The organism is Isorropodon fossajaponicum endosymbiont JTNG4 (assembly GCF_016592615.1).
GTDB lineage: Bacteria > Pseudomonadota > Gammaproteobacteria > PS1 > Pseudothioglobaceae > Ruthia.
Window position 1 is genome coordinate 688,270 of record NZ_AP013043.1, and the last position, 56,202, is coordinate 744,471.

64 protein-coding genes, 1 tRNA gene and 12 pseudogenes (2 of these 77 cut by a window edge) are annotated in these 56,202 nt (G+C 36.9%); 47 read left to right on the forward strand and 30 right to left on the reverse strand.

The window, feature by feature from the left end; all coding sequences use genetic code 11:
- The 7 genes and pseudogenes from CVFO_RS04090 to CVFO_RS04120 all read left to right on the forward strand — a co-directional run.
- Positions 1-105 carry the final stretch of an HU family DNA-binding protein gene (locus CVFO_RS04090; protein ID WP_201340294.1) on the forward strand. The gene continues 171 nt to the left of window position 1, outside the view, so 105 of the gene's 276 nt are visible here — the last part of the coding sequence; the start codon falls outside the window, past its left edge; its stop codon occupies positions 103-105.
- Between the two features lie 91 nt (positions 106-196).
- Complete coding sequence (gene ndk / locus CVFO_RS04095) at positions 197-628, forward strand: nucleoside-diphosphate kinase (RefSeq protein ID WP_201340402.1); 432 nt, start codon at positions 197-199, stop codon at positions 626-628.
- A 50-nt stretch (positions 629-678) separates the two neighbouring features.
- Positions 679-1,749, forward strand: a complete 1,071-nt coding sequence (rlmN, locus tag CVFO_RS04100; RefSeq protein WP_201340295.1) for a dual-specificity RNA methyltransferase RlmN — start codon at positions 679-681, stop codon at positions 1,747-1,749.
- Positions 1,750-1,807: 58 nt separating this feature from the next.
- Complete coding sequence (locus tag CVFO_RS04105) at positions 1,808-2,041, forward strand: hypothetical protein (RefSeq protein WP_225879330.1); 234 nt, start codon at positions 1,808-1,810, stop codon at positions 2,039-2,041.
- A complete protein-coding gene (ispG, locus tag CVFO_RS04110) occupies positions 2,038-3,126 on the forward strand; it encodes a flavodoxin-dependent (E)-4-hydroxy-3-methylbut-2-enyl-diphosphate synthase (protein WP_201340297.1) in 1,089 nt (362 codons plus the stop codon). Before CVFO_RS04105 ends, ispG begins: the two co-directional genes overlap by 4 nt.
- Before the next feature lie 167 nt (positions 3,127-3,293).
- Positions 3,294-3,666 (forward strand): annotated as a pseudogene (locus CVFO_RS04115) (transposase); the annotation flags it as partial.
- A 164-nt stretch (positions 3,667-3,830) separates the two neighbouring features.
- A pseudogene (locus CVFO_RS04120) lies at positions 3,831-4,936 on the forward strand (IS3 family transposase).
- A 189-nt stretch (positions 4,937-5,125) separates the two neighbouring features.
- Here the strand turns inward: CVFO_RS04120 and cyoE are convergent.
- The 3 genes and pseudogenes from cyoE to hisF all read right to left on the reverse strand — a co-directional run.
- Positions 5,126-5,866, reverse strand: a pseudogene (cyoE, locus tag CVFO_RS04125) (heme o synthase); the annotation flags it as partial.
- A gap of 7 nt (positions 5,867-5,873) precedes the next feature.
- Positions 5,874-6,404 (reverse strand): redox-active disulfide-containing membrane protein, encoded by a 531-nt coding sequence (locus CVFO_RS04130; RefSeq protein WP_201339113.1) that lies wholly within the window; start codon positions 6,402-6,404, stop codon positions 5,874-5,876.
- Positions 6,405-6,472: 68 nt separating this feature from the next.
- Positions 6,473-7,246, reverse strand: coding sequence for an imidazole glycerol phosphate synthase subunit HisF (gene hisF / locus CVFO_RS04135; RefSeq protein ID WP_201339115.1), 774 nt, complete (start codon positions 7,244-7,246; stop codon positions 6,473-6,475).
- 87 nt (positions 7,247-7,333) lie between these two features.
- On the opposite strand from hisF, the gene uppS reads away from it, so the two are divergent.
- The 4 genes and pseudogenes from uppS to CVFO_RS04155 all read left to right on the forward strand — a co-directional run bounded on the left by uppS (position 7,334) and on the right by CVFO_RS04155 (position 10,594).
- Positions 7,334-8,050, forward strand: a complete 717-nt coding sequence (uppS, locus tag CVFO_RS04140; protein WP_201339117.1) for a polyprenyl diphosphate synthase — start codon at positions 7,334-7,336, stop codon at positions 8,048-8,050.
- Positions 8,044-8,844, forward strand: a complete 801-nt coding sequence (locus CVFO_RS04145; RefSeq protein ID WP_201339119.1) for a phosphatidate cytidylyltransferase — start codon at positions 8,044-8,046, stop codon at positions 8,842-8,844. Before uppS ends, CVFO_RS04145 begins: the two co-directional genes overlap by 7 nt.
- Positions 8,841-9,398 (forward strand): annotated as a pseudogene (locus CVFO_RS04150) (1-deoxy-D-xylulose-5-phosphate reductoisomerase); the annotation flags it as partial. The gene CVFO_RS04145 and the pseudogene CVFO_RS04150, both read left to right, overlap by 4 nt.
- A gap of 461 nt (positions 9,399-9,859) precedes the next feature.
- Positions 9,860-10,594: a TSUP family transporter gene (locus tag CVFO_RS04155; protein WP_201340298.1), complete on the forward strand. Its 735-nt coding sequence runs from the start codon at positions 9,860-9,862 to the stop codon at positions 10,592-10,594.
- Between the two features lie 29 nt (positions 10,595-10,623).
- Here CVFO_RS04155 and CVFO_RS08785 read toward each other — a convergent pair whose 3' ends face one another.
- Together CVFO_RS08785 and CVFO_RS08790 are read right to left on the reverse strand one after the other, a co-directional pair.
- Positions 10,624-10,830: an Lrp/AsnC ligand binding domain-containing protein gene (locus CVFO_RS08785; RefSeq protein ID WP_245394598.1), complete on the reverse strand. Its 207-nt coding sequence runs from the start codon at positions 10,828-10,830 to the stop codon at positions 10,624-10,626.
- A gap of 26 nt (positions 10,831-10,856) precedes the next feature.
- Entirely contained in the window at positions 10,857-11,036 is a 180-nt protein-coding gene (locus CVFO_RS08790; RefSeq protein ID WP_225879332.1) for an Lrp/AsnC family transcriptional regulator, read from the reverse strand.
- 206 nt (positions 11,037-11,242) lie between these two features.
- On the opposite strand from CVFO_RS08790, the gene CVFO_RS04165 reads away from it, so the two are divergent.
- Positions 11,243-11,896 (forward strand): nitrite/sulfite reductase, encoded by a 654-nt coding sequence (locus CVFO_RS04165; RefSeq protein WP_225879333.1) that lies wholly within the window; start codon positions 11,243-11,245, stop codon positions 11,894-11,896.
- A gap of 51 nt (positions 11,897-11,947) precedes the next feature.
- A complete protein-coding gene (locus CVFO_RS04170; protein WP_225879334.1) occupies positions 11,948-12,178 on the forward strand; it encodes an efflux RND transporter permease subunit in 231 nt (76 codons plus the stop codon).
- 79 nt (positions 12,179-12,257) lie between these two features.
- Here the strand turns inward: CVFO_RS04170 and CVFO_RS04175 are convergent.
- Positions 12,258-13,364: pseudogene (locus CVFO_RS04175) on the reverse strand (IS3 family transposase).
- Between the two features lie 151 nt (positions 13,365-13,515).
- The gene (locus tag CVFO_RS04180; protein WP_201340299.1) at positions 13,516-13,692 is read right to left on the reverse strand and encodes a helix-turn-helix domain-containing protein; all 177 of its coding nucleotides are present in this window, start codon (positions 13,690-13,692) and stop codon (positions 13,516-13,518) included.
- A gap of 42 nt (positions 13,693-13,734) precedes the next feature.
- Here CVFO_RS04180 and CVFO_RS04185 point away from each other — a divergent pair, with 42 nt between their 5' ends.
- Positions 13,735-14,334: a radical SAM protein gene (locus tag CVFO_RS04185; RefSeq protein WP_225879351.1), complete on the forward strand. Its 600-nt coding sequence runs from the start codon at positions 13,735-13,737 to the stop codon at positions 14,332-14,334.
- Entirely contained in the window at positions 14,240-14,599 is a 360-nt protein-coding gene (locus CVFO_RS04190) for an oxygen-independent coproporphyrinogen III oxidase (protein WP_225879335.1), read from the forward strand. The genes CVFO_RS04185 and CVFO_RS04190 overlap by 95 nt, the downstream gene beginning before the upstream one ends.
- Here the strand turns inward: CVFO_RS04190 and CVFO_RS04195 are convergent.
- Both CVFO_RS04195 and CVFO_RS04200 read right to left on the reverse strand, forming a co-directional pair.
- Positions 14,592-15,173 (reverse strand): outer-membrane lipoprotein carrier protein LolA, encoded by a 582-nt coding sequence (locus CVFO_RS04195; RefSeq protein WP_201340301.1) that lies wholly within the window; start codon positions 15,171-15,173, stop codon positions 14,592-14,594. The genes CVFO_RS04190 and CVFO_RS04195 overlap by 8 nt on opposite strands.
- On the reverse strand, positions 15,166-17,451 hold the full coding sequence (locus CVFO_RS04200; protein ID WP_201340302.1) for a DNA translocase FtsK: 2,286 nt from the start codon (positions 17,449-17,451) through the stop codon (positions 15,166-15,168). Before CVFO_RS04200 ends, CVFO_RS04195 begins: the two co-directional genes overlap by 8 nt.
- Positions 17,452-17,499: 48 nt before the next feature.
- Here CVFO_RS04200 and trxB point away from each other — a divergent pair, with 48 nt between their 5' ends.
- From trxB to CVFO_RS04225, 4 genes and pseudogenes are all read left to right on the forward strand, one after another.
- Positions 17,500-18,444 carry a thioredoxin-disulfide reductase gene (trxB, locus tag CVFO_RS04205; protein WP_201340303.1) on the forward strand — a complete coding sequence of 315 codons (945 nt, stop codon included), beginning with the start codon at positions 17,500-17,502 and terminating at the stop codon, positions 18,442-18,444.
- Positions 18,445-18,496: 52 nt separating this feature from the next.
- Positions 18,497-18,572 (forward strand) — tRNA-Phe (locus tag CVFO_RS04210).
- Positions 18,573-18,833: 261 nt separating this feature from the next.
- Positions 18,834-19,493 (forward strand): annotated as a pseudogene (locus tag CVFO_RS09435) (transposase); the annotation flags it as partial.
- A gap of 375 nt (positions 19,494-19,868) precedes the next feature.
- On the forward strand, positions 19,869-20,195 hold the full coding sequence (locus CVFO_RS04225) for a hypothetical protein (protein WP_201340305.1): 327 nt from the start codon (positions 19,869-19,871) through the stop codon (positions 20,193-20,195).
- 85 nt (positions 20,196-20,280) lie between these two features.
- Here the strand turns inward: CVFO_RS04225 and gorA are convergent, their stop codons facing one another.
- The 4 genes and pseudogenes from gorA to CVFO_RS04245 all read right to left on the reverse strand — a co-directional run.
- Positions 20,281-21,612 (reverse strand): glutathione-disulfide reductase, encoded by a 1,332-nt coding sequence (gene gorA, locus CVFO_RS04230; RefSeq protein ID WP_201340306.1) that lies wholly within the window; start codon positions 21,610-21,612, stop codon positions 20,281-20,283.
- A 57-nt stretch (positions 21,613-21,669) separates the two neighbouring features.
- On the reverse strand, positions 21,670-21,954 hold the full coding sequence (locus CVFO_RS04235) for an encapsulin-associated ferritin-like protein (RefSeq protein ID WP_201340307.1): 285 nt from the start codon (positions 21,952-21,954) through the stop codon (positions 21,670-21,672).
- 9 nt (positions 21,955-21,963) lie between these two features.
- A pseudogene (locus CVFO_RS04240) lies at positions 21,964-23,409 on the reverse strand (catalase).
- A pseudogene (locus CVFO_RS04245) lies at positions 23,384-23,818 on the reverse strand (peroxiredoxin); the annotation flags it as partial. The pseudogenes CVFO_RS04245 and CVFO_RS04240, both read right to left, overlap by 26 nt.
- Before the next feature lie 103 nt (positions 23,819-23,921).
- Here CVFO_RS04245 and CVFO_RS04250 point away from each other — a divergent pair.
- On the forward strand, positions 23,922-24,788 hold the full coding sequence (locus CVFO_RS04250) for a LysR substrate-binding domain-containing protein (protein WP_201340309.1): 867 nt from the start codon (positions 23,922-23,924) through the stop codon (positions 24,786-24,788).
- On the opposite strand, the gene CVFO_RS04255 is transcribed toward CVFO_RS04250, so the two are convergent.
- From CVFO_RS04255 to CVFO_RS04270, 4 genes and pseudogenes are all read right to left on the reverse strand, one after another.
- Positions 24,763-24,984 carry a hypothetical protein gene (locus CVFO_RS04255; protein WP_201340310.1) on the reverse strand — a complete coding sequence of 74 codons (222 nt, stop codon included), beginning with the start codon at positions 24,982-24,984 and terminating at the stop codon, positions 24,763-24,765. The genes CVFO_RS04250 and CVFO_RS04255 overlap by 26 nt on opposite strands.
- 60 nt (positions 24,985-25,044) lie before the next feature.
- Positions 25,045-25,152 (reverse strand): annotated as a pseudogene (locus CVFO_RS09440) (NAD(P)H-dependent oxidoreductase); the annotation flags it as partial.
- Between the two features lie 15 nt (positions 25,153-25,167).
- Positions 25,168-25,311: a hypothetical protein gene (locus CVFO_RS04265; RefSeq protein WP_201340312.1), complete on the reverse strand. Its 144-nt coding sequence runs from the start codon at positions 25,309-25,311 to the stop codon at positions 25,168-25,170.
- A 142-nt stretch (positions 25,312-25,453) separates the two neighbouring features.
- Positions 25,454-25,597, reverse strand: a pseudogene (locus CVFO_RS04270) (phosphate ABC transporter substrate-binding protein); the annotation flags it as partial.
- A 36-nt stretch (positions 25,598-25,633) separates the two neighbouring features.
- Between CVFO_RS04270 and CVFO_RS09445 the strand changes: the two are divergent.
- Both CVFO_RS09445 and CVFO_RS09450 read left to right on the forward strand, forming a co-directional pair.
- Positions 25,634-26,645: pseudogene (locus CVFO_RS09445) on the forward strand (IS30 family transposase).
- Positions 26,646-27,005: 360 nt separating this feature from the next.
- Complete coding sequence (locus CVFO_RS09450) at positions 27,006-27,113, forward strand: winged helix-turn-helix transcriptional regulator (protein ID WP_425352126.1); 108 nt, start codon at positions 27,006-27,008, stop codon at positions 27,111-27,113.
- Positions 27,114-27,177: 64 nt separating this feature from the next.
- Here the strand turns inward: CVFO_RS09450 and prfB are convergent.
- The 3 genes from prfB to CVFO_RS04295 form a co-directional block, all read right to left on the reverse strand.
- Positions 27,178-28,271 (reverse strand): peptide chain release factor 2 gene (gene prfB, locus CVFO_RS04285; RefSeq protein ID WP_201340313.1). Its coding sequence is split into 2 segments (ribosomal slippage): positions 27,178-27,251 and positions 27,251-28,271, totalling 1,095 coding nucleotides; the frame shifts between segments, so codons are not numbered across the junction.
- Between the two features lie 58 nt (positions 28,272-28,329).
- Positions 28,330-28,590 (reverse strand): 30S ribosomal protein S15, encoded by a 261-nt coding sequence (gene rpsO / locus CVFO_RS04290; protein WP_201340314.1) that lies wholly within the window; start codon positions 28,588-28,590, stop codon positions 28,330-28,332.
- A gap of 70 nt (positions 28,591-28,660) precedes the next feature.
- Positions 28,661-29,557: a lysophospholipid acyltransferase family protein gene (locus CVFO_RS04295; protein WP_201340315.1), complete on the reverse strand. Its 897-nt coding sequence runs from the start codon at positions 29,555-29,557 to the stop codon at positions 28,661-28,663.
- Between the two features lie 41 nt (positions 29,558-29,598).
- Here CVFO_RS04295 and dnaG point away from each other — a divergent pair, with 41 nt between their 5' ends.
- A complete protein-coding gene (gene dnaG / locus CVFO_RS04300) occupies positions 29,599-31,383 on the forward strand; it encodes a DNA primase (protein ID WP_201340317.1) in 1,785 nt (594 codons plus the stop codon).
- Here the strand turns inward: dnaG and CVFO_RS04305 are convergent.
- From CVFO_RS04305 to CVFO_RS04325, 5 genes are read right to left on the reverse strand one after another with little or no spacing between them, the layout of a single operon-like run.
- Positions 31,380-33,263 carry a peptidoglycan D,D-transpeptidase FtsI family protein gene (locus tag CVFO_RS04305; protein WP_201340318.1) on the reverse strand — a complete coding sequence of 628 codons (1,884 nt, stop codon included), beginning with the start codon at positions 33,261-33,263 and terminating at the stop codon, positions 31,380-31,382. The genes dnaG and CVFO_RS04305 overlap by 4 nt on opposite strands.
- Positions 33,260-33,532: a cell division protein FtsL gene (locus CVFO_RS04310; protein ID WP_201340325.1), complete on the reverse strand. Its 273-nt coding sequence runs from the start codon at positions 33,530-33,532 to the stop codon at positions 33,260-33,262. Before CVFO_RS04310 ends, CVFO_RS04305 begins: the two co-directional genes overlap by 4 nt.
- Position 33,533: 1 nt before the next feature.
- On the reverse strand, positions 33,534-34,457 hold the full coding sequence (gene rsmH / locus CVFO_RS04315; RefSeq protein WP_201340326.1) for a 16S rRNA (cytosine(1402)-N(4))-methyltransferase RsmH: 924 nt from the start codon (positions 34,455-34,457) through the stop codon (positions 33,534-33,536).
- A complete protein-coding gene (gene mraZ / locus CVFO_RS04320) occupies positions 34,454-34,906 on the reverse strand; it encodes a division/cell wall cluster transcriptional repressor MraZ (RefSeq protein WP_201340338.1) in 453 nt (150 codons plus the stop codon). Before mraZ ends, rsmH begins: the two co-directional genes overlap by 4 nt.
- Positions 34,906-35,091 carry a hypothetical protein gene (locus tag CVFO_RS04325; protein ID WP_201340340.1) on the reverse strand — a complete coding sequence of 62 codons (186 nt, stop codon included), beginning with the start codon at positions 35,089-35,091 and terminating at the stop codon, positions 34,906-34,908. Before CVFO_RS04325 ends, mraZ begins: the two co-directional genes overlap by 1 nt.
- 244 nt (positions 35,092-35,335) lie before the next feature.
- Here CVFO_RS04325 and CVFO_RS09455 point away from each other — a divergent pair, with 244 nt between their 5' ends.
- From CVFO_RS09455 to CVFO_RS04340, 6 genes and pseudogenes are all read left to right on the forward strand, one after another.
- On the forward strand, positions 35,336-35,503 hold the full coding sequence (locus tag CVFO_RS09455) for a hypothetical protein (protein WP_201339518.1): 168 nt from the start codon (positions 35,336-35,338) through the stop codon (positions 35,501-35,503).
- Complete coding sequence (locus CVFO_RS09460) at positions 35,442-35,687, forward strand: transposase (RefSeq protein WP_201338905.1); 246 nt, start codon at positions 35,442-35,444, stop codon at positions 35,685-35,687. The genes CVFO_RS09455 and CVFO_RS09460 overlap by 62 nt, the downstream gene beginning before the upstream one ends.
- A 65-nt stretch (positions 35,688-35,752) precedes the next feature.
- Positions 35,753-36,406 (forward strand): annotated as a pseudogene (locus tag CVFO_RS09465) (IS3 family transposase); the annotation flags it as partial.
- Between the two features lie 91 nt (positions 36,407-36,497).
- Positions 36,498-36,749, forward strand: a complete 252-nt coding sequence (locus CVFO_RS09470; RefSeq protein WP_425352091.1) for a Rossmann-fold NAD(P)-binding domain-containing protein — start codon at positions 36,498-36,500, stop codon at positions 36,747-36,749.
- A gap of 1 nt (position 36,750) precedes the next feature.
- Complete coding sequence (locus CVFO_RS04335; protein ID WP_201338857.1) at positions 36,751-36,975, forward strand: exodeoxyribonuclease VII small subunit; 225 nt, start codon at positions 36,751-36,753, stop codon at positions 36,973-36,975.
- A 49-nt stretch (positions 36,976-37,024) separates the two neighbouring features.
- On the forward strand, positions 37,025-37,879 hold the full coding sequence (locus CVFO_RS04340) for a polyprenyl synthetase family protein (protein WP_201338858.1): 855 nt from the start codon (positions 37,025-37,027) through the stop codon (positions 37,877-37,879).
- Here CVFO_RS04340 and CVFO_RS04345 read toward each other — a convergent pair.
- Genes CVFO_RS04345 through CVFO_RS04360 form a run of 4 tightly spaced genes read right to left on the reverse strand, consistent with a single transcriptional unit; the run spans position 37,876 to position 40,550 of the window.
- On the reverse strand, positions 37,876-38,820 hold the full coding sequence (locus CVFO_RS04345; protein WP_201338859.1) for a beta-ketoacyl-ACP synthase III: 945 nt from the start codon (positions 38,818-38,820) through the stop codon (positions 37,876-37,878). The two genes, CVFO_RS04340 and CVFO_RS04345, sit on opposite strands and share 4 nt — an antisense overlap.
- The gene (gene plsX / locus CVFO_RS04350; RefSeq protein ID WP_201338860.1) at positions 38,813-39,832 is read right to left on the reverse strand and encodes a phosphate acyltransferase PlsX; all 1,020 of its coding nucleotides are present in this window, start codon (positions 39,830-39,832) and stop codon (positions 38,813-38,815) included. The genes CVFO_RS04345 and plsX overlap by 8 nt, the downstream gene beginning before the upstream one ends.
- A 5-nt stretch (positions 39,833-39,837) precedes the next feature.
- Positions 39,838-40,035: a 50S ribosomal protein L32 gene (rpmF, locus tag CVFO_RS04355; RefSeq protein ID WP_201338861.1), complete on the reverse strand. Its 198-nt coding sequence runs from the start codon at positions 40,033-40,035 to the stop codon at positions 39,838-39,840.
- 11 nt (positions 40,036-40,046) lie between these two features.
- On the reverse strand, positions 40,047-40,550 hold the full coding sequence (locus CVFO_RS04360; protein WP_201338862.1) for a YceD family protein: 504 nt from the start codon (positions 40,548-40,550) through the stop codon (positions 40,047-40,049).
- Positions 40,551-40,714: 164 nt separating this feature from the next.
- On the opposite strand from CVFO_RS04360, the gene CVFO_RS04365 reads away from it, so the two are divergent.
- The 4 genes from CVFO_RS04365 (at position 40,715) to CVFO_RS04380 (ending at position 41,739) form a co-directional block, all read left to right on the forward strand.
- Positions 40,715-40,882 (forward strand): hypothetical protein, encoded by a 168-nt coding sequence (locus CVFO_RS04365; protein WP_201338863.1) that lies wholly within the window; start codon positions 40,715-40,717, stop codon positions 40,880-40,882.
- Complete coding sequence (locus CVFO_RS09475) at positions 40,821-40,958, forward strand: hypothetical protein (protein ID WP_201338864.1); 138 nt, start codon at positions 40,821-40,823, stop codon at positions 40,956-40,958. The genes CVFO_RS04365 and CVFO_RS09475 overlap by 62 nt, the downstream gene beginning before the upstream one ends.
- A gap of 91 nt (positions 40,959-41,049) precedes the next feature.
- Positions 41,050-41,403 carry a ferritin-like domain-containing protein gene (locus CVFO_RS04375; protein ID WP_201338865.1) on the forward strand — a complete coding sequence of 118 codons (354 nt, stop codon included), beginning with the start codon at positions 41,050-41,052 and terminating at the stop codon, positions 41,401-41,403.
- Positions 41,404-41,418: 15 nt separating this feature from the next.
- A complete protein-coding gene (locus tag CVFO_RS04380) occupies positions 41,419-41,739 on the forward strand; it encodes a ferritin-like domain-containing protein (protein WP_201338866.1) in 321 nt (106 codons plus the stop codon).
- A gap of 469 nt (positions 41,740-42,208) precedes the next feature.
- Here CVFO_RS04380 and CVFO_RS04385 read toward each other — a convergent pair whose 3' ends face one another.
- Entirely contained in the window at positions 42,209-42,397 is a 189-nt protein-coding gene (locus CVFO_RS04385) for a hypothetical protein (RefSeq protein ID WP_201338867.1), read from the reverse strand.
- 128 nt (positions 42,398-42,525) lie between these two features.
- On the opposite strand from CVFO_RS04385, the gene CVFO_RS04390 reads away from it, so the two are divergent.
- From CVFO_RS04390 to CVFO_RS04455, 14 genes are all read left to right on the forward strand, one after another.
- Positions 42,526-42,690 carry a hypothetical protein gene (locus CVFO_RS04390; RefSeq protein ID WP_201338868.1) on the forward strand — a complete coding sequence of 55 codons (165 nt, stop codon included), beginning with the start codon at positions 42,526-42,528 and terminating at the stop codon, positions 42,688-42,690.
- A 256-nt stretch (positions 42,691-42,946) separates the two neighbouring features.
- Positions 42,947-43,336 carry a hypothetical protein gene (locus tag CVFO_RS04395; protein WP_201338869.1) on the forward strand — a complete coding sequence of 130 codons (390 nt, stop codon included), beginning with the start codon at positions 42,947-42,949 and terminating at the stop codon, positions 43,334-43,336.
- The gene (locus CVFO_RS04400; protein WP_201338870.1) at positions 43,305-43,778 is read left to right on the forward strand and encodes a hypothetical protein; all 474 of its coding nucleotides are present in this window, start codon (positions 43,305-43,307) and stop codon (positions 43,776-43,778) included. The genes CVFO_RS04395 and CVFO_RS04400 overlap by 32 nt, the downstream gene beginning before the upstream one ends.
- Before the next feature lie 49 nt (positions 43,779-43,827).
- Positions 43,828-45,135, forward strand: coding sequence for an imelysin family protein (locus CVFO_RS04405; protein WP_201338871.1), 1,308 nt, complete (start codon positions 43,828-43,830; stop codon positions 45,133-45,135).
- 43 nt (positions 45,136-45,178) lie between these two features.
- Positions 45,179-46,480 (forward strand): di-heme oxidoreductase family protein, encoded by a 1,302-nt coding sequence (locus CVFO_RS04410; protein WP_225879204.1) that lies wholly within the window; start codon positions 45,179-45,181, stop codon positions 46,478-46,480.
- Between the two features lie 21 nt (positions 46,481-46,501).
- Positions 46,502-47,455 carry an imelysin family protein gene (locus CVFO_RS04415; protein ID WP_225879205.1) on the forward strand — a complete coding sequence of 318 codons (954 nt, stop codon included), beginning with the start codon at positions 46,502-46,504 and terminating at the stop codon, positions 47,453-47,455.
- Positions 47,445-48,407 carry a sterol desaturase family protein gene (locus CVFO_RS04420; protein WP_225879206.1) on the forward strand — a complete coding sequence of 321 codons (963 nt, stop codon included), beginning with the start codon at positions 47,445-47,447 and terminating at the stop codon, positions 48,405-48,407. Before CVFO_RS04415 ends, CVFO_RS04420 begins: the two co-directional genes overlap by 11 nt.
- Entirely contained in the window at positions 48,404-50,101 is a 1,698-nt protein-coding gene (locus tag CVFO_RS04425; RefSeq protein ID WP_201338874.1) for a multicopper oxidase family protein, read from the forward strand. Before CVFO_RS04420 ends, CVFO_RS04425 begins: the two co-directional genes overlap by 4 nt.
- A 62-nt stretch (positions 50,102-50,163) precedes the next feature.
- The gene (locus tag CVFO_RS04430) at positions 50,164-50,814 is read left to right on the forward strand and encodes an ABC transporter ATP-binding protein (protein WP_201338875.1); all 651 of its coding nucleotides are present in this window, start codon (positions 50,164-50,166) and stop codon (positions 50,812-50,814) included.
- 77 nt (positions 50,815-50,891) lie between these two features.
- A complete protein-coding gene (locus CVFO_RS04435; protein WP_201338876.1) occupies positions 50,892-51,911 on the forward strand; it encodes an extracellular solute-binding protein in 1,020 nt (339 codons plus the stop codon).
- 93 nt (positions 51,912-52,004) lie between these two features.
- Complete coding sequence (locus CVFO_RS04440; RefSeq protein WP_201338877.1) at positions 52,005-53,612, forward strand: ABC transporter permease; 1,608 nt, start codon at positions 52,005-52,007, stop codon at positions 53,610-53,612.
- Between the two features lie 253 nt (positions 53,613-53,865).
- Positions 53,866-55,095: a bifunctional glutamate N-acetyltransferase/amino-acid acetyltransferase ArgJ gene (argJ, locus tag CVFO_RS04445; RefSeq protein WP_201338878.1), complete on the forward strand. Its 1,230-nt coding sequence runs from the start codon at positions 53,866-53,868 to the stop codon at positions 55,093-55,095.
- A gap of 5 nt (positions 55,096-55,100) precedes the next feature.
- Positions 55,101-55,952 carry a formyltetrahydrofolate deformylase gene (gene purU, locus CVFO_RS04450; RefSeq protein WP_201338879.1) on the forward strand — a complete coding sequence of 284 codons (852 nt, stop codon included), beginning with the start codon at positions 55,101-55,103 and terminating at the stop codon, positions 55,950-55,952.
- A gap of 51 nt (positions 55,953-56,003) precedes the next feature.
- On the forward strand, positions 56,004-56,202 hold the 5' end (the start) of the coding sequence (locus CVFO_RS04455) for a TSUP family transporter (protein WP_201338880.1). It continues 215 nt past the right edge of the window; 199 of the gene's 414 nt are visible here — the first part of the coding sequence; the start codon lies at positions 56,004-56,006; the stop codon falls past the right edge of the window.

Genomic DNA, 56,202 nt, shown 5'->3' on the forward strand with positions numbered 1-56,202 from the left:
CGCACAGGTCGCAATCCACAAACAGGTGCAACGATTCAAATCAAAGCATTAAAAGTGGCTGCTTTTAAAGCAGGCAAAGTATTAAAAGAGGCAGTTAATAAGTAAACTTATTAATTAATCTAAAAAAAGCACCTTTAGGTGCTTTTTTTATGTCTGAAATTTGGTAAAATACTCGCTTTATTTACGATTAGTGGAGATTTTTATGGAACGTACTTTATCAATTATCAAGCCAGATGCAGTTGCAAAAAACGTAATTGGTCAAATCTATTCTCGTTTTGAAGAAGCTGGTTTTAAAATTATTGCCAGCAAAATGATTCATCTTGATAATGATTTGGCAGGTGGTTTTTATGCAGTGCATAAGGATCGTCTGTTTTATGGTGAGCTGGTTGAGTTTATGACATCTGGCCCAGTAATGGTTCAAGTTTTAGAAGGTGAAAATGCTGTTGCTAAGCATCGTGAAATTATGGGCGCTACCAATCCCAAAGATGCTGAAGCTGGCACTATTCGTGCTGATTTTGCCAAGTCTTTAGATGAAAATGCAGTACACGGCTCTGATTCTTTAGAAAATGCCGCTATTGAAATCGAGTATTTTTTTGGCAAAGATGGTGTGTGTCCAAGAACTCGTTAGAGTTAGCACTTTCGTCCTTACGTTAAGCAAGGATTAATGCAAAAAAATGTATGAATAAACAAAACCTTTTAAGTCTTAATCAAAATGCACTGAATAATTTTTTCGTGGGTTTGGGTGAAAAACCTTATCGCACCAAGCAAATCATGAAGTGGGTTTATAAAGCTCATGAATTTGATTTTGATGAAATGCTTAATTTTAGCAAACCCTTAAGAGAGGAGCTAGGTAGGGTAGCTTGTATTGAGTTTCCTAAAGTTATTAAACAAAATTTTGCTCTAGATGGGGTCATTAAATGGGTATTGGCATTGGGTGGAGACAACCATATTGAGATGGTTTATATCTCTGAGAAAGACCGTGGCACGCTTTGTATTTCTTCCCAAGTGGGTTGCGCTTTGGCTTGTACTTTTTGCTCAACTGGTATGCAGGGGTTTAATAAAAATCTCACAACAGCTGAGATTATTGCCCAAGTATTGATTGCTAATCAGTATCTCAATCCTAAAGCTAAGCGCATTTCTAATGTTGTGTTTATGGGTATGGGTGAGCCTTTGTTAAATGAACATGCAGTGTATAACGCTTGTGATTTATTACTTGATGATTTGGCATTTGGTTTATCTAGGCGCAAGGTCACCATTTCTACCTCTGGCGTGGTACCAGCAATGAAGCGTATGAGCGAGCGAACTCCTGTGAGCCTAGCTGTTTCCTTGCATGCACCTGATGATCACTTGCGAGATGAACTAGTGCCTATTAATCAAAAATACTCAATTGAAGAATTGCTAAAGGCTTGCAAAGTGTATTTGCATGCTGGCACTCAGGAACGTCACATTTTGTTTGAATATGTTATGCTTAAGGGTGTGAATGATTCTACTGAACACGCTAATAAATTAGCAAAATTATTAAAAGGTATTTCAGCTAAAATCAACCTAATTCCCTTTAACCAATTTGAGAAAACTCAATATCAAACATCAAGTGCGCAGACCATTGAAAAGTTTCAAAATATTTTATATAAACAAGGTATTCGCACAATGGTACGCCGTACCCGTGGTGAAGATATTGATGGCGCTTGTGGTCAATTGGCCGGAAAGGTGTTAGATAAAACTAAAAGAGCTCATGCTAGAAAGCATTGATTACTACCCCAAAAAAAGCAAGAAAAAGCTTAAATTAAAATGGTGGATACCACTTCTTTTGGCTTTTATTGCAGGTATTTTTTGGTATTTAAATCAAAAAGACAATACTAAAAAAGTAAAAGAAGCCCCTATTTTGATTGTCATTAGCAAGGGTGAAAAAGAACAAAAAGAGATTGTGAGTACCGTTATAATTGATAATCATCCACTGCTTGATTCTGATTCTAATAAAAACATTATTAACCCAAAAGCACTAGATGAAGCAATCCATAACTACACCAATAAGCATCAATGAAGCCAATACATACAATTCAAAGAAGAAAATCTAGGCAAATATTTGTTGGTGATGTTGCAATCGGTGGTGATGCACCCATTTCAGTACAAAGTATGACCAATACTGAAACGACTAATGTCAAGGCAACAGTTGCACAAATACAAGCCATTCAAAATGCAGGCGCTGATTTAGTACGTGTTTCTGTGCCGACAATGGATGCAGCAGAAGCTTTTAAAGCCATAAAGAAACAAGTCAATATTCCACTGATTACCGATATTCATTTTGATTACAAAATTGCACTAAAGGTGGCAGAATATGGCGCCGATTGTCTGCGTATCAACCCAGGCAATATTGGGCGAGAAGACAGAATAAGAGAAGTAGTGGCGTCAGCTATAGATCATAATATTCCAATTCGTATTGGTGTGAATGCAGGTTCTTTGGAAAAGGATTTACAAAAAAAATACACCGAATCAACACCTGAAGCAATGGTTGAATCTGCCTTTAGGCATATTGATATTTTAGATAAATTAAATTTTGATAATTTTAAGATTTCACTTAAGGCCAGTGAGATTTTTATGACTGTATTTGCTTATCAACAACTAGCCTCTCAAATTGATAATCCTCTACATTTAGGCATTACTGAGGCAGGCTCGCTGCGTTCTGGCACAGTTAAGTCTTCGATTGGTTTGGGTTTGTTATTATCAGAAGGTATTGGCGATACAATTAGAGTTTCTTTAGCCTCTGATCCAGTTGATGAAGTGCGTGTTGGTTTTGATATTTTAAAATCTTTAAATTTACGCCAAAAAGGCGTTAATTTAATTGCTTGTCCGTCGTGTTCTAGGCAGAAGTTTGATGTGATTAAAGTAGTTAATGAGTTGGAATCTCGCCTTGAAGATATTACCGAACCAATTGATGTAGCGGTGATTGGTTGTGTGGTTAATGGACCTGGTGAAGCAAAAGCAGTGTCAGTTGGCCTAACAGGTGGTGAACCTAATCTTTTGTATCTTGATGGTAAAACCCATTCTAAAATAACCAATGAAAACTTAGTAGATGAGCTTGAAGCTCAAGTGCGAAATCAATTAAAAAATAAAACTCAAATAGCCTAAAGAAGTTACCAATAACTTTTTTGTATACCGTGGCATGCTAATAAGCGCTTCAAAGACCCTGTAAACCAGATTGTGTAAACCCTCATATTTTATAATCCCCGAAAAGGAGAAAAAACATGAGTAACACAATACCAAGAAACAAAAAAAAGCAACTTAACAACACAGGCATCAACCAGAAAAAGCTCCGTGCTTTTGCTGATGAACTTGCCAAAGACATCCACACCCAAGATGATTTAGCAGATCTAGCTGCTTCACTGGTTAAAATGACCATTGAAGCAGCATTAGGTGCTGAGATGGAACATCATCTTGGTTATCCAAAATATGGGCAAAATAGCAGCGAGCTTAATACAGACAGCAATGCTCGTAATGGCTATTACCCTAAAACCGTCAAAGGCAATCATGGTGAAGTTGAACTTGCTATCCCAAGAGACCGCAGAGGTAGCTTTGAACCTTTAATTATTGAAAAAGGTCAAACGCCGATTGGGTGCTTTTGATAGTCAGATATTAAGCCTATATGCCAAAGGCATAGGTACCCGTGATTGCAATAGTCTAATTTTATTGGACACAAAGATAGCCTTATAATACAAACCATAAGGAGGTCAGTAATGACACAATATAAATCAAGAAAACAACGAGTGACTTTTACCGTTGAACATTCTGTTCAATACCCCCTTGAGGGGGGAACACTAGATTATGCCAAACTCATGGTGCATGAGAATTACACCAATAAAAAAATCATGATAATATCAGGAGCTTGCTCCTCAGCAGTTAGCAGATGGAGAAAACAATACCTAGCAGAGCTTGGTGGACAAACACCAGAGTCAGGCAAAGCGCTGACTTCTGAACAACAAACAATACAACTGCTTGAGAAACAACTTTGGCGCGCACAAAGGGACAATGAAATCTTAAAAAAGGCAACAGCCTTGTTCGCTGTGGACAATCACCAAGTGATATGATTATCAAGATAAACAAGGCTTGCCAACAATACAATACTAAAGAATTATGAGCATTACTCAAACTTCCTCGCAGTAGTTATTACTATCAAGTCAAAGATAAGCGAGTAAACAACAACACCAATGCTATGATTAAATTAATCAAACAAACTGCTATTGAAGTTGGATACACCTATGGCAAACGCAGAATGCGGGTAGTTTTGAATAACCAAGGTTATAACATTGGTATTTACCAAACCGCAACGCTAATGAAAAAAGCCAATGTAGTTGCCATACGCCCAAGAAAGCGTCATTATTACCCTAATACTAGATTGATGTTTAAAAAGGCAAAAAACCTATTAAATCGTGTGTTTGAGCAGCAATCAATTAATACGCATTGGGTTGGTGATATTACCTATATCAAAACCTATCAAGGTGGGAGTTATTTAGCCAGTGTGTTGGATTTAGGCTCAAGACAAGTTGTTGGTTGGGCATTGTCAAAACAGCCTAATGCTCAGTTGGCAAAGGATGCGCTTAGTAATGCTGTGTCTAGACACCAGCCCAATACAAATAAACACATGTTCCACTCTGATCAAGGGACTCAATACTCTTCTAAAGTTTTTATTGATTATTGCAACAAGAACAACATTACTCAAAGCATGAGCAGGCGAGGTAATTGTTGGGATAATGCGGTCATGGAGCGTTTCTTTAGAAGTCTGAAGACTGAGAGATTAAATTATCAAAGTTTTGCAAATCATAGTGAAGTCGTGCAAAATGTAGAGGGTTATATCTACTTGTATAATTACAAAAGGATTCATTCAGCGATTGGGTATTTAACACCTGCTCAAAAGATGGCTGAATTGAAAAAAGCGGCTTGAAATGTGTCCAAGTAGGTTAGAGCATTGCACACTCACCGAAACCCTACATTTCCCTAAATCATGCCTTCATTGTGAAGATCCGCCACTGAATCAAACGTTCTAATGATTGAATAACTCGTCTTGCTGGCATGGACAAGTCCACATCAATATTCAAGCCTTCCCGATTGTAATCATCGACAAAAATCTAATACCCAGCGCTGTTGTTACTGCTAAATAAATAAGCCCTGACATGCCAGCCAAATAAGGCAACAAACTAACCAACAACAACAACACTGTGTATAACAAAATCTGTGTTCTGGTATAGGCCAGTCCGTGTGTGACTGGCAACATTGGCACGTCGACTTTTTTATACTCCTCAACCCGATGAATGGCCAATGCCCAAAAGTGTGGTGGCGTCCAGATAAAAACAATTAAAAACAACAAACAAGCATACTCAATACCTTGAATGCCAGACACTGCTGTCCAACCTAGCACTGGAGGTGCTGCACCTGCTGCACCGCCGATAACAATATTTTGTGGTGTTGCGCGTTTAAGATACAAGGTATAAATGATGGCGTAGCCAATCAGTGAAACGAACGTAAGCACCATAGTAATAGTATTAACAAACAATTGTAAAACGCCAAGACCAACAAGCCCCAAAAATACACCCCATACTAATGCTTGGTTTCGGCTTACTTTCCCTTGTGGCAAAGGGCGCTTGTTAGTACGAGACATTTGAGCGTCAATCTGTTCATCAACCACATGATTAAACACTGAAGCTGAAGCGGCTGCCATACTAATGCCAATTGAAGCACTCAGCACCAACAACCCGTTAGGTAAATACGGCGCAGGTACAGCTAAAAACATGCCCACCACTGCTGTTAGCAATATCAGTGCCACTACTTTAAGTTTACACAAAGCTAGTAAGTCACTGATTGAAGGCATTGTCATCTCCTGTTTAGCCAATGCGTGAATATTTAAATAAGCGTTTTAAATCTTTAATAACACGCTTAATCTCTAAATTTTTAGAATTGTAACGCAACATCACATTGCCAAGCGGGTCAATCAAAAATAAACTATTTTCTGGAAACTGATTCAGTTGTCGATTAAGCGCTTTACTAGCATGTCCAACTAATACATCTGCTTGTTGCGCTTTGGCTTTGTTTGTTATTAACAGCAAATTTTGAATACGGCGCATGTCTTCATTCATCAAAATACGAACAGTCTTCATATCTTGCAATGCCTTTATACAAGTATTACCACATTGCTTAGTTGTGTAGGTCAATGTCCACAAACCTTGCAAGCTACTTTGGGTGTCAATAAAAGTAATGTCTTGTTTTGTAGTGGTAATGATAGGGTTAACAAACTCACCATAATTAACCGTATGCTGAGTAAAAGAAGCAGGACTTAAGTAAAAGAAAGCCGTTCCAAAAGCAATTGGCAATACAAAGGATGCCAACAATATCCACAATTCTTTCTTAGAGTCCATAAAAATCTTATGCTTATAAAGCGCCTAATAATACACTTAAAAACACCAAGAAATTAAAAAACCAAGTATTATAGTCTGACTTCTATGCCGTTTTCTTGCATGGCTTGTTTGGCTTGTTGTATCGTATAGTCACCAAAATGAAAAATACTAGCTGCCAGCACTGCATCAGCACCACCTTGTAACACACCTTCAGACAAATGCTCTAAATTACCCACACCACCAGAGGCAATCACAGGCACATCCACCGCATCAGAAACTGCCTTAGTGAGTAACAAATCAAAGCCTGTCTTAACGCCATCACAATCCATTGAGGTAAGCAGCACCTCACCAGCACCATTATCACCTTGAGTCATGTTAACTGCCCACTCAATAGCGTCAATACCCGTTGGTTTGCGTCCGCCGTGAGTAAAAATTTCCCATTTCAATGGGCTCTCGGTCACTCTTTTAGCATCAATTGCAATCACAATACATTGCGAGCCAAATTCTTCACTTAACTGGTTAATTAGATTAGGATTAAAAATGGCAGCAGAATTAACAGCAACTTTATCCGCGCCTGCATTTAACATCGCGCGCACATCAGCCGACTTACGAATGCCGCCACCCACAGTCAGTGGAATAAATACTTGTTCAGCAATTGCCTCCACCATATGTACCATAGTGTCCCTACCCTCAATTGATGCAGTAATGTCTAAAAAAGTAATCTCATCAGCGCCCTCAAGATCATAACGCTTAGCCGCCTCAACTGGGTCGCCTGCATCCTTGATATCAACAAACTTAGTGCCTTTAACCACACGACCATCACGCACATCAAGACAAGGAATGATTCTTTTTGCTAAACTCATAAGCATGAATTTTACCGCACACACCAACTCTATATTAACTGTGTTTACTGATTGCTTGCAATGCTATGGGTATAATCCGACTTTGTTATGGGTACGCTTAAACACATCGCAATTATCATGGACGGCAATGGTCGTTGGGCATCAAAACGCTCTTTACCCCGCATTCTGGGACACCAACAAGGGATTAAAGCGGTGTGTGGTGTTGTTAAAGCTTGTGCAATACGCGGTATTAAAACACTGACCTTGTTTGCTTTTAGTAGCGAGAATAAAAACCGTTCGACTGAAGAAGTCTTTTTGTTATTTAAACTATTTCTTGGTGTGCTTAAACAAGGGGTTAAAAAACTCAATGAGCACAATATCAAACTAAAAATAATTGGGGATATGTCTTTATTTCCTGCCAAAATCCAACAAACAGCACTTGATGCACAGGCACTACTCGCTAGCAATACTGGTCTAACGCTAGTGATTGCAGCCAATTATGGTGGTCAATGGGACATTGCTCAAGCAGCAGCCAAGATCGCACAAGCAGCTATTGCTGGCAACATAAAAGCCAATAATATTAATGTGGATAGCTTCTCACAATATCTGTCATTAGCCAATGAGCCAACTGTTGATTTGTTAATTCGTACTAGTGGTGAACTTAGGATTAGTAATTTTTTACTGTGGGATATTGCTTATAGTGAGTTTTATTTCACAGAAACACTGTGGCCAGATTTTAGCGAGTCTGAATTAAACAAAGCCATCACCAACTTTAATAATTGTAATCGGCGTTTTGGCACAAGACTTAAAGAAAAACCATGCTAAGACAAAGAATCATCACCGCGCTCATTTTGGCACCATTATTTATTTGGGCAATATTCGCCATGCCCAGTCATTACTTCGCACAATTACTTTTGGTTTTTGTTGCACTTGGTGCATGGGAATTCTCACGTTTAATTAAATTTAAGCACTTAGTTGCTAGACTGTTATTGATGGTTGGTATTGTTGCCTGCGCACTCATCATTCAGAACAATGCCCAAATTATTGCGTTTGTGCTTTACTTGTCCATTTTATGGTGGATGGTTAATGTATATTGGGTACTAAGTTATCCCAATAAAACCAATCTGTGGTTTAATCCACTTATTGTTCGTATCATAAGTGGCGTATTGTTATTAGTGCCTATGTGGGTTGCATTAATTACTTTACAACAACAATACGGCGCTGATTATTTCTTACTACTCATGCTGATTATTTGGGGTGCTGATTCTGGTGCTTATTTTACTGGCAAGGCAATTGGCAAAAGAAAATTAGCACCAAAAGTAAGCCCAGGAAAATCAATCGAGGGTGTGATTGGTGGCATTGGCGCTGCCTTAATAGTGATGGTTGTGTTTTTACAATATCAAAATATAGCGACCAATCAATATTTGAGTTATTTACTATTAGCCATTGTTGTCGCTAGCGTATCAGTATTGGGCGATTTGCTTGAAAGCTTATTTAAACGCACCTCAAACATTAAAGACAGTGGACAAATTCTGCCTGGACATGGTGGCATTCTAGACCGAATTGATTCTCTCACAGCAGCAGCACCATTCTTTCTACTAGGGCTTGGCTTAATATGAAAAATATAACCCTGCTCGGTGCGACTGGCTCTATCGGTAAAAGCACTTTGTCGGTAGTAGATTTACACCCTGATCAATTTAACATTTTTGCTCTAAGTGCCAATACCAACTGGCAACAAATGCTTGAGTTGTGTAACAAATACCAGCCCAATTATGCAGTCATGGTAGACGAGCAGTCTGCTGAAAAATTATCAAATGCCATCACCACTGACACCCAAGTACTTAGTGGCACTCAAGCGCTAGATAAGGTTGCTGCCCATCAAGACACCGACTTTGTTATGGCTGCTATTGTAGGCGCTGCTGGCATGTCCTCAGCCCTTTGTGCCACCAAAGCAGGCAAGCGCATTATGCTTGCAAATAAAGAATCACTGGTATTGGCAGGTGATATTTTTATGCAGGCAGTGGCAGAATTTAATGCCGAACTGATTCCTGTTGATTCAGAGCACAGCGCAATTTTCCAGTGCCTACAAAGTGGCAGATCAGGCTTAAACAAAATCCAGTTAACTGCCAGTGGTGGCCCGTTTTTGTTTGTGCCATTCAAAATAAACAGGTATTAGATGTTATCATCAATGTTTTGTATTGAGTATTTCTCATTATATTTATTTAGTTCCATTCGTTTAAAAGGGTGATGCTATATTTTTAAAAACCATATTTCTAAGCAGAAAACAAAAAAAATATTATTTAACACAAAAGGGTAAGCATGAAAAATAAAGAAATTTATTCCACTGAAGAATTAGAAATATTTGCAGCAGTGGAATCAGGTAATTACACAGCTATGCCTACAGAAGAGTTGGAAAAAAGCTTATGCTAAAGTCGCTAAAAATACGATTGATAAAATGACTAAAAAGAAAGGCTATCATTTGAAATTAATAGAACATGACGTGGAGAATATTAAGATTTTGGCTTTGCAGAAAGGTCTACCTTATCAAACCCATCATTCACCAAGTAGCAACCAAACAAATTAAAGTTTAGAAGGAGTTTTCTAGATTTCTTTATTTAATAAGTGTGATAAATAATGGATTTTTCAATAACTGAACTCATTTTGGTGGGTTTGATTTTTATGTGGGCAGGGTTTGTGCGCACGGGGCTTGGGTTTGGTGGGGCTGCACTTGGGTTGCCGCTGATGTTGCTGGTGGGTGCGTCACCTGTTTATTGGTTGCCTATAATTGGGCTGCATTTGTTGTTTTTCTCTTCATTGACTTTGTTTAAGTCTATTAGGCAAGTGGATTGGTGTTATCTTAGGCGATCACTCTTATGGATTATTCCGCCGACTTTGGTTGGGGTATTCGGGCTGTTGTCATTACCTGATAAGGTGATGATTGTGTTTGTGTATTCAATCACGATTTTTTATTCAATTATTTGGATTTTTAACCAAAAGATTACCTCGCACCAACCGTGGGTGGACAAATTATTACTCATATTGGGTGGCTATGTGGCAGGCACTTCGCTCACTGGCGCACCTTTGATTGTGACTGTGTATATGCGCCATGTGGCGAAGGAATATCTGCGTAATACTTTGTTTGTATTGTGGTTTATTTTGGTGGGTATTAAGATGAGCACTTTTGTGGCATTTGGCGTGATGATTGATTGGCAATTGTCTTTGAGCTTAATTCCTATTGCAGTAATTGGACATGTTATCGGGCTTAAATTGCACCAAAGAATTATAGAGAATGACGATTTATTTAAACGCTGGGTGGGTGGTGCGTTATTGTTGGTTAGTTCGTTTGGTGTTTTAAAGGTTGTTATGTAGTATTGGTAATTTTTAGTCTTGGTTGTGGGCTAGCCATCTAAAGTATTAGCCATGATTGGAATCTCGCTAGTTTGTTTCATTTTTTCAAGTACAAAATTAGACGTTACTTTAAGAAACGAAACTTTACCAATCAGCTTTTTATAAAACAAATCATAGCTTTCAATATCCTTAATAATGACCTTTAATAGATAATCAATCGTGCCACTCATGCGGTGGCATTCTACAATTTCTGGCATTCTTTCAACAACTCTGGAGAACAAGGCTAGTTTTTTTGGTCGTGGTTTTCCATGGTAACAAACACAAAAGCCGTTGTGTTCAGATGCGCTTTTTTAGGATCAAGTATTGCGACAGTTTTTTGAATAAATCCATTAGATATGTCCTGAATGGTTAAATCTGCATTTTTTTGTAATAAATCTAAAATAGCGCTGTCTAGTTTATCCAAAATATTTTTCTATAAATTATATATTTATTAGAATAAATATTCTAATAAATATATAATTTAGTTAGTATTTTACTAAATATACCTATTTTTATAGATTTTTTTATATAAAGTACTGTCTTAACTTAATAAGACGTAAACAATATGTACCAATATGACACTAACGATGCCCAGTTTTAGACCAAAGAGTGGGGTAATTTTCAAAGTAAGTGAGTAGATATTTAGAAGATGAACTTGATGATGACCAGTTTAGAAGCCTTCGTTTAAGAAATGGTTTATATCAAGAGTTGCATGCTTACATGTTGCGTGTTGTCATTCCTTATGGCACATTAAATGTTAAGCAACTTCAACAGTTGGTCTATATTGCTGATAAATATGATAAAGGCTATGGTCATTTCACCACCAGACAAAATATTCAGTTTAACTGGATACAATTAACTCAGATGGGTGAAATATTGAAAGATTTGGCCAAGGCTAATTTACATGCAATACAAACCAGTGGTAAGGTTGTGCGTAATATCACCGCTGATCCTTTATCTGGTATTAGGGTGGATGAAGTTGCAGATGCGCGTCCTTATTGTGAGCTTATTAGGCAGTGGTTTACTTTGCATTCAGAGTTTTCATGGCTACCAGGGAAATTTAAAATTGCCATTAATGGTGCTAAGTTAGATGAGATTGGTTTGGAGTTTCATGATTTAGGATTGCAATTAACACTGAATGACAAAAATCAATTAGGCTTTAGTGTTTATGTGGGTGGTGGCTTAGGGGCGGCACCTATGTTGGTGGCAAAAATAAAATCGTTTGTTGCAGAGCAAGATATTTTGAGTAAGAGAAAGTTTATAAAAAAACGAATATTTTCTTAATTTGTCTCGTATAACAAACAAATATACTGACATAATATCTATGATTCTTTCTTGCTTATTCCAACAAAAAAATTAGCCGTTGTTTTTACGGTCTTTATTATCTTACTAGGATTGTCATCATTGCAATCAATTCAAAGAGATAAATTTCCCAATGTTGATTTGGAGAAGATGACAATTAATACCGCTTATCCTGGTGCTTCTCCTGAAGATGTTGAACTTAATGTCACCAATAAAATTGAAGAAGAATTAAAGGGTATTATAGGTATAAAAAAATACGTCTAATGCGTTGACTAGCGTAGCTTGGGAACTGTTTACCCCACTGGTATTCAAACTGCAATGCTCTAACCTACTTGGACACATTTCAAGCCGCTTTTTTCAATTCAGCCATCTTTTGAGCAGGTGTTAAATACCCAATCGCTGAATGAATCCTTTTGTAATTATACAAGTAGATATAACCCTCTACATTTTGCACGACTTCACTATGATTTGCAAAACTTTGATAATTTAATCTCTCAGTCTTCAGACTTCTAAAGAAACGCTCCATGACCGCATTATCCCAACAATTACCTCGCCTGCTCATGCTTTGAGTAATGTTGTTCTTGTTGCAATAATCAATAAAAACTTTAGAAGAGTATTGAGTCCCTTGATCAGAGTGGAACATGTGTTTATTTGTATTGGGCTGGTGTCTAGACACAGCATTACTAAGCGCATCCTTTGCCAACTGAGCATTAGGCTGTTTTGACAATGCCCAACCAACAACTTGTCTTGAGCCTAAATCCAACACACTGGCTAAATAACTCCCACCTTGATAGGTTTTGATATAGGTAATATCACCAACCCAATGCGTATTAATTGATTGCTGCTCAAACACACGATTTAATAGGTTTTTTGCCTTTTTAAACATCAATCTAGTATTAGGGTAATAATGACGCTTTCTTGGGCGTATGGCAACTACATTGGCTTTTTTCATTAGCGTTGCAGTTTGGTAAATACCAATGTTATAACCTTGGTTATTCAAAACTACTCGCATTCTGCGTTTGCCATAGGTGTATCCAACTTCAATAGCAGTTTGTTTGATTAATTTAATCATAGCGTTGGTGTTGTTGTTTACTCGCTTATCTTTGACTTGATAGTAATAACTACTGCGAGGAAGTTTGAGTAATGCTCATAATTCTTTAGTATTGTATTGTTGGCAAGCCTTGTTTATCTTGATAATCATATCACTTGGTGATTGTCCACAGCGAACAAGGCTGTTGCCTTTTTTAAGATTTCATTGTCCCTTTGTGCGCGCCAAAGTTGTTTCTCAAGCAGTTGTATTGTTTGTTGTTCAGAAGTCAGCGCTTTGCCTGACTCTGGTGTTTGTCCACCAAGCTCTGCTAGGTATTGTTTTCTCCATCTGCTAACTGCTGAGGAGCAAGCTCCTGATATTATCATGATTTTTTTTATTGGTGTAATTCTCATGCACCATGAGTTTGGCATAATCTAGTGTTCCCCCCTCAAGGGGGTATTGAACAGAATGTTCAACGGTAAAAGTCACTCGTTGTTTTCTTGATTTATATTGTGTCATTACTGACCTCCTTATGGTTTGTATTATAAGGCTATCTTTGTGTCCAATAAAATTAGACTATTGCACCGGTAACTTTATCACAATAACCGCACAATTCATGACCATTGGCTAGTTTGATTTTTTTATTATCTAGAATGATGCCATCCTTTTTCAGTTCTGCCAGCGTTCTTGAAAAGGACTCTGGTTTCATGCCTAAATAAGCAGCAGTTAAGGATTTTGAATAAGGCAATTCAAATGTGTTGTTAATTTTGCTGATGATGGCGAATACTCTATTGAGGTTGACCCTAGAGGAGTTGGTAAAGACACAATTAAGGCATTAGCACGAGCCAGATTTAATCGCATTAGTTTAGGTGTGCAAGATTTTAATGTTGATGTTCAGAAAGCGGTTAATCGCATTCAGAGCTTTGAACAAACCAAAGCAGTGATGGATTTATCTAGGTCGCACAGGTTTGAGTCCATCAGTATTGATTTGATTTATGGGCTGCCTAAGCAATTTGAAACAACGCTTAATCAAGTTGCGCAGTTGCGTCCTGAGCGTATTTCATTATTTAACTATGCTCATTTGCCAGAACTATTTAAACCACAACATCGTATTGATGTTTTGATGTTGCCATCGGCTGATGAAAAGCTGGCCATTTTTAAATATTCGATGGATTTTTTATTAAGCCAAAGCTATGTGTATATTGGCATGGACCATTTTTCTTTGCTAGAAGACCCGCTGGCAATTGCACAAAGCAAGGGGCAACCGTATCGAAATTTCCAAGGTTATTCTACTCATGCACAGTGTGATATTATTGGCTTGGGGCTTAGTGCAATTGGGCAAGTGGGTGGGAGTTTTTCTCAGAATAAAAAAACAAGGTCAAATTATTAATCAAGATGATAAGATTAGGCGTTTGGTGATTATGGATTTGATTTTTAATTTTGAGTTAAGTTTTACCAAAATCGAACAAACTTTTAATATTGTATTTGCAGATAGCTTGTCTGAGTTGAATGAAATGGCTGAGGATGGCTTGCTTGAAATAACAAACCGTTCAATTAAGGTAATGGACAAAGGTCAATTATTGATTCGTAACATTTGCATGGTGTTTGATGCATATCTTGCTTTGAGCAAAACTCAGTTTTCAAAAACTATCTAAGTACGTCAAATTCTGGCGCAAGGTTTAGCTCAAAAGCGCTTGTTTTAATGTTTGGATTGATGGCAACTGAATTAAAAGTAACTAAAATTGTTTGATCCAGTTCATTATTAAGCGTAATGGCTTGTAGTGTGTTATCTTTAAAACCAAAACTCAATTGGTTGGCTTGCTGAGTGCTGTACCAATTAATCTTATCTTTTGTATGTATATATTGTGGCGTATGGCTGATATTGCTAGGTCGATTAATAAGCCAATATAGTGGCGTTTGTGTTAAGTCAGTTGTTTGCATTAAACTGGCTTGTTCTAATTCAATATCAACCAGCCACAACTCAGTATTATTTAACAGTAGTATTTGCTCATTTGGTATTAGCGTATGCCAAATGAGTTGTTGTGGACGTTTAAATAATAAAGTACCAGAAGAGTTGGCTAACAGTGTGCCTGTATTGTTATAGGTGCTTTGTGTAAAGTTGGCACTTAAACGTTCAAATGAGTTAAAAAAATTAGAAAACTCATGGTTACTATTAGCAAAGCTAAAACTAGAAAATATAAGTATTAGAGTGCTTAAAAACTTAGTCATTAGTATTAATGGGTTCAGGTGCTAACACTTGGCGATTACCAGCGCTGTTCATACTACTTACTACGCCACTGGCTTCCATGTCTTCAATAATACGTGCTGCGCGGTTATAGCCAATACGCATGCGACGTTGTAGGCTAGAGATTGAAGCGCGACGTGATGAGGTTACAATTTGCACGGCTTCATCATACAAGGCATCAAGTTCACCTGAGGCGTTTGAAGTGCTGTTTGAATCTTGTGAATCATCTGACTCACTATGGGTATTAAGAATGCCGTCTAGGTAGTTGGTTTCGGAGTTTTCTTTTAAGAAATTAACCACGCGCTCAATCTCTCCATCATCAACAAAAGCACCATGCACACGAGTAAGATGTGACATGCCTGGTGTCATATAGAGCATATCGCCCATACCGAGTAATTGTTCAGCGCCACCTTGGTCAAGAATGGTGCGCGAATCAACTTTTGAAGAAACTTTAAAAGCAATACGTGTGGGTATGTTAGATTTAATCAGACCAGTAATGACATCCACACTTGGGCGCTGCGTGGCAATGATAATGTGAATGCCTGCAGCTCGAGCTTTTTGTGCTAAGCGCACAATGAGCGCCTCAACACGTTTAGCTTTGGCACGGTCCTCTTGGGCGAGTGCACCAAGCATATCGGCGTATTCATCAATCACCAGCATAATCAGTGGTAGTGCTTCTAACTCAGGCGCTGTTTCATCTTCATCGGCAGTATTTGGATTAAATGACGGGTCAAGCAGGGGCTCGCCTTTGTCCTTAGATTTTTTGAGTTTCTCATTAAAGCCTTCAATATTACGTACGCCAAACTTGGCTAATAATGAATAACGACGCTCCATTTCATTAACACACCACCACAAGGCAGAAGTAGCCTGGTTCATATCTGTTACAACAGGTGTAAGCAAGTGTGGAATATCAGCATAACAGGCCAGTTCAACAATCTTAGGGTCAATCATAATAATGCGCACTTCTTCTGGCTTGGCTTTGAAAAGCACACTTAAAATCATGGCATTTAGCCCGACTGATTTACCCATGCCAGTTGCACCAGCAACAAGCAAGTGCGGCATTTTTGCTAGATTGGCAATAATGGGAATACCATTAATATCTTTACCCAAGCCCATGGTTAAGGCGGAGCTAGATTTGATAAAATTTTCAGAAGCAAGGATTTCTTTAAGGCTAATCATTTCACGCTGTGCATTCGGAATTTCCAAGCCAATAACAGGCTTGCCAGGGATAACATCAACAATACGCACACCCTCAACCAACAGAGCGCGAGCTAAGTCTTTGTTAAGATTCATAATCTGACTGACCTTAACACCAGGCGCAAGTGATATTTCAAATTGAGTAACCACAGGACCAGGAGTAACCGTAGTAACTGACACATCAAAGCCAAAATCTTTAAGCTTGATTTCAACTTGGCGTGACATGTCTTCCAACGCTTGTTTAGAATAACCTGTGGTATGTTCAGTTGGCTCATCAAGCAAATCTAGGCTTGGCAAGCCAGTAATAGTTGTTGTGTTGAATAGATTAGAAGAGGCGGCTTTTTTAATGTTCTTATTTGACCCTTCCTTGCCTTTTTTTATTTTAGTAAGCACGCTGGGTTTGGCATTTGATTGTTTGGAGGTGGTAGAAATCTTTATAGCCCTTTTGGTTTTGGACCGCGTTCTCATGTCACGCATTTTTGTAAAAAGACGATTCAGCATGCCGCCAGTAGAAGAGAGAATATTAATCCATGAAGTACTACTGGCAATGCTAAGACTAATCATCATAATGCCGAGATAAATAATGAGTGCTGCAGAGCCAAATAAAACACCAAAATAACGATGCATGGTAATACCAATATAGCCACCAGAAACGCCTGTATCTGCGAAATTTTGAGTTAAAAATGCTGCACTAAAAGCAATCAATGCGATAAGTGCAATAAAACGAAGGGTAGCTACTGAGTATTTTGGCCTTTCTTGATTAACATGTTTGTGGATATTCCAGCCTAGCCACATTAATGAAATCGGTATTAAATAGGCGCTATAACCTAAAATAGATAAAGAAATATCACTTAAATAAGCACCAAACACACCTGCAAGATTAGCAACTGGTGCAATCAGAGCAACATCACCCGACCAAGGATTTTCGTTAGTAGAGTGGGTTAATAAGGCGGATAAAAAAATAAAACCCACGGTACTCAGAAAAATAAACAGTATTTCACTGGTTATTTTGGTACGAGGTTTTTGTGGGTATCTTTTTGTGCTTATTTTGTTATTCTTTTTCAAGGTGGTTTATAATGTTTCGAATGTATCCACAAAGTATAAAGTATTCATATGAGCGAAAATAAACATTGTAAAGTATTGATTGTTGGTTCAGGTCCTGCAGGCTATTCTGCTGCGGTCTATGCGGCTAGAGCCAATCTTAGCCCCGTTATTGTCAGTGGCATGGAGCAAGGTGGTCAGTTGATGAGTACCACAGATGTGGACAATTGGCCTGGAGATGATACCGGTGTTCAGGGTCCAGATTTAATGGCGCGCATGAGAAAACATGCCGAACGTTTTGATACGCAAGTCCTTAACGATACCATTACATCAGTTGATTTTGCCAAACGTCCTTTTGTTTTAAAAGGTGAGGCAACCACTTACATAGCAGATGCAGTGATTATTGCAACGGGCGCAAGTGCGCGTTATTTAGGTTTAGAGTCAGAAGAGAAATTTAAAGGTAAGGGCGTCTCTGCTTGTGCAACATGCGATGGATTTTTCTACCGCGGGCAAAAGGTAGCAGTGATTGGCGGTGGTAATACAGCAGTTGAAGAGGCATTGTTTTTGTCAAATATTGCCGATCACGTTACCATTATTCATCGCAAGGATAAATTTTCTTCTGAAAAGATTTTATCTGACCAGTTAATTGAAAAGGCAAAAACAGGCAATATTACCATTGAATATAATCACAATCTTGACGAGGTGTTGGGTGATGCCATGGGTGTAACAGGGCTTCGTTTAAAAGATAATGATGGCAAGATAAAAGACATTGATGTGCATGGCGTGTTTATTGCCATTGGTCATACGCCTAATACAGCTATTTTTGAAGGGCATTTAGAAATGTCTCATGGTTATATTAAAGTACAAAGTGGCACACAAGGCAATGCAACGCAAACCAGTGTAGAGGGTGTATTTGCAGCAGGTGATGTGTCAGACCATATTTATCGTCAGGCGATTACCTCAGCTGGGTCGGGTTGTATGTCAGCACTAGATGCTGAGCGATTTTTAGGCGAATAAACTTTTTTTAAAGGTATAATTCTCATTTTTTGTCCAATAAAAAGGGCATAAAGGCCACATAGCTCAGTTGGTAGAGCAAGGGACTGAAAATCCCTGTGTCCCTAGTTCAATTCTAGGTGTGGCCACCATATTTAATTAAGCGCACTTAGGTGCGTTTTTTGTTAAAGTCAGTAGCCATTATTTTATTGTTTATGCAACTTAAAGGCATTGGTCGTTATGCGCAAGACACAAGCTTAAAAAGTAGCAGGCAATGATGTTTAGTATACTTGCTAATAAATATTATAGTTTTATTATATAATAAGTTTGCAATATTATTATTTAATGATATAATACTCACATGTTGCCACTACCCCAAGAATTACCCTCTCCTCAAGAGATGAGGTGGCAACATACTCAAACAAAACCAATCAGGCATATCTGTGGCTGATCTATGCCGTGAATACGCAATGTCTCAAGCCACATTTTACAAATGGAGATCTAAATACGGTGATACAGATTTTGTCTCTATGGTTAAACGCTTAAAAGAGCTAGAATCAGAAAATGCTCAATTCAAGCGTATGTATGCTGAGAGTGAGTTGAAACTGCAAATTACAAAGGATGCCTTAGCAAAAAAGTTCTAAAGCCATCCCAGTGGCGTGAGGATGGCTTTAAACATCAATGAACAAAATAAGAACACAAGTATCAAACTTATTTACGAAGTTTGTAGCATTAGTAAAAGCACTTATTATTATCAACCAAAACTCAGTGATGACAATGCTTTAATTGCCGATTGTCTACTGCGCTTAACCGCAACGCACAAGCGTTGGGGTTTTAAACTGTGCTATTTATATCTACGTAATGTTAAAGACTACAAATTTAACCATAAACGAGTGTATCGCATTTACCAAGAACTGGAGCTCAATCTAAGAATCAAGCCAAGAAGAAGAATCAAAAGAGATAAACCCGAAGCACTGAGTGTGCCAACAACTATTAACCAAACTTGGTCAATGGATTTTATGTCAGACTCACTCACTGATGGCAGGCACATTAGAACTTTTAATGTTGTCGATTACCCCCCCGCACCTCAGTTGGCTAAAAAAGGCGACCCATGGTCAAAGGTTAAGACTTGCGTTACTGGCAATAGTGTTAATGAATGCGTGTGTAAAGATGATGTACAGACGGTCTGTAATATGCCAACCATGTAGGTAACCGTTTCTTTCCGTGATGCAATTAAATTATCCTTTGCCAAAGTTTCTCAGGTTAAAAATAGTGCATTTGCTAATTCAGGTGCTGATTTTTCACCATGTTTGGTGCGTAAACATGGTGGAAAGCTTCCATTCCAGTTGAGTTCAGTAAACAGTACGCATTGGCAATATTATATTGAAAACAATATTTACTATAAAAAATTCACTGTTAGTTTAGAGACGAAGCTTGATTTCTGAAAAATGGGTCATGTTATCAAAGGTGTCAAACCTTCTTCAGTGCATAAACCTGAATTATCCCTGAAATCAACACCTGCAGAAGGAAGTTATCTGGTTGAGATTGCAACTAAGGATAAGGCAGACTTTGCAGGTTGGTTAGCTGGAGACATTGTTTCTGCAGTAGCAGGTTGTGCTGCTGGATTTGCAATTGCAGTAGTTGCAGAACAGGACCCAGTGCTCTGGTGTCATGGTTTCTCAGACCTAACAGAAGCGGTTGAAACAGCTTTCCAAGGCTTGGATAAGAAGCCGGCTATGCTGTTTGAAGCAGATGGGAATGTAACCTTTATTTAGATATGGTATGTGTTTATGTAAAAATTCGATAAATAATAAATTTGATATAAGACAAAAAAAGTGGCATAAGACTTAAAAATGAAATTTAGCGTAGAGTTACTAGCTCCTCAGCACTACTGGGGTGTATAGCGATTGTGTCGTCAAACTGCTTCTTAGTCGCCCCCATTTTGATGGCTACTGCAAATCCTTGCAATATTTCATCAGCACCGTGTCCCATGATATGACAGCCGACGACTTTTTCATCATCACCTGCACATACTAATTTAAGTGCTGTGGTGGTTTTGTGGTTAAGTAAAGCATCTGCCATTGGGGTAAAACTTGAAGTGTAAATTTTGACTTTATCAAATTTTTTATTGGCCTCAATCTCCGTGAGTCCAATAGTGCCAATCGGTGGGTGTGAGAAAACCACAGTGGAAATATTACTGTAATCTAAATGCCTATCGGTCATATTGTTATATAGCCTATCAGATAATCTTCTACCCGCTGCAATCGCTACAGGTGTGAGCGGTGTTCTGCCTGTGGCATCGCCGAGTGCAAAAATATTATCTACATTGGTCACTTGAAACTTATCTGTTGGAATAAATCCGCGTTGGTCGCATTCAACACCTGCATTTTCCAAACCAAGATGTTGCGTCATTGGGTCCCTACCAACCGCCCAAATGATTTGGTCAAAACCACTAAACTCACCATGATTAGTAAATATCGTTTTATCGGCTGAAACTTTATCAATCGCAGTGCCATGATGAAGGGTAATACCGTGAGCGGTATAGTCTTTATCCAAGGCTTCTTGAATCATGGTATCAAAACCACGCAATAAGGTATCAGCTCTGCCGAAAATCTCAACTTTACTGCCCAGTGCATTCAAAACACCTGCAAGTTCCACGCCAATATAACCGCCGCCAATAACCGCTACTTTTTTGGGTAATGTTTCTAATTTAAAAAAACCATCTGAGGTGATACCATACTGTGCACCTTCAATATTCGGAATAGATGGCTCGCCACCGGGTGATAATACAATATGGTTTGCTGTGTAAGTTTTACCATTCACAGATACCATATTTTTATCGACTAATTTGCCAAAGCCATGAATATAATCAATACCTAATTTCTCTAAATAGCCGTCATACCAGTTGGTAATACCTTTGATATAGTTATCGCGACCTTGTTTGAGTTTTTTCCATGAGAAGTTTTTAACCTCAATATCAAAACCAAAGCCTTGTGCATTGTTAATCTGTGTGGCAGTATTGGCGGCAAACCACATCACTTTTTTAGGTACGCAACCCACATTCACACAAGTGCCACCAATGGTTTTTACCTCAATGACTAAGCATTTTTTGCCGTATTCACTGGCGCGTTCAACGGCTGAAAGTCCACCAGAGCCTGCACCAATTGCAATCATATCATAATGTTTTATCATTTTTTTCTCCAATAAATAAAAAGGGGCTCACGCCCCTTAACCTCTAACTTGTTGGGTTTAGTGTGTAAACGGTTTGTCAGTAAAAAGATAGTCTTTGAGCTCTTTGTCAAAAACCTTATCCTTGCGTCTAATCCACTCTAACACCATTGCCGCGTGTTCTTTTTCTTCATCACGATTATGTGCCAAAATCGCTGATAATTCGCTGTCTTGACACGCATCAATGCGCTGATGATACCAATCAATTGCCTCTAATTCCTCCATCAAAGACACAATCGCCTTGTGCATGTCCTTGGTTTCTTGTGTTAAATTTTCTTCTGCTTCGTGGTAGCCTTTATTTGCCATGATTTTTTCTTATAAATTCTTCATTATAATTTTAATTCTATGTGCATAATCACTATCTGCCTTATTAAATTGTTCAAGCATTTTTTGTTGCACTCCTGTTATTGCTTACGATAGACCTTCAGCAATTGTAGTAGCGAGTTGACTTTTTTGTGACTCATTCATCAATCTAAATAAATCACCTGCTTGCTGGTAATAATCCTGCGTTTCTACAGTATCAAAGCGATTTATCCAAGCATTTTCTTCAACAGGAATTGGTGGTTCTGCAAGTGTTGATTTTGGCACTGGTGCGCCATCGTTAATTTGACTATTGGGATAAAAGCTAACTTTATTGGTTTGAATTTGAGCACCACCTGCTGGACAAATTCCTGCCATTTTTCCATCCCGCTGATAATGATTAACAGGGTATTTCGCTGCATTGACAGGAATTTGGTTGGCATTGACACCCACACGGTAACGATGTGTATCTGGATAGGTCAATAATCTTGCTTGTAACATTTTATCAGGTGATGCGCCAATTCCTGGTATTAAGTTGCCAGGGAAAAAGCAAGCTTGCTCAGTTTCGGCAAAATAATTTTCAACATTACGATTTAATTCTAGTTACCCTACTTCTATCAATGGAAAATCAGCATGTGGCCAAGCTTTGGTTAAATCAAATGGATTGATATGATAATTTTTCACTTCATTCTCGCTCATTATTTGCACTTTAGCTGTCCAACTAGGGTAATTGCCTTTATCAATCGCATTGATTAAATCTTCTTGCGCACCGAATGGACATGCTTTTGCTGCTTCAGCATTGGTTAGATTTTTAATACCTTGATTGGTTTTGAAATGCCATTTAAACCAAACTCGCTCGCCTTTATCGTTCCAAAAACTAAAGGTATGAGAACTAAAGCCATGTATATTTTGATAACTAGCAGGAATACCCCTATCTGACATTAAAATGGTTATTTGGTGTAATGATTGAGGGTGGTTTGCCCAAAATTCATACATTGCTACTGGGTCTGGCATGTTGGTGCGTGGGTTTTTCTTTTGTGAATGGATAAAGTCAGGGAAGTTAATACCATCTCTTAAAAAGAAAACAGGCGTATTGTTGCCCACCATATCGTAGATGCCTTCGTTTGTATAAAATTTTAAAGCAAACCCTCTAGGGTCTCTAGCATAATCACTGGAGTCTTGTCCACCACCCACGGTGGAAAAGTGTGCAAATACTTCTGTTTTTTGTCCAATTTTTTGTAAAAAATTGGCAATGGTTTTATCTTTTAAAGATTTTGTAACCGTAAATGTGTCATAAGCACCTGTACCTCTAGCATGCACCACCCGCTCTGGAATGCGCTCACGATTAAAATGTGCTAACTTTTCAAAAACATAATGATTATCAAAAGTCAAAGCACCTCTCTCACCTACAGTGATACTGTTGTCACCATCCACTATCTGGCTCAATAAACATTTTTTCAATCACACCATTTTTAACTAACATGACGTAGCGCCACGACCTATCACCAAATCCCAAGGTGGTTTTACTGACCAGCATGCCCATCATATTTGTAAATTCACCATTGCCATCAGGCATTATGGTGATATTTTCGGCTTCTTGGTCTTTTTTCCATTCGTTCATTACAAAGGTGTCATTGACTGAAATACAAATAATTTCATCAACACCATTATCTTTAAAAACAGGGGCTAATTCATTAAACCGTGGTAAGTGAGAAGATGAACAAGTGGGTATGTAAGCGCCTGGCAATGCAAAAACAATCACGATTTTATTGTTAAAAATATTGTGCGTATTGACATCTTGCCACTGATGATTGTTTTGGATTTTAAAAGTCATTGACGGGATATTTTTCCCAGTTCTATTTACCAACATAGGCTGTTCTTTGATTAAAAAGTTACCATCTTACGTAACATTAATCATTAAGTAAAACGAATAATATTGATTATAATAATCGATAAAAACGATTATTAATATAATGACGCCTTCTATTAAGAACTTAAACTATTTATTAGCACTTAAACAATATTTGCATTTTTCAAAAGCAGCAAAGGCGTGCTTTGTTAGCCAATCCACTTTAAGTGCAGGCATTAATAAACTAGAACAGGATTTAAATATTAAGTTGGTTGAGAGGGATAGCAAGTCTGTTTTATTTACCCCATTGGGGAAAAAAGTTGTGAAATACAGTGAAAAAGTTATATTTTCAATGCAAGATTTGGTTGCTGTTGCTAATTTAAATTTTTTTGAATCAACCATTACGATTGGTGTAATTCCAACTATTTCAGCTTATTTATTGCCAAAATTTGTCTCTAAAATCAAAGAAAAATATCCCAAACTTAAGATTGTAGTTATTGAAGATGCCAGTCAAAATCTTTTGTTAAAAGTTGAACAATTAAAATTAGATTTTGCAATCTTTGCCTTTCCTTTTGAAGAAAAAACAAATATTATCCAAGTCACTATTTTTAAAGATGATTTGGTTTTGGTTAAACACAAAAACACTCAAAATAATGATTTATTGTTATTGGAGCAGAGGCACTGTTTAAGAAGCCATATTTTAGATAATAGTAATATTGATAAAACCAAAGTATCACAATATGCTTGTGCCAGTTTAGAAACTTTAGTAACCATGGTCAATATGGAAATTGGCGTGAGTTTTTTACCAAAAATTGCCATAGATAGTGGTATTTTAGATAAATATCCAGCACTGGTTGTTGATAAAAAACAAAAAAAATTATCTCGTCATATAGGTATTATTTATCGTAAAAACAACCCAAATCAAGAAAATATTTTAGCATTAAGTTTATTTTTACAATCAAATTCTAAAGATATTTATCAAGATGTTTAATGTAGTCTTTTTCAATCCAATTGGTATCACCTGCAATCATATTATCTGCATGAAAAGTCGGGACTTGGTTGCGAATGCTTAAATAATGGTTAGTCATTATTAGTGGTTGTAATAAGTCATCAATATGCGGAGCATTTTTTAGTACAAAGCCTTTACCCAAATCACTACTTTTCATACTAGAAGTAGTTACAATCATAAATTTATCAGCTGGAACTTGACCGCCTTCGCCATATTCATCTGTGATAATAAATGTTTTTTAATATAAAAGAACTTCACTCAGCCATTTGATCATAGGTGTTGGCATATTAAACCACATAATTGGCGTAATATAAATAATCCAATCTGCCCACAAAAGCTTATCAACTTCTCTATCTACATTTCAAGTGTCTTTAGTTACATCTGAAACTTTAACTTTATGGCCTTTTTTGCTAAGATGGTTATCAGTTAAATAACTTAAAAAACCATTTAGTTGCCTTTTGGCATCAAAAATTGAATAGCCTGCTGTTACTAGTAATATTTTCATTTTCTCTCCTATAAATTAGATAATAAAATCAATTTCAACCGTTATATTTTTTGGATCTTTTAAAAATACTTGTTTGGTATTTGAAGCAGGTATTAAATTTTCATTAAAGTCAATTTTTAGTTTGTTGATATGTTTGATGAAAATTAACCTTAACACCGTCAATAATAGCGTCTTGATCTAAAAAACTAAAGCTGAATATGCCCAATGCTTTAGGATTGGCAACCAATTTTGCAACAATAAGATTGTCATTTTCTCCTGCTTCAATATAGGCACCACTTGAATTCAACTTGCAAATGCAACACATTCCATGGGGAATGTGGCTATGAACAACTACCAACACCTAAGCCCTGAAGAACGGGCATTCATTATGATTGAGTACAACCAAGGAAGGTCTATCCGTTATATCAGCTATTTACTCAATCGTTCACCCTCAACCATATCTAGAGAGATAAAACGTAATCTATCTAATACAATAAACAATTATTGTGCCACCACTGCAGCCAAACGTTATCAAGACAAGCGTCAACTCTGTATAAAGCCACAAAAACTAACACCAGACACTTTAATTGTATAATCAAATCAAAGAGTGGCTGGTTCACAAACAATGGTCACCTGAACAAATATCTGGTGCATTAAAGCACTACTATCCAAGTCAAAAAGATATGCAAATTAGTCATGAAACAATTTACGGATACATTTACACTCTCCCCAAAGGTGAGCTTAAAAAAACTCATGATTCATTCATTACGACGAAGTAAATCTAAACGAGGCGTACGAGGTTCAAAGAGTGGCAGCTACAGTACTATAAAGCCAAAAGAGGATCAACTTATTTGCCACCGACCCAAAGACATTAATGAAAGAATGATTGCAGGACATTGGGAAGGTGATTTAATTACAGGCTCTCAAAACAAACCTTGTGTCGGCACCTTGGTTGAAAGAAAAACTGGTTATTTAATACTGAATAAAATGAAAAGTAAGTCAGCTTTTGATGTACGTCAAGGGTTTGAACAAAAAATGAAAGCGATACCTGAATTCTTACGCCTGTCTATGACCTATGACAGAGGCTCTGAAATGGCACAACACTCTATCTTATCTGATAATTTAAAGATTGATGTTTACTTTGCTGATCCACATGCACCATGGCAAAAAGGGGGTCTAATGAGAATACTAACGGTTTAATCCGTCAATACTTGCCAAAGGGAGTAGATTTATCTCCTTGTAGCCAGAAAGATTTGGATGAAATTGCTTGGTTGCTCAACACTAGACCTAGAAAAAGATTTGACTTTAAAACACCACAGGATATGATGCATAGAGTTTTAACTGAAAAATACTAACTAGTGTTGCATTTGCAAGTTGAATTCAAGAAGTAAGTCATTACTATTATTAGTTTTTAGTGAGAACTCGTTAAACTTAGCCTCTTGCTTGTTCTTTGGTGAATATAGCCAATAACCTGGAAAGGCAAAGGGAGGTTTAAAGCCTTTTTAAGACCAATAACTTCTGTAAAAAACAGCAATAGTATTAATATTTTCACATTTTAGAGCGATGTGGTTAAACCTTATATTCATTTTTTGCTCTCTATTTCTAATAATAAAACCATGTTAGAATTAAAGTATATTATTGCCAAATAGGCACATAATTGGTATATAGTATCATTTAATATACTAAAGGAGATTAAGCCAAATATTACACAAAGAATACTTACCAAGCAATTAAGAGAACTTGAAAGTGATGGCTTAATTCATCGAAAAGTATACAAAGTGGTATCACCTAAAGTCGAGTATAGTCTTACCGGAACAGGGTGAATCACTTAAGGACGCTATTTTTTCGTTAGAAAAATGGGGTAAGAATTACCAAAAACAAAAAAAGCTATAACCCAGCTTTTAAACTCGCTTCAATAAATTGATCTAAATTACCATCTAAAACATCGCCCGTATTGGTGCTTCAACACCGGTGCGTAAATCTTTAATCCTTGATTGGTCAAGCACATAGGATCGAATTTGGTGTCCCCAGCCGATGTCAGATTTGGTGTCTTCTAGGCTTTGTTTTTCAGCATTACGTTTTTGCATTTCTAACTCATAAAGCCTGGATTTTAATTGTTTCATGGCCTGGTCTTTGTTGGCATGTTGTGAGCGACCATTTTGGCATTGCACAACGGTATTGGTGGGTAGGTGGGTGATGCGTACGGCTGATTCGGTTTTATTGACGTGCTGGCCACCGGCACCACTGGCGCGATAAGTGTCAATACGTAAGTCTGATGGGTTGATGTCAATGTCAATATCATCATCCACTTCGGGGGAGATAAACACAGAGCAAAATGAAGTATGGCGTTTGCCATTGGCATTAAAAGGGGATTTTCTAACCAAGCGATGGATGCCAATTTCTGTGCGTAACCAGCCAAATGCGTATTCACCATCAAAGTGAATAGTTGCAGATTTAATGCCAGCCACTTCTCCTGCTGAAGCTTCCATAAGTTTAACTTTAAAATTGTGTTTTTCACCCCAGCGTAAGTACATACGTAGCACCATTTCTGCCCAATCTTGGGCTTCTGTGCCACCTGAGCCAGATTGGATGTCTAAATAAGCAGAGTTGGCATCTAAATCACCACTAAACATACGCTCAAATTCAAGTTTTTCAATAGCAGATTGGGTGGTGTTTAAATCATCAATGACACCACTTGCTGTATCTTCATCATTTTCTGTTTGAGCCATGTTTAACAACTCTTGTGCATCTTCTAAAACAGCATTCACTTGCTCAAAGGTTTGGCAAATTGATGTTAGTTTTGATTTTTCTTGTCCCAAGGCTTGTGCTTGGTCAGGGTTTGCCCAGATGTTTGGGTTCTCCATTTCCAATAAAACCTCTTCTAGGCGAGCTTGTTTTTCTTCTAAACTAATGTGTGTTGATAGAGCAATTGTGCGTTGCTTTAAATCTTGGATTTTTTGATAAGTTGGCGAGAGTTCCATAGCGTTATTTTAGGTAAAAAAAAAGCCCAAAATGGGGCTTTTATAAAAATGATTTAACTTATTTTCTAAGCCCTAGACGAGTAATCAAGTCTGAATAGGCGGTTGTATTAGTGCCTTTAAGATAGGTTAGTAATTTTTTGCGCTGAGAGACTAAATGTAGAAGACCTCTTCTTGAGTGGTGGTCTTTTTTATGAGTTTTAAAATGCTCAGTTAGGTGTTTGATGCGAGCTGTTAATAAGGCAACTTGTACATTGGTTGAACCAGTATCACCAGTTTTGCTCTGATATTCTTTAATAATTGCTTGGGTATCAATCGACATAATAAATCTATAATCAAAAATAATAAAAAGGATGAATTATACGCTAATTGCTTTATTGTTCTTAAAAAAGTTAATAAAAAGATGGCTCATTATTTGGTCTAGTTTTAAAGCGTCTGTGAATCCATAAATATTGTTCTGGTGCTTTTAAAATTTGCTGTTGTAATATTTGGTTGGTTAGTCGTGTATTTTGTTGGGACTTGTCATTAGGATAATCTACCAAAGCAGGAGAAAATTCTAGTGTGTAAGTTGTGTGTTGACGGGTAAAGGACAAGGGGATAACGACCGTATTATCAATGCGAGCTAGTTTTTCTGTGGCTTTTATGGTGGCAGTTTGTATGTTAAAAAAAGGTGAAAACGTGCTGATTTTTGCACCTAAATCTTGGTCGTGTGTGTACCAAATAGGTAGGCCTGATTTTAGGGTTCGGATTAAGGTTCTGGTGTCTTTCGCTTTAATCATAAAACTGCCATATTGGGTGAATATTTTTTGCATTTGATTATCAAATAAGGCGTTATTTTGTGGGCGATAAACATCAGCAAAATCAAAGTTTTGTAGTAGCATTCTACCAGCAAGCATCATGGTTGTAAAATGCCCAACAAGTAAAATGATGTTTTGTTGCTTGTCTAAGGCACTTTGTAAAATCTCAGCACCTTCAATATGGTAGTGTTGCTTGAGTTTTTTGTCGCTTAAATAAAAGCAATTTGCTATTTCAAACAGCCCAATGCCTAGCGCTTCAAAATGTTGTTTAACTAAACGAGTTACTTGGACTTTATTTTTATTAGGAAAGCATTTAGAGATATTCACAAAAGCAATTTTTCTAAATCCACTTAATAGTGGATATAGTATATTGCCGATTGTTTTACCCGTCATTAACTGGGTTTTAAGCGGTAATTTAGAGCCTAGTTTCATCAAGCCCATTAAAGCCCAAGTGGGTATAAATTTAGGATGATAGAACTTTGTTTTTGTCATTAAAATATAATTTTAAATATCTTAAATATTGATTACAGAAAATGCCGTTCGTTAATACAGATTTTAAAGATGATTTGCCTAATCGTGTAGATATTGTTGACATAATTAATCGGCGCGTGCCACTTAAAAAGGCAGGCAAAGATTACAAAGCATGTTGTCCATTTCATCATGAAAAAACCCCATCGTTTAGCGTTTCAGCTGAAAAGCAAATGTATAAATGCTTTGGTTGTGACGAGGGTGGCGGTGTGATTAACTTTGTTATGAAGTTTGATAACCTAGGCTTGGTTGAGGCGATAGAGACCATTGCTGGTGAATCAGGCATCAGCGTGGTATATGATGAAAATGCCAAACCTGTAGATTTAAGATTAGCTCGCTATCGAGACTTAATGCAGCGAGTGGGACAGTTCTATATTCAGCAATTAAAACAATCTCCTGCGAAAGACAAAGCGGTTAATTATGCTAAAAACAGAGGCATTAGTGGCGAAATTGCCAAGCGTTTTGAGCTGGGTTTTGCACCACCTAGTAGTAATTTGCTATCTGAATTTGAACAAAGTGAGCAAAATATTGCTGATTTAAAAGCAATGGGGTTGCTAGGTGATGATCAATACCGCTCAGGACAATATTACGATTTTTTTAAAGATCGTCTTATGTTCCCCATTCATAATGCTAAAGGTAATATTATTGCTTTTGGTGGTCGGGCGTTTGATAACAATGCCAAGGCAAAATATTTAAATTCACCTGAAACGCCTATTTTTTCAAAATCAAAAGAGCTTTATGGCTTGTATCATGCGCGTAAATATTCACGCTCGATTGATTATATACTGGTGGTAGAAGGCTATATGGATGTGGTTGCCCTTCATCAGGCAGGCATATCACAGGTGGTTGCTGCTTTGGGTACAGCAACTACGATAGAACATTTAAATATTTTATCGCGCACAACAAGCACCATTATTTTTTGTTTTGATGGTGATAAGGCAGGAAAAAAAGCCGCTTGGCGGGCGTTAAATATCACTTTGTCAGTGATTAAGGCTGGCATGATTGTTAAATTTTTATTTTTGCCAGATGGTGAAGACCCAGACACTTTGGTTAAAAAAGAATCAAGCAAAGTGTTTGTAAAGCGTATTGAAAATGCACAGTCCCTGAGTCAATTTTTATTTAACCATATTAAGGCAGAGGTAGATTTTTGTACAATTGAAGGCAAAACCTTATTTTTAGAAAAAGTATCAACATTACTAGGAAAAATAAACTATGAAACTTACCAACAGCAGTTGTTAGAAGGGCTGGCAAATGAGGTTAATCAAAGTGTTGAACAGGTTAAATCTATATTAGAGCGACAAGATACACTCGCTCAAACCAATACATTTGATATACCGCAAAATTATGAAGAGCCGCCTATGCCTGATTTCTATGATGGTGATGATAATTATCAAGCATTAATACCAGCACCTACTAAAAGTAGTAATTCATTAATTGATCAAATGATTGGCTTGTTGCTGAATCATCCTTCTATGGTTGATGAAACAGTAGAACTCAGGGTAAGAAAAATTAATGATGCAGATGTGTTGCAAGAGTTGACTAATTCGGCCTTATTGCAAGAAGATATTACTTTGGAATATATGATAAAACCATTCCCTCAGAAAAAACAACAATTGCTTGATTTATACAATAAGAAAAAAGTATTAAAAAATTACGACTATAAAGGTGAGTTTTTGGATGCTTTGTTAAAAATTGAAGAAAAACAAAAAGAGAAAAATGCTTTATTAATCACAAATGAAGCAGAATATACAAAAAGCTTACAGGCAAGAAAAGGTCAACTTAAAAGTTAGTTTTCCATGCTTAATTTGATTGAGGCGTCATTGCTTAAAATATGTCCCATTGCCTCTTTAAATACCATTGCTGCCGAGTTCGACCCTTCACATTTGCTGCGAAGATTAGGATTCCAAGAGGTGTAACATTTTTTAGGATAATCAAGCCTCACTGCCATAATATATTTAGGTTTTTTAACAGGTACAAAGCCGGTAAAGAAAGTACGCTTAGCGCCTTTTTTATTATACGAGCCATTAACCACCATCTCCGCTGTTCCTGTTTTGCCAGCCACATTGTAGCCCTTGATTTGCGCTCGATATCCCGATCCTTGATTTGAGGTGACTGCGCTTAATAACCGGGCAATTTTTATAATAGATTGCTTGTTAAATACTTGGATTGTGTCCTCATAAGTACTGGTGTTTTTAACCAGTTTTAATGGCGGTATTGCCCCTTCATTGGCAAATACCAAATAAGCCCTGGCTAATTGTGCCAGATTAGTCTCCATTGGGCCATGACCAAATGATAAGGTGCGCTTATCACTTAATGCCCATGAGCTAAAGTGTCTCAATGAGCCAGAATTTTCAATGCTTGGTATAAGGCCTAGTTGATGGCCAAATCCTAGCTTGTTCCAAGTGTTGTACATGGCTTCTGGCTTAAGCCTTTCGGAGACATTAACAGTGCCAAGATTATGAGATTTTTGCAATATTTTTTTAATCGTCATTTGCTTATATTTGCCATCTGGTTTGATATGCCCAATGCGTTTTGAAACATCAATTAGTTCATCTTCAGTGGCTGTTATTTGGTTTTTATCTAATGCCAAAAGCATGGTGAATGGTTTCATGGTTGAGCCTGGTTCTACTTTATCAGACAGTACTCTATTGCGATAATGTTCAGCATTGTAAGTGCTATTATCATTTGGATTGTCAGCAGGGTAGTTCACCATGGCCAGTACTTCGCCATTTGGTGCAAGAATAATAGCTGAGCCTGAATCTGCTTCATGCTTTCGAACTGATTTTTTAATGGTTTCGTAAGCATGATACTGAATATCGGCATCAATGGTTAGTACTATATTCTGCCCTTGTTGTCGTTGGGTGATTGTTTTGGAATTGAAATATGCCTCATTAATATTGACTTTAAAATTAGTTAGTGATTGACCATCATGCCCAGCAAGACTGTTTTCAAATTCTCCTTCAATGCCAGAAGTGCCTTTTTTATTGGCATTAACTCGACCTAGTAGTGGTGCTAGCGAGGCAGATTTTGGATAGTATCTTTTTGTATCTTGTTGTAATGCCACACCAGCAATTCTTGCTTTTTTGCATTGCTTAATAAGGGCGTAGGTTGTTTTTGTCTTCTGTAGGTTTAAGGTGTTTAAGGTGCGCTCAATGAAGCTTAATTTATTAGCCATCTTTTTGCGTGTACAGACTGAAATTCTCATTAATTTTAATTGCTTTAATTTGTTAATAATAGGGTCAGTGAGTGTGATATTTTTTTTAATAATTAAATATCTTGAGCCAATTTTTCGTTTTGATGCGAGCAACTTACTAAGCGTTTGGACTTTCATATCTAGCACACGTGCCAATTTGGGAATAAATTCAACCTGAATCAGTGTTGGGTCTAAATTAAGGCGTTTTAACAGCAAATTGCTGGCAAGAATATGTCCATTCCTATCTAGGATATCGCCTCGTTGGGCGATTTTTGTCTCTAAACTAGTGGCTTGATGATAAGCCCTGTCTTGTATTGATAAACCTATGACATTAGATTGTGATATGGAAGTGGTTTGATAAGAAAAAATACCAAAAAGAAATACAAAAAAATACTTAACCGCACCTTGTCTGCGCCAATAATTTTGCACCCGTCCGGGTATCAATACTTTTGAGATGGTTGATATTTTTCCATTCATAATAACAATTCTCTTTGTCTTTTAGGTGCTTGCATTTTTAATATTTTTAGAGCTTTGGCTTTAATTTCACTACCACTGATTGCCTGTGATTGTTTGATTAATAATTGCTTGTGTAGAGCGACTAATTGGTGATTTTGCGTTTCTATACGTTTTGACTGAGTATACAAGAGATACATTTGATGATGCCAAGAGATGGTTAGAATACTCAACACAACCACACCCAGTATTAGCGCAATATTAAGCTTGGTTTTGTTGATATTTAAACGCATTTTAATTTTTGCTTGCCACTCGTAAAATTGCACTACGAGCACGTTTGTTGCTACTAATTTCTGCCTTATTAGCAAAGTGCTTGCCTAAATCTTTCAGGCAAGTTTTTTCAATTTTATAGTCAATAATAGGCAAGCCTTTTGGCAGGGGTTTTTGTCGTGAATTTTTTTGAATAAAACGTTTAACAATACGATCTTCAATCGAATGAAAACTAATAATGGACAGCCTGCCATCCTTGCTTAAAATATCTTTGGATTGTTCCAGTGCATCTTCAAGCTGTTTAAGTTCTTGATTGATAAAGATGCGTATGGCTTGAAAAGTTCGTGTGGCAGGGTGTTTATTTTTTTGCCCCTTTACCACTTCACTAACAATATTGGCAAGTGCTAGAGTGGTTTCTAATGTGTGGTTTTGTTGGTATTTTTTGATTCTAGTAGCAATATGTCGTGATTTTTTTTCATCACTAAATCGATAAATAACATTGGCAATTTCTTTCTCATTGGCTGAGTTTAGCCATTGCGTGGCACTCATGCCTGTGGTTTGGTTCATGCGCATATCTAGTGGGCCATTAGCTTTAAAACTAAAACCACGTTGTGCATTGTCCAGTTGAGGTGATGAGACGCCGAGATCCATCAAAATACCATCAATCTTATCTATTAATCCTTGCTCAGTTATGATACTTAGCATATTGGAAAATGCACTATGGATAAGGGTTAAACGATTATCAGTAAAATTTTTATGGGCGTATTCAATCGCACTGATATCTTGATCAAAGGCAATCAATTTTCCTTGCTCGCCCAATTTATTCAGTATGCCTTGGGCATGACCACCACGACCAAAAGTCGCATCAATATAAATACCATCAGTTTTTATATTAAGCGCCTCAATTGACTCATTAAACATCACAGATTGGTGATGATTAGACATCATAGCGATAATTGGGCAATTTCTATTGGGATTTGGGTTTGTTTGCTGAGTGAGTCAAGATTGTCAAGTTGTTTATGCCAAATATCCTCATCCCATAATTCAAAATTATGCCCCTGGCCACTCATGATAATTTTTTTATCTATATGGGCATAATGTTTAAGTGTTGAAGGAATTAGAATACGCGCTGCCTTGTCCAATTCACAATCAGTGGCATGACCAATGAGTTTGCGTTTTAATCGCTTTGTGTGAATATTTAATGAAGGCAAAACACTAATTTTTTCTTCCAATATTTGCCAATCTTTTAAGGGATATAACAATAAGCATTCATCATCTGGATGAATGCTTAGCACCATCTTGCCTGAACAAATTTCATCAATTTGTGCTTGGTGGCGCGTTGGTATTTTTACCCTTCCCTTAGTATCAACACTTAAATTGTGCACCCCTCTAAACATTAGCGATGTTGCTGATATTTTTGCATATAGGCTATTACACCCAATATTAAAGCCACAATGGTGATAATTAAAAACGGTTTGGCATTGTTTATTTGGCTTTGTTGTGTGCCCATCAGGGCTAAAACACTCAGAGAAAATACAGATAGGAAAACACTAAGCATAAACTTCAATTTAATTTTTTTCATACAAGCACTCCTTTGAATTTAGTTTTAAGGAAAATTTTATACCACTTTTAGACACTTTAGTCCATTTTTATTTAAAACAATTTAAAAATCTAGCTCATAGTGAAAAGTTGTTAGTGATGGTTTTGGTTTGGAATTTTTTGTCTAAGTAAAAAAGTTTAGAAATTTATCCCTTCTTGCAGTGCAATGCTCTAACCTACTTGGACACAAAGATAGCCTTATAATACAAACCATAAGGAGGTCAGTAATGACACAATATAAATCAAGAAAACAACGAGTGACTTTTACCGTTGAACATTCTGTTCAATACCCCCTTGAGGGGGGAACACTAGATTATGCCAAACTCATGGTGCATGAGAATTACACCAATAAAAAAAATCATGATAATATCAGGAGCTTGCTCCTCAGCAGTTAGCAGATGGAGAAAACAATACCTAGCAGAGCTTGGTGGACAAACACCAGAGTCAGGCAAAGCGCTGACTTCTGAACAACAAACAATACAACTGCTTGAGAAACAACTTTGGCGCGCACAAAGGGACAATGAAATCTTAAAAAAGGCAACAGCCTTGTTCGCTGTGGACAATCACCAAGTGATATGATTATCAAGATAAACAAGGCTTGCCAACAATACAATACTAAAGAATTATGAGCATTACTCAAACTTCCTCGCAGTAGTTATTACTATCAAGTCAAAGATAAGCGAGTAAACAACAACACCAACGCTATGATTAAATTAATCAAACAAACTGCTATTGAAGTTGGATACACCTATGGCAAACGCAGAATGCGAGTAGTTTTGAATAACCAAGGTTATAACATTGGTATTTACCAAACTGCAACGCTAATGAAAAAAGCCAATGTAGTTGCCATACGCCCAAGAAAGCGTCATTATTACCCTAATACTAGATTGATGTTTAAAAAGGCAAAAAACCTATTAAATCGTGTGTTTGAGCAGCAATCAATTAATACGCATTGGGTTGGTGATATTACCTATATCAAAACCTATCAAGGTGGGAGTTATTTAGCCAGTGTGTTGGATTTAGGCTCAAGACAAGTTGTTGGTTGGGCATTGTCAAAACAGCCTAATGCTCAGTTGGCAAAGGATGCGCTTAGTAATGCTGTGTCTAGACACCAGCCCAATACAAATAAACACATGTTCCACTCTGATCAAGGGACTCAATACTCTTCTAAAGTTTTTATTGATTATTGCAACAAGAACAACATTACTCAAAGCATGAGCAGGCGAGGTAATTGTTGGGATAATGCGGTCATGGAGCGTTTCTTTAGAAGTCTGAAGACTGAGAGATTAAATTATTAAAGTTTTGCAAATCATAGTGAAGTCGTGCAAAATGTAGATTGAATCCAAGTTTAGAAAAAATGCTTATCAAGCTTTTAAAAGAAATGTTGACATGGGTGCTAGTGATTATCAGCACAGCTATCAGCAAATGATTAAGCGTCTAAATACTGATAAATTAGCCGCTTATACTTTGCCTGCAGAAGCAATACTAAAATACGCTATTCATGCTTTAGAGGCAAAAAATGCCAAAATTCATTATTGTGTTACTTTTCCAACTAAACTATTTGCTGTGCTTAAAAGAATACTACCAGCAAGAATAATGGATAAAATACTAAGCAAAGCGGGCAGTGGAGGAAAAACATAAAATGGCAAAAAAATTTGATTTTAATCAAGGCTTAAGCGATTTAGAAAAAATTGTAAAGACCATGGAATCTGGTGATTTGAGCCTTGAAGATTCGCTTGATTACTTTTCTAAAGGTGTGGCGCTAACCAAGCAATGCCAAAGCGCATTAAATCAAGCAGAACAAAAAATCTCCATGTTAACCGAGCAAGATAATTATACAAACGAAAAGCCATTAAAGGATTTGTAAGATTTTGCATCATGCTAAGTGTCAAATATCGAACCAAGGCTTTTAAGCAATGGATTTTAATATCTACATCACAAGGATTAATGCTAAATTAGACCAACACTTATCACTACAAGGCTCTTTGGCTAAAGCAATGCGCTATAGCGCACTAACTAATGGCAAGCGTTTTAGACCTATTCTTGCCTATTCTGTCGCTAATATTTTTGGCACAAATTTAAATTTAGTTGATTCTAGCAGTTGCGCTGTTGAATTTATTCATGCTTATTCTTTAATTCACGATGATTTACCAGCCATGGATGATGATGATATACGCCACAATCAGCCAGCTTGCCATAAGCGTTTTGGCGAGGATCAAGCAATTTTGGCAGGTGATGGCTTGCAAGCATTAGCATTTGAAGTATTGGTCAATGATGATTTAATTAGTGCTGATATTAAAATTGAGTTGCTGAAGTCTTTGACTCACGCCTCATTTGAAATGGCAGAGGGTCAGGCAATTGATTTATCCATTATTGCAAAGCAAGTGGACATTGCAACACTAGAAACTATGTATCGGAAAAAAACAGGGACACTGCTGAGTTGCGCAGTTAATTTAGGTGCAATCGTCTCCAAAGTGTGCAATAGTAAGGATAGATTTATTCTAAATGCATTCTCTAAAGATATTGGTTTGGCATATCAAATTCAGGATGATGTGCTTGATATTGAAACGCCTGATGTGTTGTTAGGTAAAAAGCAATATTCTGATGAGTGTAAAAATAAACCCACTTATCCGTCTTTATTAGGTTTGGATAAATCAAAAATTACCTATAAGAATTTATACAAAAAAGCCAGTGATGAGCTAGGTTTGTTAAGTGTAGATGCAGCAGAATTACAACAATTAACAGCTAATTTACAAGCAAGATTGTTTTAAAACTGAACCAAAACACTACCCCAACTAAAACCAGCACCAATCCCTTCAAATAATAGATTGTCACTTTTTTTAATGCGACCATCCCTAACTGCTGTATCAAGTGCTAATGGGATAGAAGCAGCAGAAGTGTTGCCATGATTTTCAAGGGTAATAATAACCTTATTCATTGGGATTTTGATACGCTTAGCAACGGCTGATATAATGCGAATATTGGCCTGATGTGGCACCATCCAGTCTAGCTTGTTTGAGTTTAAGTTGGCCTCTTTAAGAGTGTCTTCTGCCAAAGAAGATAAACGGTTAACGGCAATTTTAAAAACTTCATTGCCAGACATTTCAATAAAGCCCACTTCATTAATGTAATTATTACTAACTTGAAGTGAGGATAAGTAACGACCATTACTGAATAGTTTTGAGTGCAAAATACCAGTATCATTATTGCCACTTAACACTACCGCACCCGCACCATCACCAAATAAAACCGCAGTGGAACGGTCACTCCAATTAACAATTCTTGACAAGGTTTCACTACCAACCACTAATACTTTATTGGCAGCGCCAGTTTTGATATATTGCTCAGCTGTGGTTAGTGCAAAGATAAAGCCTGCACAAACGGATTGTAAATCAAATGCAGGACATGAAGCGCCAATTGCGGTTTGTAACATGGTTGCTGTTGCAGGAAAAATTTTATCAGGTGTGGTGGTTGCTAGAATAATCAAGTCTAAATCTTTAGCATTAATACCAGCCATCTCAAGTGCATGATTGGCTGCTTTTTCGGCTAAATCACAAGTTGTTTCATTAGTAACTTTATGCCTTTGTTTAATGCCTGTACGTGTGGTAATCCACTCATTTGTTGTATCAATGGTTTTTGATAAATCATCGTTGGTGACAATAGTGGGTGGTAGGTAACTACCCGTACCAATGATTCTTGCAAATTTATTCATTGTGTTCTAATTCTTTTGAAATTTGAAATGATATTTTGTCGCTGATTTTAGCATGAGCTTCAACATAGGCCTCAGTAATTGCTGCTAAAAATGAATCAACATTTGCACCGCCATGACTTTTAACAACAATGCCTTGAAGTCCTAACAAAGAGGCGCCATTATACTTACCAGGATTTAGGCTAGATTTAAAATCTTTAAGTACAGGAGTTGCGATTAAGGCAACTAGTTTGGTTAACAGGTTTCGAGTAAATGCTTGTTTCAGGTAGTGTCTCATCATTAAGGCTACACCTTCACTGGCTTTTAGTGCAATATTACCCTCAAAACCATCGCAAACAATTAAATCTACTGTACCTTTGTAAATATCATCCCCTTCGACAAATCCTACATAATTCAGGCTAGAGGCTTTTAATAATTCGGCAGTTTTTTTGATTTTTTCACTACCTTTCATGTCCTCTTCACCAATATTAAGAAGAGCAATAGTGGGTGATGCAATATTCTCTGTATGTTTGACGGCAATTGAGCCCATTGTTGCAAACTCAACCAAAGCTTTAGGTTTTGAATCAACATTGGCACCTAGATCAAGCATGTGCGTATGTCCAGTCATGGTTGGCATACGACCCATGATAGCAGGGCGGTCAATACCTTTGATGGTTCTTAGTACAAAGCGAGAAATGGCCATAAGTGCACCAGTATTGCCTGCACTAACACAGGCATTTACCTTAAGTATTTTGACTAGGTTAATTGCAACGCGCATAGAAGAATCTTTCTTTTTACGTAATGCAATTGCTGGGGATTCGTTCATTAACACAACCTCACTTGCGTGAATAATTGTATATCTTGAACTGGGTATATTTGATGGCTGGCTGTCTAATTCAGCTTTGATGCTAGACTCATCACCCACAAAATACAAATGCAAATCTTGAAATACGCCTAATGCTTTAATGCCTGCTTTAATAGTAACAGGTATGCCATAATCCCCCCCTGAGGCATCAATTGATACCTTTATTGTCATGGGGTTTAAGCATCTATTTCTTGAATATCTTGTGCTTTATTGATTACTTTTTTGCCACGGTAATAACCATCAGCTGTAATGTGGTGACGCAAGTGGATTTCACCTGTTTCTTGATCTTCTGATAATGCAGGGCATGCTAGTGCATTATGTGAGCGACGCATGCCTCTTTTTGAAGGGGTTTTTCTACTTTTTTGTACAGCCATTTTCTTACTCCTTATTTTTTATATTGAGTTTTCATGTGTTTTAATATCGCAAAAGGATTGTGTCTCTCTTGCTTGATCCTCTCTTTATCTTGGTACGATTGACATTTGTGTGAATGCATCGGACTCATTGGAATGGATATTAGCACCTCATCTGTTATAAATTCAATGGTTGAAAACGCCTCATCAGCATTAAGAATTGTCTCAAAGCTTGAATCTAGTGTCCCTCCCTGTTGTTCATTTTTTAAAAAGCCAAGTTTAAAACTAGGGCTTAAATGAAGATTTACCTCATTTAAACAGCGCTGGCAATCAACCATGGCATTTAGTTTGATAATACCTTCAATACAAGGAATTGAATTGTTTTCAATATAAAAACTTAATTCAACTTTTACTTTATCATCAATATTGCTAAGTAGTTTTTTCATTCTAGGAAAGTCTTTCACATGATATGTATGTGAAAGATTTAACCCTTTTTTAGCAAAACTAAATAACTTTATAGTGTCTGGTATTCCCTGCATTGACCTTTACCAAAAAACAACTTGGTAATTTTACCAAAAAATAGATGATAATATCATTCTTTATAGAAAAAAATAATTACTCAAGCAGATTGTTGATTTTGCAATAGTCTAATTTTATTGGACACAAAGATAGCCTTATAATACAAACCATAAGGAGGTCAGTAATGACACAATATAAATCAAGAAAACAACGAGTGACTTTTACCGTTGAACATTCTGTTCAATACCCCCTTGAGGGGGAAACACTAGATTATGCCAAACTCATGGTGCATGAGAATTACACCAATAAAAAAAATCATGATAATATCAGGAGCTTGCTCCTCAGCAGTTAGCAGATGGAGAAAACAATACCTAGCAGAGCTTGGTGGACAAACACCAGAGTCAGGCAAACAGCGATTGGGTATTTAACACCTGCTCAAAAGATGGCTGAATTGAAAAAAGCGGCTTGAAATGTGTCCAAGTAGGTTAGAGCATTGCACACTCACAATAGGAGAAAAATATGAAGGTTGATAATAATATTAATCAATCGTTAAACCAAGTGCTTAAAGAATCTGACAGCATGATTAAACGTATTTTGTTTTTAGAAGGCTTGCCAAATTTACAAGATTTAGGCAAGCTCAACATTGACGAAGATGTGCCTGAAGTTTTAACAGCTAATTTAAATATGGAGCTAAGTTTTAGAGCCATACTTCAAGTAGCGATTGCTAAGGCTGAAAAGGAGAGGGATTATGTGACTCGTGATTGTCTTAAAGAGTGTTTAGAGGCATGTGAAGATAAATTGGATTATTTTGAAACACAAATTAGCCTACTTTCAAAGGTAGGTACGGACAATTATCATCAATCAATTATGTAATATAGGAGTGTTAATATGCATGGCAATACAAGCCATGCTGATCAAATTATCAAGCGCTTGCTGTTTTTAGAAGCCACACCAGATTTATCAATTCAAGAAGGTTTGAATATTGGTTGTGATGTGACATCATGCATTGAAAATGACCTTAAGCTGGAGTATAAAGTGGCAAACGATTTAAAGAGTGCTGTTAAGTTGTGCGAACAAGAGCAGGATTTTGTTACATGCACGATGCTGACAAGTCAGCTAGAAGATACCGAGCAAGACCATACTTATTGGCTGGAAAAACAATTGGGCTTGATTGAAAAATTGGGCTTGCAAAATTATATCCAATCATAAATGTAAGCTTAGCTTGCTCAAAACGTTTTAATAGCACGATTTTTCGTGCTATCTTTTTATGTTATTCCACTAAAAATATTTTTACATAAATGACTTGCAATTACAAATGATAATGAGTATCATTTGTGTTTAAGCTCTTCAAGAGAAGATGCTTACTAATAAATACTAACAAAAAAAATACAATTTAATGGAGAAGTTTAATGCAAAAGGAATATTTCATATTGTCACAAAAAGAATTGAAAGATTATTTGGCTTATTTTGATAAGTTGGCTAATTAATTAACACAGGTTAGAAATGTATTGCTTATCTCTGTTCGCTAATTATCTCCGATAGCAATCATTTCAACACCGCCTCATGCTCTTAAATCAAGTGTGAGGCAAACCAAAAAATGCATGACGGGTTTATCTCAATCCCTCAAATTCAATGGGTAAATTGGTTATGCTGGCTAGCCCCAGCCTTGTAGGGGCAATTATTTAACATGGAAAAATAAATGAAAAACAAAAATAACCACCGATACAACAAATTTAGCAGGAAAAAATATCATAACACCATCAAGTAAATCTAAGTCTTGCCATGATTGCTGTGGTGGTTGTGCTAATAAAATATAAGTATGTTTGGTTTTTGGCAAAAATATAAACTTAGTTACCTGCGTAGTCATAATCGACTAGATTTAGATTCTATGTGGCGTTTTAATTTGCCAAACCAAATGATTAAACAAACATTTCTTGATGAAATAAAGAAAGACTCAAGCAATCATTTTGAATAAGAATCGGGAGTACGAAAAGAGTGATTATTAATAAAATTAAATTAAGTGCAAATACTAGATCTATGGAAATTAGTTTAATTAATAGCGTGGCTAAGTATTTAAGAGATTTTAATGATTCACTTTTAATTGAGAATGAACTTGATTTGAATGAAATTCAGCTATTAAATAATATCTTTGCTTGTTAAGTTGTTTGAGCTGCTAAGAAAATGATATATCACAAAATTCTTATATTGTATTGCAAATAAGAACTGATATCATTTACTAACTCAAAAAATTAACCCTCTAACAAAAATAAAAGAAGGTGAATGAAGAGTGATGCGTATAAGCATCAAATTTGCAGGAATAGTTCTGCGACATTTCTAATTAAAATATATAGGATAGACACAATGAAAAGAAATAAGGTAATAGCATTAAGTATGTTAATTGTTGGCACAACTGTACTTGCAGATACAGAATATAGATACATTAAAAGATCGTATTACTGCTTTAGAGACAACGCAATCAGCAACAAGTGTTAGTGGTTTGATTGAAATGGTATACAGTTCAAGTAATGACAAGGTTGAGTTTGGCGATTTAGAACTGACTGTTTCACATGCAGTAAATGAGCAGTTTGATGGCACAATCAAAGTTAAAAGAAGAGGGGAAGATGACCCCACTAAAGAAGACGATATTATTTTAGATGAGGCAATGATTAATTATCACAATGGTGGCTTTACAGCTAGTATAGGTCGTATTGGCGTGCCATTTAGTGCTTATGAAACTGGCATGATAACAGACCCACTTACCAAGGGCATAACGAGTGCTGATAAGGGGGCAGCAAAGATATGCTAATTTAAGCGATGTTCAAGCTTCTATTTATAGTTATAAAGACACTGATAACGATACTGGTATTAGTATTAATTATGGCAATGATATTTTTAGTGCTGGCATAGATTACTTCAAAGATGGCACAACAGGTTACGACAGTTCTAATGCTTATCATTTAGGAGTTAGTTTGGACAATGGCTTGGGCTTTTATTATGAAGCTGTGAAAACTAACCAAAGCGTTGCAAATAGCATTAAGGCACAACATACTGAGTTGAGTTATGCTCACCAATTAAAAGGCATGGATGCTAGTCTTAATTTGGCTTATAGTAAGATTGATGATGGCGATAAGCAAAAAGGTTTGACTTATAGTCTTTCACTAGCAGAAGGTGTTACTGTCTTTTTTGAAAACAAAAAAGTGGATGGACAAAAAGCAGTCAATGGCTTAAAAGTTGCTTACGAATTCTAATGAAAGCAAATATTTTGAGTAAAATTTTTAAATTTAAGGAGAAATACACATGAAAGTACAAAAAAAATTGATAGTTTCATCTGCTTTAACAGTGGCAATGGCAATCTCTACTGTAAGCGCATTTTGGGGTAGTGATGAGGCTAACCCATTGTTAAGTACTTATGCAAACATTGCAACGGCAAACTACACGGATGCTTTAAATGGTGCTAAAACACTAAAGGAAAAGCTCAGAGATTTTACTAATCGTCCCACAATAGTTTTGATGGAAAATGCTAAAGCAGCATGGCTAAATGCTCGTGAATCTTATGGTCAAACGGAAGCGTTCAGATTGTCTAATGGACCTATTGATGCAGAGGAAGGTTGGTACACGTCTTATGGTGCGCCAGAAGGGCAATTAAATGCTTGGCCGTTAGATGAAAATATGATTGATTATACGACTAATGCTAAGGGTAGGAAAACGTCAGGTAATATTATTGACACCAAAGGCATATTCAATCCAGGTGGTGAAAACCCAACAGCGGTTGATGTCAGTATAATTACTCCTAGTGTATTAGCGGCTCTTAATGAAAATGGTGGCGATGCTAATGTTGCAACGGGCTATCACGCAATTGAATTTTTATTATGGGGTCAAGACCAAGATTATACTAATTTTATGAAAGATAGTGTAACCAATGGTGCGTTGGTAGCAGGTCAAAGAGCGCTTTCTGATTATACGACTAATGCAAATGCTGATCGTCGCAAGGAATATTTAAATGCAGCAGCAAGTCTAATTGTTTCTGATTTAGAGTCAATGGTTTCAGCTTGGGCAGATGGTGATAGCACTAATTACAAGGCAGCGTTATTGGGTAAAAATTCTGATGCAACTAAGAATATTGACACGAAAGTAGCATTAAGACAAATCTTTTCTGGTTTGGGTGTTTTTATTAAGTCCGAGCTTGCTAATGAGCGTATCGCAGTGGCGGTGCTTACACCTTCTGAAGAGGACGAGCACAGTTGTTTTTCTGATAACACGCATCGTGATATTACGCAAAATTTCCAAGGCTTTAAGAATTTGTTGTTTGGTACTTATGATGGTGTTGACTATGGCGTAGCACCTATTGATGCGATGAAAGATAAAACCAAGTTGATGGATTTAATTGCATCGGCTAATGCCAAAATTAATCAAATGAATACATTGGCACAAGTGAGCCGTCATTTTGATTATCAAATTCGCCCGAATGATACACAAGCTAGACAAATCAAAAAACTTAAAAATGAGTTAAGAGCTATTGGCGATCAAATGATTTATGTGGCAAAATCAAATGGTGTTGATTTGACGGTTGGAGATATAACGGATGTTGAGGAAACCAAACTATAAACGTTTAGTAATTCTTAGCATATCAACCCTTGCTGTTAGTCTAATGGCAAGGGTTTTTGCTAATGGCTTAGAAGATTTATCAACCCGTATATTAAACCAATCTTTTACACAAATTCAGCTTGACTTAAATAATGATGAGGTGGATGAGTTTATTTTAGGCAAAAGTTTTTTTCGCATTCCTTGGGTTCAAGCACCTTCTGCAACAACAGCACGTGATGGATTAGGCCCGTTATTTAGTGCCAATACTTGTGTTAATTGTCATGCAAAAAATGGTCGCGGCAAAGTATTTGAAGCAAACAATATTGTTGATAAGTCGCATGTGATACGCTTGTCTATACTGTCCAATGGCACCGATGAACATCAGCGTATGACGGCCAAAATTGGCTTTATTCCTGAGCCAAGTTATGGCGCTCAAATTAGTATTAATGGTGTGTTAGGTGTGCCTTTTGAAGCCAAGCCCTTAGTGCATTATTCAACTAAAGATATTTACTATCCTGATGGCGTTATTGTTACCTTGCAGAAACCAACAATTAAGTTAAAAAATTTAGGTTATGGCGATTTACACCCTAATACAATTGTCAGTGCTAGGATTGCACCAGCACTTGTGGGATTGGGTTTATTAGAGCAAATTACTGATGCGCAAATCCTAGCCAATGAAGATGTTCATGATGCTAATCATGATGGCATTTCTGGCAAAGCCAATCGAGTTTGGTCAAGTCAAATCAGGCAAATGGAGATTGGTCGCTATACTTGGAAGGCTTCTGCACCAACGGTAAGGCATCAATCAGCTAATGCTGCTATTAATGATATGGGTTTGACTAATCCTATTCATGAACATCAGTCGTGTACGCCAATACAAGTTGCATGTATTAATGCTTCAAAAGACGGGGAAAAGCATGAGCTGACAGCACAAAGATTAAGCGCCATTAGTTACTATTTGACACACTTAAAATTGCCAAAATCTATTGTTAAAGAACATCAAGGACAAAGACTATTCTCTGAAATTGGCTGCTCGCAATGCCACGTTCCAAGTTACTCACTACCCAACACTACTATATATCCATATAGTGATTTTCTATTGCATGATATGGGGAAGGGTTTGGCAGATTCTCGTTCAGAGTTTGATGCCTTGGGCAATGAATGGCGTACACCACCATTATGGAGACTGGGTAGAGCTGCTTTAATACTCAAAGATAATAAGAATTTTTTGCATGATGGTCGTGCACGCAACCTTGAACAAGCAATCCTTTGGCATGGTGGTGAGGCTGAAAAGTCTAAAACTTTGTTTATGAATTTACCTATTAATAGTAGGGGTAAAATATTGCAATTTTTGAATGAAATATAGGGCGAATTGATGAAATACTTGATGGCGGTTGTTTTTTTGCTTGTGTCAGTTGGTGTAAATGCAGTTGGCGAAAAATTCTTTAACCAAGTTATTATTGTTAATGCTGTATCAGCTATTAAAAATGCTGAGTTGTTGATTGATAGTATTAACCAATCTAATCAGACAGTCGTTAAAAGGCAATTTGGTAACTTAGTTTCAAGTTGGAAAAAAGTCGAAACCACTTATTTATTAGGTGATTTAAATGAGGATTATTTAGACACACCAAGATATATTGATATATTTCATGGCAATAATGAGAATATCAAATCTCAACTAGATTTAATTAATAATAATAATGATGTGCTATCTAGTGCTATGTACAAGCATTTACATAAAACCATTAACGCCTTGGAATATATACTTTTTACAAAAGATTTGTCCCATCAAAGGGTTAAAAATATGGCGTTAATGATTACTAGGTCAATCAAAAACTATTTGTCTGAAATTCTAAATGGTTATAAGGCACATCAATCAAAATTTCCTGAAAGCGAGCAATATGCCAGTGCAATTTTGCTAAATACTTTGGTTGACGGTACTTATAAACTTAAAGAGTGGCGTATTGGTGATGTGGCTAGTTTGAGTAAGAAATTTAAGAATAGACCAAACAATCATAGGGCAGAATACGCAATTAGTGGCAATAGCATGAATGCCATTAAAGCCATTCTTGCAGCACAAGTTCAGGTTATTAATTCACCAGATTATCAAGATTTCGGCGATATTGCGCGTCAATTTAAAGCAATCAAAGAGATTAACCAAGCCATTAGCGCATTAAATGATTCAATTGCTAATGCGAATGATATGTCCGAGTTTGATTTTATTAATAACAAGGGTAGGCGCTTATACCAGTCAACCAATAGGCTTATGCAAGCTTATTATATTTCTTTAATGGACAGACTGGGATTTGTCTCTAAGGTATTGGATGCTGATGGAGATTAATCCACTTGAATATTTAATAAACCCTCATAAGCGAATTTATTGGCTGTTTTTGTTAAGTTCACTGGTGATTGCTTTTATTTTTTTAAAGCATCATCCAAAACAAAAGTGTATTATTTTGTCAAAAAAACTGTGGCTACACTCTTCTAGTTTATTGGATTATGGCTATTTCATTTTTTCTGTATTTTTTAAAGTTATGGTTATTTTGCCAATACTGATGAGTGCTAAAGAAGTGGCATTATTTGTTAATATTACTTTATTAGATCAATACGGTTTTGTACGTATAGATGGCTTTTCTTATGTGCAAGTGATGGTGATATTTACACTTAGTTTATTTATTTTAAGCGATTTCACCCGCTACTGGTTACATCGTCTATTGCACTTTGTGTCATGGTTGTGGGCGTTTCATAAAGTGCACCACAGTGCCAAAGTTTTAAATCCATTGACGTTTTATCGAGTGCATCCTGTGGAATCCTTGTTATTCGGCTTGCGTTATTCCATGAGTATTGGTTTTGTGACGGGTATTTTTGTATTTTTATTTGGCAGCTTGGTGGGTGTTTATGATATTTTAGGGGCTAATTTATTTTCTTTTATGTTTTCATTATTAGGCTCTAATCTTAGGCATTCACATATTAAGTTAGGTTTTGGCAATGTGGTTGAGCGATTTTTAATTTCTCCACTACAACATCAAATTCACCATTCTAGAAACCATGTTAATACCAATTTTGGTGGTTTTTTGTCAATCTGGGATTATCTATTTGGTACATTAACCCTTTCAAAAAATGTAACTAATATTAAATTTGGCTTAGAAAAGGCGCAGATGAAAAACTTTCAAAGCCTGCAAGGTTTATTACTTTTCCCTTTTGTTGCTATTTATAAGCAAATAAAAAGCAAACATTTTATATCGTATTTTGTAGCATTATGCCAATTTCAAAGACTAAAAAAAGAACAATGAAACGTAGAGATTTTATTAAAACATCCATATTGGCTAGCAGCGCTTTGGCGATAGGCTGCAGTGATAAAAAGTCTGCCAAATTGTCCCTGCCTGACTACGCAGATAGAACTTTTGTTGTGCCACCACTCATTGAGCCTGAAATTATTAATGGTAAAAAGATTTTTAAATTTTCAATCAATCACAACACAACAGAAATTTTTAAAGGCAAGTTAACCCGTGTATTGGGCTATGGTAATAGCCTTCTAGGCCCAACTATTCGGGTGAATAATACAGATGATATAGGATTTGAAATAACCAATCATTTGTCAGTCAACACCACCACGCATTTTCATGGATTGCATTTGCCAGCCAAAGAAGATGGCGGTCCGTATCAAATTATTCCACCTAATAAGACGTGGAAACCCAGCTGGCGTATCAATCAATTAGCCTCAACCCAGTGGTATCACCCACATCTTGAGGGTTATACGGGTGAGCAAGTGTATAAAGGTATGGCGGGTTTTTTCTTAATTGATGATGAAACATCCAAATCATTAGACATTCCTAAAACCTATGGTGTTGATGATTTACCCATGGTGATTCAAGATAGGCGGTTTGATGAAGATGCCCAATTGCTTTATTTAAATAAGGGCGATTTTGATAAATCAGGTGGCATGAAAGGGCATACAATTTTGGTGAATGGCAGACCTGTGCCTATTTTAAATGCACACGCCCAAGTGATTAGATTGAGAATACTCAATGGCTCTAATGCAAGAATTTACAATTTGGGCTTCGAAGGTGACATTCAGTTTTATCAAATTGCTAGTGATGGTGGTTTTTTAGAAAAACCAGTGCCGCTCACTCGGGTGTTATTAGGTCCTGCAGAACGCGTGGAAATTTTGCTTGATTTGAGTAAAAATAAGGGAAAAACCTTACGACTAAAAAGTTTCAGTGCTGAATATTATGACAAACAAAAGCTTAATGGACATCAGTTTGGCGGGCCATTTAAAGTAGGTGGTACAGGTCGTCTGTCGCATTCAGTAGATGCGCTAGACAAAGTCAATTTTGATATTATGAGTATCCACGTTAGTCAATCAACTAGCACCAATGCTGTTAAAAAAATTCCTAGTAAACTCACCAAAATAACCCGATTAAAAGCATCAGATGCCGTTAAAACTAGGTATTTTGGATTAACAGTCATGAGTGGTTTTAGAATCAACAGACGAGTGTTTACCTCCATGTTTAAAACCATCAACGGTATTGCGCTTGAAGGCGAGCATATGTTGCATTTAATTAACGGCATGCAAATGGACATGAGTATGATTAATGAAGTGGTTAAAAAAGGTGATATTGAAATTTGGCGAATTACCAATGGTGCGCACACCACACATCCTTTTCATATTCATGACATTCAGTTTCAAATTCTTGATAGGGAACAAGGTGATGGCTCGGACCCAATACCACCTAATGAAAATGAGTGTGGCTGGAAAGACACTGTACTACTCATGCCAGAAGAAACCGTACGAGTGATTGCTAAATTTGACCACTACGCTGATACTGAGTATCCTTATATGTATCATTGCCACATATTAGAACATGAGGATGCAGGCATGATGGGACAGTTTTTGGTAGTGGAGCCAGAGGATTTTGACACGGTCATGGCTGATATTGATAACAATAAAAGAATACCATTAAAGTCTTTTTGCAAGGTTAGTTAACCATGGCATTCTTTTTAGTTATCTTGTATAATGATGAGAATCATTCTCATTTTTATTATTAAATGCTATCAATTAACGATTTATCAATTGCTTATCAAACCACTCAAGTTTTAAATGAATTTAATTTGAGCCTTGCTACAGGTGATATTTTTGCATTAACAGGCGATAGTGGTAGTGGAAAAAGCTCAGCACTTAGATTTATTGCTGGTCTTGATGAGGTGCAAAGTGGACAAGTAGTTTTAGATGGTAAGCAATTATCCAACAATGGCGTACATAAAATAGCACCAGAATTAAGAGAGATAGGCATGGTGTTTCAAGATTATGCGTTATTCCCGCATATGAATGTTAAAAAAAACATTGCTTTTGGTATTCACTATTTATCAAACAGCGAACAAAAAGCAAGGATTGAAGAATTGCTTTTGATGATTGACTTAGAGGGTATCGAGAAAAAATACCCACACCAGCTTTCAGGTGGAGAGCAACAGCGTGTTGCCTTGGCTCGTGCATTAGCACCCTCGCCAAAATTATTATTATTGGATGAACCATTTTCTAGTTTAGATAAGAACCTTCAAGAACAACTAGTGTTACAAGTTAGAGATATTTTAAAAAAAACCAACGTCACTTCCATTCTAGTAACACACGACAAACATGAGGCGACTATTTTTGCTGATAAAGTAGGGGTGATCGAGAATAGGCAGTTGACTATTAATTAATAATAGATATCATTTGTAATTGATAATCATTATCAATCGTGTAACTTAGTCAATTTTTCATAAGGAGAAAAATCAGAATGAATAAAAAAACATGGGTACCATCAATATTGGTAGTGTTGGCACTGGTAGTAACTAGTGTTGGCATAGCACAAGCAAAAAGTGAAGACTCAGTCACCGTATACAGCTCTAGAAAAGAGCATCTAATTAAGCCATTATTTGAGTCTTTTACAAAAGATACAGGTATTAAAGTGACGTACTTAACGGGTAAAGGCGGTGCATTGATTGAGCGTTTAAAATTGGAAGGTAAAAATACCAAAGCTGACATGTTCATGACCGTAGATGCGGGCAATCTTTGGTATGCAGCCACACAGGGTTTGTTTCAAGCAGTACAAACACAAACATTAAAAAGCAATATTCCAAGCCATTTAAGAGACCCTAAAGGTTTGTGGACGGGTTTATCGGTGCGTGCAAGAACCATCGTTTATAGCACTGAACGTGTTAATCCAACTGATTTATCCACTTATGAGAATTTGGCAGATGCTAAATGGTCAGGTAGGTTGTGCTTAAGAACCAGTAAAAAGATTTATACCAAATCATTGGTGGCATCGATAATTTATCATCAAGGCAAAAATAAAGCAGGTGATATTATTAGTGGTTGGGTGAATAATTTGGCAGCCACGCCCAACGCTAAAGATTCTCATATTATGAATGCAATTGTTTCAGGTCAATGTGATGTTGGCTTGGTAAATACTTATTATTTTGGTCGTTTAATTGCTAAAAACACTAATGTACCATTGAAGCTATTTTGGGCAAATCAGGATACCACGGGTGTACACGTGAATGTATCAGGCGTTGGCGTGACAAAATATGCCACCAATGCCAAGGGTGCTATTAAATTATTAGAGTGGTTATCAGGTGCTAAAGCGCAAGCTATTTATGCCTCGCTTAATAAAGAATACCCAGCCAATCAAAATGTTGCTTCAGATGAAGTGGTATCAAGTTGGGGCTCGTTCAAACAAGATAAAATGAATTTGGCGCAAACGGGTGTATTGCAAGCTGATGCAGTGAAGTTAATGCAAATAAAAGGTTACAGATAGACTCTTTTTTATATGTTATAAACCTAAGGCTTAGGAAAGTCTTAGGTTCTTCTGTTTTTAAAATAGTATTAGTAAAAATTAAAAAGAAGTATTTTGGAAAAAAACTGCCTTAAATCAAAAATTTGGATTAGTGTATTGGCACTATTAGTGGCTATGCCAATTTTTGTCGTGGCTTTATCGTGGTTGTTTCCAGAGCGTGAATTGTGGGCACATTTTTCCACTGTTTTATTACCAAGTTTAATCAGTGCTACTGTGGTTTTACTTATTGGTGTAGGGCTAGGCGTTACACTTTTGGGTACAATTTTAGCGTATTTGGTGGTGATGGTGGAATTTCCCGGTAGACGATGGCTAGAGTGGGCGTTGTTTCTGCCTTTTGCCATTCCTGCATACGTACTGGCTTTTGTATATTTAGGTGTGTTTGATTATTCTGGCTATGCACAAGTGTGGATGCGTGAAGTGTTGGGCTTGCCAGGATTTGATATCCGCACTGGATCGTGGGCGATTATTCTTACTTTTGTGTTGGTATTTTACCCTTATGTATACATGATGGCACGCGCCTCATTTAAACGCCAAAAGATTAATATAATTGAAGCCGGTCAATTGTTAGGCGCCAGTCCTTTACGTGTGTTTTTTAAAATATCTCTACCCATGGCACGCCCAGCTGTTGCTGCTGGATTGCTAGTAACGTTGATGGAAACACTGGCTGATTTTGGCGTGGTTAGTTTGTTTAATTTTGATACTTTTACTACGGTAATTTATTCGGCTTGGGGTGATTTTCGTTCCATTGAATTGGCAGCACAATTAGCATCATTATTAGTGTTAGTGGCATTTTTCTTAATTTTTTTTGAAAAAAAAGCACGTGGTCAAGCAAAATATTATTCAAATGACGTATCTAATAAAAAGCCTTACTATGCTTTAGGCTTTTTTGGCTGGCTGATTAGTTTGTTTGTGTTTTGTGTGTTTATGCTTTCTTTTGCTATGCCTATGTTGCAATTAATCATTTGGGGTTGGGCGTCTATGGGTCAGGAATGGAGTGTTAAGTATGTTGATTTGATTATTTCAACTTCGGTGTTAACCACATCAGCCGCTTTAATAACGGTGAGTATTGCTATTATATTGGCATTACCCAATCGTTGTAAAAGGAACAGTCCTTGGCTTAAAGGTTTGATTAGTATGGCAACGTTAGGATATGCATTACCAGGCTCAATTATGGCTGTTGGGTTATTATATGGCATTAATCAAGTGTCAGAAATCAGTGTATATTTTGGAGGTCAAAGTATTAATCATATTATTTTTGGCTCCATTGCTTTGTTGTTATTTGCTTATGTATCTCGTTTTATGGCAATTGGTTATAGTTCCATTAAAGCCAGTGCCGAGCAAATTAAGCCCGTGTTTACCCAAAGCGCACGTCTGCTTGGTGCGTCACGCTTACGTCTTATTTGGCAAATATACTTACCCATGATGACGCCAGGAATTTTGGCAGGTGGTCTGTTGGTGGCTGTTGATGTGATGAAAGAATTACCAGCCACTTATTTATTACGCCCATTTGGCTGGGATACATTAGCAGTTCAGGTGTATGAATTAAGTGCTGAAGGTTTGTTTGAACGAGCCGCTGTACCGGCACTTATAATGGTATTATTCGGCGCAGTGCTAATGTTGATATTTCAATTATTGGATAAAAAATCTTCAAAAAACCTTTAAAACGAGGCCTTTGTATAAATATAAATAATCATCACTCTTTGTTTGTACCCCCTTGAGGGGTAAAATACCATCTTTCATCAATTTAAAAAATTCCCAGATTGATAAAATCTGTTATTTTGCCAATCATCCCTATTTATGCAAAGGTCTCTAAAACAAAGTTGTAAACAATAATTGATGATGTTATTTGTCTATACATTTATAATAGCATTCAAAAAACAAGTCTTAATTGAATTGGCTAAAACTTTTATATGACATGGATGATTTATTAAACATTAACGGTGTTACTTGTGCAGCAATCAATGCTGGCATTAAACGTGCACAAAATTCATCAGCAAACTCGAGCACTAACGACACTGAAAAGCTAGACTTATCTATTGTTAGCTTGGAAAAAGGCACACAAACTGCAGCTGTTTTTACGCAAAATGTATTTTGCGCTGCACCTGTATTGGTGGCAAAAAATCATCTTAATCATACCATTAAAGCGTTGGTTATTAATAGTGGCAATGCTAATGCAGGCACGGGCTTGGGCAGTGATAGTGTCGGGCTTAAAAATGCCTATAAGGTTTGTGAACTGGTGGCAAAAGAGTTGAATATTAAGACTGAAGAAGTATTGCCATTTTCAACAGGCGTGATTGGGCAAGTGTTGCCTATGGCTTGTTTTGAGGACAATGTATCTGCACTGGTTTCTAGTTTGGCAATAGACAACTTATCCCAAGTGGCACAAGCTATTATGACCACTGATTTGGTCGATAAAGTCCATTCTGAACAATTTAAAATAGGTGGTGATCTAATTACCACTACTGGCATTGCTAAAGGTTCAGGCATGATTCGTCCTGACATGGCAACCATGCTTAGTTTTATTTTTACCGACATTAAAGCCACTCAGTCTGAGTTGCAAAATTGCTTAATTCAAGCCGTTAATCAATCCTTTAATCGCATTACTGTAGATGGCGACACCTCTACTAATGATGCCTGTACGTTAAGTGCGACTGGCACATCTGGTGTTAAAATTAATGATTGTATGGATGAGTTTCAACAGTCACTAAATGCTGTCACCAAAACGTTGGCACATAAAATTATTAAAGATGGTGAAGGTGCAACTAAGTTTGTCGAAGTGTGCGTTAAGGGTGGAGCAAGCACTAAGGATTGTCTTGAAGTAGCCTATACGGTTGCACATTCACCTTTGGTTAAAACTGCTTTATTTGCTTCTGATGCAAATTGGGGGAGAATTCTAGCAGCAGTAGGGCGTGCCAATATTGCACATTTAAAAGTTGAACAGGTGAGTATTTATTTAGGTGACGTGTGTTTGATTAAAGCGGGGGAGTTGAATACTCACTACACTGAAACGCAAGGTCAGGCACAAATGGCAAAATCTGAAATTGTTATCACCATTGAAATTGGCAAAGGCGCTTCAAAAGAAAGCGTATGGACAACTGACCTTTCTTATGACTATATAAAAATTAATGCGGAATACAGGACTTAATGATCATGAGTGTTTATAGACTTTTAATTTCATGTCCAGATGCACATGGTTTAGTGGCTGTAGTCAGTCAATTTATTTTTAAGCATCAGGGTAATATTAAGGAGGCTCACCATCACCTTGATGAACAAAACCAACATTTTTTTATGCGCATTGAAATTGAATCAAGCTCTTTGTCTTGTTCCTTAAGTGAACTTAAAGATGCCTTTACCTTAGTTGCCAATCAATACAATATGGTTTGGCGATTAAGTGATGTGGCGCAATTAAAAAGAGTATTAATTATGGGCTCTAATTCCTCTCACTGTGTGGCAGATTTATTGCACCGCAGACATGAGCTTGAATTAGAAGGTGAGATTGTTGGTGTACTATCAAACCACAGTAAGCTTTCCAAATTAGCCAGCTGGTATAGTGTGCCGTTTAAGCAAGTGAGTATCCATCAATCAACTAAAAATGATGATATTGCCAAAATGAGCAAAGCAGTCAATATATTTAATCCCGATGTAATTGTTTTGGCACGCTATATGCAAATCATTCCTAAAGACCTGTGCAATCAATACAAAAATAAAATTATTAATATTCATCATAGCTTTTTGCCATCATTTGCAGGTGCAAATCCATATTCTCGTGCTGCGCAACGGGGGGTTAAATTAATCGGCGCAACTTGTCATTATGTGACTGGCGTGTTAGATGAAGGCCCGATTATTGAACAAGACGTCACTAGGGTGAATCATGGTGATAGCGCTAATGATATGAAGAAAATGGGGCAAGATATTGAGAAAATTACACTAGCAAAAGGCTTGCAATATCATTTGGAAGACCGAGTATTAACTTGCCATAATAAAACCATTGTGTTTTCTTAGTGGTTAATTGACATTGATAATGGTTGGTATTATTTCGTAAAATAGTCATTAATGGAACTAATTCCTTATTTTGAGTTTGTTTTACCGCTGATATTTTTTGTGGTGGCGTTTGTGTATTCCTCCATTGGTCTTGGCGGTGGTTCGTCTTATACAGCATTGATGGTGATTGTTGGTATGAGTACATTAGTTGTTCCTATGATGTCTTTGTCGCTTAATTTGTTTGTTAGCACTTTAGGTAGTTATAATTTTT

Coding starts and splice junctions, on each gene's coding strand:
- CVFO_RS04325 (WP_201340340.1), bottom strand. CDS start 35,091: ATGAAAAAAATTAAATTGAAGTTTATGCTTAGTGTTTTCCTATCTGTA.
- gorA (WP_201340306.1), bottom strand. CDS start 21,612: ATGATAAAACATTATGATATGATTGCAATTGGTGCAGGCTCTGGTGGA.
- CVFO_RS09470 (WP_425352091.1), top strand. CDS start 36,498: ATGGGTGCTAGTGATTATCAGCACAGCTATCAGCAAATGATTAAGCGT.
- CVFO_RS04145 (WP_201339119.1), top strand. CDS start 8,044: ATGCTAAGACAAAGAATCATCACCGCGCTCATTTTGGCACCATTATTT.
- CVFO_RS04435 (WP_201338876.1), top strand. CDS start 50,892: ATGAATAAAAAAACATGGGTACCATCAATATTGGTAGTGTTGGCACTG.
- CVFO_RS04305 (WP_201340318.1), bottom strand. CDS start 33,263: ATGAATGGAAAAATATCAACCATCTCAAAAGTATTGATACCCGGACGG.
- CVFO_RS04410 (WP_225879204.1), top strand. CDS start 45,179: ATGGCAAGGGTTTTTGCTAATGGCTTAGAAGATTTATCAACCCGTATA.
- mraZ (WP_201340338.1), bottom strand. CDS start 34,906: ATGTTTAGAGGGGTGCACAATTTAAGTGTTGATACTAAGGGAAGGGTA.
- CVFO_RS04380 (WP_201338866.1), top strand. CDS start 41,419: ATGCATGGCAATACAAGCCATGCTGATCAAATTATCAAGCGCTTGCTG.
- CVFO_RS04335 (WP_201338857.1), top strand. CDS start 36,751: ATGGCAAAAAAATTTGATTTTAATCAAGGCTTAAGCGATTTAGAAAAA.
- CVFO_RS04225 (WP_201340305.1), top strand. CDS start 19,869: ATGGGTCATGTTATCAAAGGTGTCAAACCTTCTTCAGTGCATAAACCT.
- CVFO_RS04250 (WP_201340309.1), top strand. CDS start 23,922: ATGACGCCTTCTATTAAGAACTTAAACTATTTATTAGCACTTAAACAA.
- CVFO_RS09460 (WP_201338905.1), top strand. CDS start 35,442: ATGAGAATTACACCAATAAAAAAAATCATGATAATATCAGGAGCTTGC.
- CVFO_RS04365 (WP_201338863.1), top strand. CDS start 40,715: ATGACACAATATAAATCAAGAAAACAACGAGTGACTTTTACCGTTGAA.
- CVFO_RS04265 (WP_201340312.1), bottom strand. CDS start 25,311: ATGAAAATATTACTAGTAACAGCAGGCTATTCAATTTTTGATGCCAAA.
- CVFO_RS04425 (WP_201338874.1), top strand. CDS start 48,404: ATGAAACGTAGAGATTTTATTAAAACATCCATATTGGCTAGCAGCGCT.
- CVFO_RS09475 (WP_201338864.1), top strand. CDS start 40,821: ATGAGAATTACACCAATAAAAAAAATCATGATAATATCAGGAGCTTGC.
- CVFO_RS04340 (WP_201338858.1), top strand. CDS start 37,025: ATGGATTTTAATATCTACATCACAAGGATTAATGCTAAATTAGACCAA.
- uppS (WP_201339117.1), top strand. CDS start 7,334: ATGGGTACGCTTAAACACATCGCAATTATCATGGACGGCAATGGTCGT.
- ispG (WP_201340297.1), top strand. CDS start 2,038: ATGAAGCCAATACATACAATTCAAAGAAGAAAATCTAGGCAAATATTT.
- dnaG (WP_201340317.1), top strand. CDS start 29,599: ATGCCGTTCGTTAATACAGATTTTAAAGATGATTTGCCTAATCGTGTA.
- CVFO_RS04235 (WP_201340307.1), bottom strand. CDS start 21,954: ATGGCAAATAAAGGCTACCACGAAGCAGAAGAAAATTTAACACAAGAA.
- hisF (WP_201339115.1), bottom strand. CDS start 7,246: ATGAGTTTAGCAAAAAGAATCATTCCTTGTCTTGATGTGCGTGATGGT.
- CVFO_RS04360 (WP_201338862.1), bottom strand. CDS start 40,550: ATGCAGGGAATACCAGACACTATAAAGTTATTTAGTTTTGCTAAAAAA.
- CVFO_RS04255 (WP_201340310.1), bottom strand. CDS start 24,984: ATGATTGTAACTACTTCTAGTATGAAAAGTAGTGATTTGGGTAAAGGC.
- CVFO_RS04345 (WP_201338859.1), bottom strand. CDS start 38,820: ATGAATAAATTTGCAAGAATCATTGGTACGGGTAGTTACCTACCACCC.
- CVFO_RS04130 (WP_201339113.1), bottom strand. CDS start 6,404: ATGGACTCTAAGAAAGAATTGTGGATATTGTTGGCATCCTTTGTATTG.
- CVFO_RS04420 (WP_225879206.1), top strand. CDS start 47,445: ATGGAGATTAATCCACTTGAATATTTAATAAACCCTCATAAGCGAATT.
- purU (WP_201338879.1), top strand. CDS start 55,101: ATGAGTGTTTATAGACTTTTAATTTCATGTCCAGATGCACATGGTTTA.
- CVFO_RS04190 (WP_225879335.1), top strand. CDS start 14,240: ATGCACAGTGTGATATTATTGGCTTGGGGCTTAGTGCAATTGGGCAAG.
- CVFO_RS04375 (WP_201338865.1), top strand. CDS start 41,050: ATGAAGGTTGATAATAATATTAATCAATCGTTAAACCAAGTGCTTAAA.
- plsX (WP_201338860.1), bottom strand. CDS start 39,832: ATGACAATAAAGGTATCAATTGATGCCTCAGGGGGGGATTATGGCATA.
- CVFO_RS04385 (WP_201338867.1), bottom strand. CDS start 42,397: ATGACTACGCAGGTAACTAAGTTTATATTTTTGCCAAAAACCAAACAT.
- CVFO_RS04430 (WP_201338875.1), top strand. CDS start 50,164: ATGCTATCAATTAACGATTTATCAATTGCTTATCAAACCACTCAAGTT.
- argJ (WP_201338878.1), top strand. CDS start 53,866: ATGGATGATTTATTAAACATTAACGGTGTTACTTGTGCAGCAATCAAT.
- CVFO_RS04195 (WP_201340301.1), bottom strand. CDS start 15,173: ATGACTAAGTTTTTAAGCACTCTAATACTTATATTTTCTAGTTTTAGC.
- rpsO (WP_201340314.1), bottom strand. CDS start 28,590: ATGTCGATTGATACCCAAGCAATTATTAAAGAATATCAGAGCAAAACT.
- CVFO_RS04295 (WP_201340315.1), bottom strand. CDS start 29,557: ATGACAAAAACAAAGTTCTATCATCCTAAATTTATACCCACTTGGGCT.
- CVFO_RS09455 (WP_201339518.1), top strand. CDS start 35,336: ATGACACAATATAAATCAAGAAAACAACGAGTGACTTTTACCGTTGAA.
- rpmF (WP_201338861.1), bottom strand. CDS start 40,035: ATGGCTGTACAAAAAAGTAGAAAAACCCCTTCAAAAAGAGGCATGCGT.
- trxB (WP_201340303.1), top strand. CDS start 17,500: ATGAGCGAAAATAAACATTGTAAAGTATTGATTGTTGGTTCAGGTCCT.
- rlmN (WP_201340295.1), top strand. CDS start 679: ATGAATAAACAAAACCTTTTAAGTCTTAATCAAAATGCACTGAATAAT.
- CVFO_RS04415 (WP_225879205.1), top strand. CDS start 46,502: ATGGCGGTTGTTTTTTTGCTTGTGTCAGTTGGTGTAAATGCAGTTGGC.
- CVFO_RS04310 (WP_201340325.1), bottom strand. CDS start 33,532: ATGCGTTTAAATATCAACAAAACCAAGCTTAATATTGCGCTAATACTG.
- rsmH (WP_201340326.1), bottom strand. CDS start 34,457: ATGATGTCTAATCATCACCAATCTGTGATGTTTAATGAGTCAATTGAG.
- CVFO_RS08785 (WP_245394598.1), bottom strand. CDS start 10,830: ATGCCAGAAATTGTAGAATGCCACCGCATGAGTGGCACGATTGATTAT.
- CVFO_RS04405 (WP_201338871.1), top strand. CDS start 43,828: ATGAAAGTACAAAAAAAATTGATAGTTTCATCTGCTTTAACAGTGGCA.
- CVFO_RS04155 (WP_201340298.1), top strand. CDS start 9,860: ATGGATTTTTCAATAACTGAACTCATTTTGGTGGGTTTGATTTTTATG.